Genomic DNA, 52,515 nt, shown 5'->3' with positions numbered 1-52,515 from the left:
GTGGACCTGGCCCGCGAGAAGCTGCTCGCCGAGGTGCTGACCGCGGCCTCGCGCGACGGACTGATCTCGGCCGCCCACGATCTATCCGAGGGTGGGCTGATCCAGGCCGTGGTCGAGGCTGCGCTGGCCGGTGAAACCGGTTGCCGGGTAATCCTTCCGGAAGGCGCCGATCCATTTGTCACCCTGTTCTCCGAGTCCGCCGGCCGGGTCCTGGTGGCCGTGCCCCGCACCGAGGAGAGCCGGTTCCGGTCGATGTGTGAGGCCAGGGACCTGCCGGTGACCCGGATCGGCGTGGTGGACCAGGGAAGCGATTCGATCGAGGTCCAAGGACAGTTCAGTATTTCGCTCGCGGAGCTACGGAGCACGTCGGAGGGCGTGCTGCCCGGGCTGTTCGGGTGACGGGGGAAACCCTCGACGAACGTCATCCCCTGCTGCGCTGGGCCTGGAGCCTGGTGCGACTGGACTTCACCGGCATCGCCGTCGGAGCCCTGTTCTTCTGTCTCTCGCTGACCCCGTCGCTGCTGCCGCGCGACTGGCTGTTCGCCGGGTTGATCGGCGGCATCAACGCAGCGATCGGCTACGGCATCGGGGTCTTGCTGGGAAAAGCGCTGTACCGCTTCGTGTTACGGCGCAGGGCGTGGTGGCCCCCGGGTAAGCGGGTGCTGCTGGGCCTCAAGGTGGTTGTCGTCGCCGGGGCGATCACGGCATCGATCCTGATGCTGATTCCCGCCGCGGCCTGGCAACGGCAGGTCTCGGCGCTGATGGGCATGGAAGGTCCGGCCACGGCGGGCTATCTGCGGACCCTGATAATCGCGGTCGCGGTGGCGGCAGGTTTGATCGCCACGGCGCGGATGCTGCGCGACTTCGTGCGACTGCTGGCCAAGGTGTTCATCCGCCGCTGGCATCTGCACCGGGAGGTGGCCCAGTTCATCGGTACCGCCATCGTGGTGGTGCTGGTGGTCACGTTGGTCAACGGTGTGCTCTACCGCGGATTCCTGGCCGGGGCCAGTCGGGTGTTCCAGCCGCAGAACTCCACCACCCGTGAAGGCGTCAGCCAACCTTCCGAACCCGAAAGGTCGGGCAGCCCAGCGTCATTCGCAGCCTGGGATTCTCTGGGATTCCAGGGCCGCAACTTCGTCGCGACCGGACCGCGTGCGGCCGAGCTCGAAAAACTCAACGGTGCGCCCGCCCGCGAACCCATCCGGGTGTACGCCGGCCTGCATACGGCGGACTCCGACGATCAGCGGATCGCGGTGTTGCTCAGCGAACTTGAGCGCACCCACGCCTTCGACCGCAAGCTACTGGTGATCGTCCCGACCACCGGCACCGGCTGGGTCAACCCAACGGCCGCCCGTGCGCTGGAGCTGATGTACAACGGGGACACCGCGATGGTCGGCATGCAGTATTCCTATCTGCCGAGCTGGATCTCGTTCATGGGCGACCGCGAGAAGTCGATGAACAACGGCCGGTTGATGATCGACGCGATCCACGCCCGTTGGGAACAACTGCCCCCCGACCACCGTCCCAAGCTGGTGCTCTACGGGGAGAGTCTGGGATCCATGGCCGGGCAGGGCGCGTTCAGCTGGTTGCCCGACATCTCCAGGATGGGCTTCTCCTCGGTGCTGTGGGTCGGCCCGCCCAACGCGAGCCCGCTGTGGCGCGGTCTGACCGTGCGCCGTGACCCGGGCACCCCGCAGGTGCGTCCGCGCTACGACAACGGCCGCACCGTCCGGTTCTCCGAGGCCGCCGACGCCGCCGAGATCGCCGCCGACGCCGCCGAACCGTGGGAGGGGACCAGGGTCCTGTTCCTGCAACACCCCTCCGACCCGATCATCTGGTGGTCGACGGATCTGCTGTTCTCCGAACCGGATTGGCTCGTCGAACCGCCAGGGACGGACCGCACCGCCTCGATGCGCTGGTACCCGATCATCACGTTCTGGCAGGTGGCCGCCGACATCACCAACGCCTCCAGCGTGCCCAACGGACACGGGCACAACTATGGCGAATCGGTACTCGACGGCTGGGCTGCGGTGGCCGCACCGGACGGCTGGACGCACGACGACACCGAACGCATCCGGCTGGCACTGGAGAAGACCGAAGCCGACAACGGACCCGAATACTGATGGCAGCGAACCGGGTTCGCGCCGTGACGCTGGCGGCCGGCCTGGTGGCGTGGAACGGTCTGGTCGATCCGAGGCTGCCGGCCCGGTGGCAACCGCTGGTGCGCGCGGTCCTCGGCAGTGCGTTGATGTTCGGAACCGGGGCCCGGCCGGGGTTACGGCCACCGGCGTTGTGGTCGGGTGTGCGCCTGGGCGCGGCGGCCGCGACCGCGGTGAGCGCCGGTGTGGCCGCGACCTCGGCGGTGCCGATCGTCCGCACCGGCATGCGCGAAAAGACCCTGCCTGCAGCGCCCGGCAGCTGGTTGCTGCTGCGGATCCCGCTCGGGACCGTCTGGCCGGAGGAGGCCGCCTTCCGCGCCGCACTCGGCAAGGTCGCTGCCGAAGCGTTCGGCCCCGCCGGCGGTCAGGTGCTGCAGGCGACCGCGTTCGGACTGTCTCATATCGCCGACGCGCGCGCCGCAGCCCAGCCCGTGATTCCGACCGTGCTGGTCACCGGGGTCGCCGGATGGGTGTTCGGCCGGCTGGCGCAGCGGTCGGCGAGCCTGGCCGCGCCGATGCTGGCACACCTGGCGATCAATGAGGCGGGCGCGCTGGCTGCACTGGCCTGCCGAGCCGTGCCAACAGCGCTGCCACCGCGAGGATCGCGGCCGTGACGATCAGGGGCCACAAGGTGGGCATCGAGAAGTCGGTGACCCGCAGCGGGATCAACACCACACAGACCGCCACCACGGCCAGGATCAACCGCGGCGCCTGCTGTGCCGCAGCCGAACCAGCCACACGCGAATTGGCCTCGGCGACAAGCACATAGACGGCCACCAGGAGCAGCGCGGGAACCACCACCGGCAGCCTGCCGACGTAATCCTGGAACCGGGAGAAGGTCACGGCCAGAACGCACATCACCGCGGGCACCAGGAGTGCCACCTCCGGGCCGGACCCGAACAGCCGTCCCGCGACCCGGGTGGCCGCCCACATCAGGGCCAGCAACGCAGCCGAGCCCAGGCACAATGCCCCGGTGGTGAACCAGTAGAAACCGGCATCGGCGAAGAACTGGGAGTTGATCAGTGAGAGATTCACGGCGGTGCTGTGGAACCCGCCGGTCGCGCCGATGTTGGCGGCCGCCAGTAGGACCACTGCGCCCAGCGCCGTAACGCCCACCGCGGTGCCCACCGGCCGCGCCACCGACTCCAGACGACCACTCACCACGGTCGCCGCTTCGAAACCGACCAGGCCGAGGCCGAGCGGGATGGCCGCCGCCGTGGCCAGCAGGACCGAATCGACGTGGGAGCTCCCCATCATCATCGGCGGTGTACCCGCTGCCACCCGGGCCATGATCGCCAGCGCCAGGTAGACGAAGATCAGCAGGCCCACGCCGGCCAGGGCGGCAGCCGTCGCAGCCACCGCCCGGGTGGGCAGGTAGGCCACCACCGCACCCGCGATCACCACCACGGCCACCGACCAGCCGGGCCACCACCAGCCGGCCAGCGCGGTCTCCAGGTCCGGTGCGCCGGTCAGCGGCTGCAGTGCGAGAGTCAGGGCGGCGCCGACGCCCAGAAGCGCATACGCGGCCAGTTGGACGAGGCTGGTGAACCGCCCCGCCGCCGGACCCACGGTGGCCGCGACCAGATCACCCGTCGACACCGCCTGCGGCGCGTACCGGTGCAGGCGGGCGAACGCGACGACCAATACCGCCGCGATCGCCGCGGCGCACAGGCCGGCGACCCCGTTGAAGATCGCAGCGCCGATCGGTGCGAGGGACAGTCCGACGGCACGCCACGCGGGCAGAGCGGGCGGCCAGGTCGCGGGCGGTTCGGGGCTCGCCGGTACTGCGCGTTTAGGCATCCGCACTGCCGTTCACAAAATCCCCTCTCACCCGAATCCCCTGGATCAAGATCGTAAGGCCGTCACGGATTGATCGTGGGCTCACCGATCTGACGGCCCCAGACGTAGTCGACAAAGATCGGTGAGCCCAGCTCGACATGGTTGTACGGCGCAATCGACAAACCGGTGTCCATCACCAGATACGGCGCAGGCCACAGGTCGGCCGTGATTGGCTTCCAACAGCCCGGCTTGCCCTCGGGCCCGCCCTTGGCGTTCACCCGCGGCAGATTGTCCGGATACACGTAGGTGTTGCCGACGCCGATGCTCGACAAGGTTCCCGTGCTCTCGAAGGAGTATCCGTTGTCGCCGCCGAACGTCGCATAGAAGGCGGGCGCCACGTCGTGGTAGTTGCGGATGGTGCAGAACAGTTGCCCCTGGTACTTGTCGAACAGCTTCGACGTCGGGATCAGGTCCTGCGCGCCGCGTTGCAGATACGGACCGCCGCGCTCGAGGATGTCCGAACCGGTTCCGGCGAAGCCGATCGCCGCGACCAGCGCGGCATCGAGGTTGCCGCGCTGGGAGTTGAAGGTGGCAGCGCTACGCGCCGCGTCGCCCAGGCCGTCGAACAGATCGGGACCGGCCGCCGCATAGCGTTCGCCGAGGTCGGCCAGTGCGGTGATGTCGTGGCGCAGCGCGGGCATGCGCGGGTTCAGATCGTCGAGGATGGTGTTGCCGTCGGCCAGAGACTGGCCGAAGGCGCTGCCCAGCCCACTCAACGCCTGGGCCGTGGCAGACAAGGTCTGGTTCAGTTTGATCGGGTCGACCTGTTCGGTGATCGCGGTGATCGTCTCGAACAACGTGTTGAACTCGGTGGTGACCGCCGTGACGTCGAGTGGGGTCGAGATCGAAACCCGTTGCGGGCTGGGATGTTCCGGAGAGGTGAAGGCCACGTATTTGTTGCCGAACACCGTGGTCGCCTGGATCGAGGTCTGTACGTTGGCCGGGAGTAGGTCCAGGTATTTCGGGTTGATGTCGAGATGCACCAGAGCCCGGACCGGGTCGGAGTCGGCGTCCACCGAGCCCACCCGCCCGATCGGAACACCGTTGAAGGTCACCTTCGAACCCGGATCGAGCACCAGGCCCGCGCGTGAGGCCAGCAGTGTCAGTGGGGCCCTGGGCTCGAAGGCGCCCCGGAACTGCGCCACGATCAACCCCAGTAGCAGCGCGATGATCACCAGAAACACGGCACCGGCCAAGCGGTACGGCGGATTTCGGTGATCGGCAGACATTTTGCGAGACTCTATGGCATGGCCGCGCGAGGCAATGTCGATCCGCAAAAGACCAGGGCGGCGGTCGCCGCCGTGGCCGACTGGCTGCGCGCACCCACTCACCCGGAGCCCGCCCGCACCGAACTGGCCGAGGCGGTCAGGTTGACCGCTCGCACCCTGGCCGCGATGGCGCCGGGTGCCAGCGTCGAGGTCCGGGTACCGCCCTTCGTGGCGGTGCAGTGCATCGAAGGGCCGCGGCACACCCGCGGCAATCCGCCCAACGTCGTGGAAACCGACCCGCGGACCTGGCTGCTGCTGGCCACCGGACTGCTCGATCTCGATGCAGCCGGATCCGCCGTGCAGATGTCAGGTTCGCGGGCCGGTGAAGTGGCCCGATGGTTGCCCGTGGTGCCGCTGGGGGCCTGATCACCGGAAGTAGGGATACTCCTGCACCCAGTGAAAGCCCCGATTACGCAGCGTGAACTGGTCGAGATCCAGGCGATCCAGCCATATCGTGACGTCGCGACCGGACAACGTGCCGGTCAGCTGCAGCTGGTCCGGAGTCGGACGGGATGCGGTGAGTGTGGCCAGGGCCGTGCCGTCCGGTCCCGACACGGTGAGGTTGTGCCCGTCGACCTTGACCGGTGCGTCCACCAATTCGCCGCTCATGCGCTGATAGGTCACGACCTCGGGCAGGTCGAAAACGACTCGCTGCCAACGGTACTGGTCGGTGGTCAGCGGCGGTGCCGTCCTGTCGTCGACGTCGAACCGGCTCACCGTCCAGATCCCGTACAACTCGGGTTTGGCGCGCCCGCCGCCGTACTCGCTCCAGCTCTGCCATCCGGTCAGGACACAGCCGGCCACCATCCAGATGCCGAGTACGGCCTGGACCCGTGTCGCGATGGTGTTGGCCCTGGCACCGGCGAACAGTTCGGGTTGCACGGCCGGTTCCGTGTTGCGCTGCAGCACCAGGAAGTCGGCCAGCCGCCGGTACTGCGGCGCCAGCAGCACCAGGCCCATCAACATGAGATGCCCGGACAGGATCTTGACCGGCACGTCGAACGTCATGTTCAGCAGGAACACCTGGACCATGCTGGCCAGGGCCAGCAGCGCGCCCAGCGTCGCGGTTCGGGGCACGAACAGCAGCAAGCCGGCCAGAACCTCGACCGCACCCAGTGCCATCTCGTACGGATAGGAGCTGCCCACCTGCAGCCACAGCACCGAGGCCGGGCTGAACTCGCCGTACGGGCGTAGCAACGCCGCCAGCGGTGGAGCCGGCATCTGCGTCGGGATGAGCTTGGCGAATCCGTAGAACAACATCTGACCGGCCACGCACAACCGCACAAACGTCAGGAACCACACCCACAACCTCGAGTAGTCCTGCCGCTGCCGGTCCACCCACGACCACACCGCGGTGCCGACCACCGAGAAGACGAGCAGGCAGAAGATCATCACCCAGATCGCGGCCTGGTCCCCGCTGCCCGAGTCCTGATGCAGCACCGCCTCGAGGCCGACGACATGACGGCCGACCCAGGTCACCACCGGGCCCAGGACGGTAATCTGCCACATCACCGCCCGGTCCGGCAGCCAGTGGCCCACGATCCCAAGGAAGGCGAAGGTGATCTGCGCGAACAACAAACAGAACAGGCCGAAGTACAGGAAGCAGAACCGGAATGCGATCTTCGTCACCTCCGGCCAGGGTTGCGGCTGAGCCGGGTCGTCGGAATCGAGGGGATCGGTTGCCGGCCTGTCGGAGAGTTGACGCGTCACGAAATCCATCCTTGCCGTTGGCATGTAGTGGGTCGATGGGGTTAACCCGACGGTTCCGGCTACGGCTGATCACACCCTGGCGAACGGGTGGGGGAATGGCGACGGTGGCGCCGGTTGTTGCAAAAGCCGGTGCCAGACCGGCCATTCGATTCTTTTGTTGGCCCGCCTGGACCGTAGACTCGGTTATGTCACCAACCGCCGCCCCGGGAGCAGCCCTATCGTGACTGGTCAGCAACTCGACGAAAACGAACCGCGCGAAGAGTGCGGTGTATTCGGAGTCTGGGCTCCCGGCGAGGACGTCGCCAAGCTCACCTACTACGGCTTGTACGCGCTGCAGCACCGTGGCCAGGAAGCTGCGGGCATCGCGGTGTCCGACGGCTCACAGATCCTGGTGTTCAAAGATCTCGGGCTGGTCAGCCAGGTGTTCGACGAGCAGACCCTGGCCGCGATGCCGGGCCACGTCGCCGTCGGGCACTGCCGGTACTCCACCACCGGCTCCACCACGTGGGAGAACGCCCAGCCGGTGTTCCGCAACACGGCCGCCGGAACCGGCGTCGCACTCGGCCACAACGGCAACCTGGTCAACACCGCCGAACTGGCCACAAGGGCCCGCGCCGCCGGACTGATCGACATGACGATCCGGGGGAGCGCCACCGCTCCAGCGACAACGGACTCCGACATCCTGGGTGCGCTGCTGGCCCACGGCGCCGCCGATGCGACCCTGGAGCAGGCCGCCCTCGAGCTGCTGCCCACGGTGCGCGGCGCCTTCTGCCTGACCTTCATGGACGAGAACACCCTCTACGCCGCCCGCGACCCGCACGGTGTGCGGCCGCTGGCGCTGGGCCGCCTCGACCGGGGTTGGGTCGTGGCCTCCGAGACCGCCGCCCTCGACATCGTCGGCGCCTCCTTCGTCCGCGACATCGAACCCGGTGAACTGCTGGCCATCGACGCCGACGGGGTGCGCTCCACCCGGTTCGCCAACCCTGAACCCAAGGGCTGCGTCTTCGAGTACGTCTACCTGGCCCGCCCCGACAGCACCCTGGTGGGCCGCTCGGTGCACGCCACGCGCGTCGACATCGGCCGGCGGCTGGCCCGCGAGCACCCGATCGATGCCGACCTGGTGATCGGCGTCCCGGAGTCGGGAACGCCCGCGGCGGTCGGGTACGCACAGGAATCTGGCATCCCGTTCGGGCAGGGCCTGATGAAGAACGCCTACGTGGGGCGCACGTTCATCCAGCCCTCACAGACCATCCGGCAGCTGGGTATCCGGCTCAAGCTCAACCCGCTGCGGGAGGTGATCCGCGGTAAGCGGCTCATCGTCGTCGACGATTCCATCGTGCGCGGCAACACCCAGCGCGCACTGGTTCGCATGCTGCGGGAGGCCGGCGCGCTGGAGGTTCACGTCCGGATCGCGTCGCCCCCGGTGCGATGGCCCTGCTTCTACGGCATCGACTTCGCCACCCCGGCCGAGCTGATCGCCAACGCGGCGTCGGCCGAACACGAGGGCGAGATGCTGGAGGCGGTGCGGCACGCGATCGGCGCCGACAGCCTGGGCTACATCTCTCAGCAGGGCATGATCGCGGCCACCGAACAGCCCGCCACCCGGTTGTGTTCGGCCTGTTTCGACGGGAACTATCCGATCGAGCTGCCCGGCGAGACAGCACTGGGCAAGAACGTCGTCGAGCACATGCTGGCCACCGCAGCCCGCACCGGCGTCCCGCTGCAGCCCGACAACGACAACGCTTCGGCACTCAGGCGTCCTTGACGTCTCCGACATCGTGGCGTCCTTGACGTCTCCGACATCGTGGCGTCCCTGACGGCGCCACCTCCTTGAGGGGTCCTTAACGCCTCCTGCGCTGTACCCCCGCAACAGCGGGGCGGTAGCCTTGCTTGCGATGACTAAGGGCGCCGAACAGCACGGCATCGCCGAACACAGCAACATTTCCTACGCTTCGGCCGGAGTGGACATCGAAGCCGGTGACCGCGCCGTCGAACTCTTCAAACCCCTCGCCGCGAAGGCGACCCGTCCGGAGGTCAGGGGTGGCCTGGGCGGCTTTGCCGGGTTGTTCGCCCTGCGGGGCGGATACCGCGAGCCGGTGCTGGCTGCCTCGACCGACGGGGTGGGCACCAAGCTCGCCGTCGCGCAGGCCATGGACAAGCACGACACCGTCGGGCTGGACCTGGTCGCCATGGTGGTCGACGACCTCGTGGTGTGCGGCGCCGAGCCGTTGTTCCTCCAGGACTACATCGCCGTTGGTCGCACCGTGCCGGAGCGCGTCAGCGCGATCGTGTCCGGTATCGCCGAAGGCTGTGTCCAGGCCGGCTGCGCCCTGCTGGGCGGTGAGACAGCCGAACATCCCGGCCTGATGGAACCCGACCACTACGACATCTCCGCGACGGGCGTCGGCGTCGTCGAGGCCGACAACGTGCTCGGGCCCGACCGTGTCCGCCCCGGCGACGTGATCATCGCCATGCGCTCCAGCGGACTGCACTCCAACGGCTACTCCCTGGCCCGCAAGGTGCTGCTCGAGATCGACCGGATGAACCTTGCCGGCCACGTCGAGGAGTTCGGTCGCACGCTCGGAGAGGAGCTGCTGGAGCCGACGCGCATCTACGCCAAGGACTGTCTGGCGCTGGCCGCCGAGACTCAGGTGCGCACGTTCTGCCACGTCACCGGTGGCGGCCTGGCGGGCAACCTGGAGCGCGTGGTGCCGCACGGGCTGACCGCGGAACTGGATCGCGGCACATGGACGCCGGCCCCGGTGTTCCAGATGATCGCCCAGCGCGGACGCATCGAGCGTGCCGAGATGGAGAAGACGTTCAACATGGGTGTCGGGATGGTCGCGGTCGTGGCCCCTGAGGACACCGATCGCGCGCTGGCCATTCTGACCGCACGTCACCTGGACTGCTGGACGCTGGGAACCGTGAAGAAGGGCGGCAAGGACAGTGTGCGCGCCCAACTGGTTGGACAGCATCCGCGGTTCTAGGCATTAGACAAGGTCGCGCTGATAAGCGACATGCGCTGTCAGCGCGACCTGTGTCTAGGTTCTACAACGGAGTGTCGACGGCTCAGCGCCGCCAGTCATCCTCGCCCGACCAGTCTTCGGCGTCGTCATTGGCGTCACCGGAATCGGGAGATCCCGACAGCTCACGTTGGAGCTGACTGAAGTCGGTATTCGGCGAGCTGTACTTCAGGTCACGTGCAACCTTGGTCTGCTTTGCCTTCGCCCGGCCGCGGCCCATGGGGGACCCCCTCGCGCAATAACGGAGCGGCCCAATAGCTAGGCGGCTCCGATCTGTGTGTCTTTATTGTCCTGCCAACACTTTACCGTGCCCGTCCGAGAAGTGCTGTCAGGCCCTGCCTCACATCGAGTGGCCGGGGCCCGGCTGCCCTGCGTCGTTGCACAGTTGGGCGACCGTCACCAGGTTCGCCGAAGGGGCGATGAGACGGTCGTCACGTCGTCGTTGACCGGGTGAGTTTACGTGCTGGTGAGCAGTTTCACGGCTTAACGGCCTCGGAGTCGGTCGACTGCCGCGCGGCCGGCTCCGGCGGTGGCGTCGGCCTCCGGCATCGAATCGGGGTCGATCACGGCCGGTGCCTGGGCCTGCTCCCCGACGACCAGCTCGATATCGACCGGTATTCCCCGCTTGACCAGGGCCAATGCGATCGGGCCCTCGTCGGCGTGCTCGACGACCGTGCCGACGCGACCGACGTTGCGGCCGCCCGCGGTCACCGCATCGCCGGTGACCGGGCGGTCCGTGGAACCGTCGAGGTGCAGGATCACCAGCATCCGGGGCGGTTTGCCCAGGTTGTGCACGCGGGCGACGGTCTCCTGACCGCGGTAGCAGCCCTTGTCCAGGTGCACGGCCCCGACGCCGGGCCCGCCGATCCAACCGACCTCGTGGGGGATGGTCCGCTCGTCGGTGTCGACGCCCAGCCGCGGTCGTGCGGCCGCCACCCGGTGCGCCTCATAGGCCCACACCCCGGCCGGTCGGACCCCGGCATCAGCGAGCCGCCGGGTGTAGTCCGCGATCGACTCGTGTGGCACCACCAGGTCCAGTTCGATGCCGGGTGCGGGCAACCGGCGCAGGAAACCGCCGCCGGGCAGTGCCACCGCGGTCGACTCCTGCGGCAGCTCCTCGACACCCACGGCCTTGAGCACCTTCTCGTCGGCCAACCCCGGCCCCAGCAGTGACAACACCGCCAGGTCGGCCGGCTCGATCTGCACGTCGGCCCAGAACACCATCTTGCGCAGGTAGGCCAGCAGCGGCTCGCCCCGCCACGGCTCGGTGTCCACATAGGTGGTCCCCGCGAGCTCGGTCTGGATCCAGTGATCTTCGACACGGCCCTGCAGGTCCAGGCTCAGGTTCTCGGTGACCGCACCGTCCGGCGATGCGCTGACGTGCTGGCTGGAGATGCTGTGCAGCCACGTCTGCCGGTCCTTGCCGGTCAGTGTGAGGACCGCCCGGTGCGAGCGGTCCACCAGGACCGCGGCGCTTGCCGCTGCGCGCTGTTCACCGAGCGGATCACCGTAATGCCAGACGGCGCCGGCGTCGGGACCTGCCTCGGGCGCCGGAACCGCTGACGGTAGTGCAGTCATAGCCCAACTGTACGTTTGTCGCTCTTCGCCCAAGCTGCTCGCACGCGCAAACTACGCTGGGGCCCCATGGCGAGCCCACCAGCCGTGCTGGTCACCCTTGACGGGCAGATCCACGACCCCAACGCCCCGCTGCTGTACGCCGACGACCTGGCCGCGGTGCGCGGCGACGGGGTCTTCGAGACGCTGCTGGTGCGTGACGGCAGGCCCTGCCTCCTTGAGCCGCACCTGGCCCGCCTGGCCCAATCCGCCAAGATGTTGGATCTGCCCGTGCCTGACCTGGATGCCTGGCGGGCGGCGGTGGCGCTGGGGACCGAGTGCTGGATCGCCGACCACGACGACGACGGCGTGCTGCGCCTGGTGTACAGCCGAGGGCGCGAAAGCGGTGGCCCCACGACTGCGTTCGTCACCATTGGCGCCCTGGCCGACCGGGTGGCCGGCGTGCGGCGCGACGGCTTGGCGGCGATCACCCTGGACCGAGGGTTGCCGCTGGGTGCCGGTGACATGCCATGGCTGGCCGCGGGTGCCAAGACCCTGTCCTACGCGGTGAACATGGCCGCGCTGCGGCACGCCGAACGCCAGGGCGCCGGCGACGTGATCTTCGTGAGCTCCGACGGCTACCTGCTGGAAGGTCCGCGGTCGACCGTTGTCATCGCGACCGAGGAGAACGATGGTCAGCCTCTGCTGCTCACCCCGCCGCCCTGGTATCCGATCCTGCGTGGCACCACCCAGCAGGCACTGTTCGAGGTAGCCCGCAACAAGGGTTACGACTGCGACTTCCGTTCCCTCAAGCCTGCGGACCTGCTTACCGCACAAGGGGTTTGGCTGATTTCCAGCATCACCCTGGCAGCTCGGGTGCACACCCTGGACGGCCGACGGCTGCCCGATGCGCCACTGGCGGCCGACATCTCCGGCCTGGTGGACGCGGCGATCCTCAGTGACCGCTGAGCCGCGCGTAAATCGCTTGTCGGCGTGAGCGGACGGGGGTAGCTTCGTGATCACACAGGGAAGGAGGTGGTCCGAGAAATTGAGTGACTTATGGACATGTGAGGTGGCTGCCCGCTAGCAGCGCCGGGGATACTGCCTGCGCGCGCTGGCGAATTCCCCGCAGCCACCCGGCCCCCGAGCCCCTCGGTCTGTCCAACCAGGTACCAAGGCTCGGGGGCCGCCCCATATCTGGGGTCGGCTGAAACCGTTACTGCGGTGGCGGGTGTGGTGCCAGTGACTGGCAGGACTGCATCGCGTCCTCCCACTGCGCCTGATCGACTCCGGGTGGTGCCGGCGGCGTCGCACCCGCACCGGACGGCGGGCTGTCTGACCCACCCGGAGGCGGACCGTCCGGGTGGTGACCGGGTCCGCCCGGATGCTCAGGTCCGCCGGGTGCACCGGGTGCGCCCTCGGGAGGCGCGGGAATCCCGTGCTCCTGCATGCACTGTCCGAAGGCATCCGGGGTGACCGACGCCGACGGCTGCCCCGACGATGACATGGGTGCCTGCATCGTCGACTGCGCGGCCTGCGTCGGGGAATCCGTCGACTCGTCGGAGGAGCACGCGGCCGCCGAACCGATAACCGCGAGCGCGGCCAGGCCCGAAAACGCGGTTCGCACAAAGGTTTGTCTCATCACGGCGCTCTGTCTCATGCGATGACCGTATGAGACCCCGCTGAGCGCGGATTAATCGCCGGCTATGTGTCCGCTGTGCGGCGGGCAGGTACCGCGAGAACTAGCTCGGACCGGGAGCCAGCGTGGAACACGCCTTGACGGCCTGCTGCCAGGTCTGTTGGTCGACACCGGCCGGAGGCCCGGCGACCGGGCCGGGCGCGACGGGCACGCCGTGTTCGGACAGGCAGTGCGCGTAGTTGCCGTGCTCGGCAGGCGGCTCGGTGGGAGCCGGTTGCGGCCCCTCCGACGAACACGCTCCGAGAATCGCTGCCGCGGCAAGCAGACCTGCCGCGATGATCGGCCGGCGCATCAGCCGACGTACCGGGACAGTCGGGCCGACAGGTGCGGCACCAGGCCGCCGTCGGCGTCTACACGTTCCTCCACGTAGCCCAAATCTCCGCCTTCGACGATGCCGTACAACCGTTTGGCGCCCCCCACCAGCAACCCGGACTTGCTGCGGGCCAGTGCATCGGTGACCAGCTCCCAGGACGCCTGGGTGAGGGGTTTGCCGTAGAAAAGCTCGACATAGCCGGCCGAATGGGCCAGCAGCAGTTCGATGGCCTGCGACTCGTCCCGGCCGGCGGGATCCTCGGGATCGGTCACGAATCGCCAATAGCCGGTCTCACGCAGGCCGGGGGAGTCGTATTCGCCCGATTCGTTCAGTCGCCACGACCGGGAATCCCAGTTCAGGTAGTCACCGCCGTCATGGGAAACGATGATCTGCTGGCCGAACCGGTAGTCGCCATGGGTGTCGCGGCCTTCGCCTTCGCCGCGCCAGACGCCGACCAACGGCAACAGTGCCAGCAGCGCATCGTTGAGTCCGACGCCGTCGCGCAGATTGGCGGTATCGGCGGGAACCGGGAGGCCATCGAAGACCGGAATGTTTCGGGAGGCCGTGGCCTTGGCCCGTTCAGCGGCGGCCGCTATGGCTCGGTCACCTGAGCCTCGCTCAGGGACGGAGGCCTCGGCTGGAATGTCTCGGTCGGAGGTCACGACTCGTCGGTGACGAGGCGGTACAGCGCGTACAACGCGAACCACGTGATCACCACGACGGCCGCGACGAGCATTATCTCGAAGAAGAGCACCACGGGAGTGAGTCTAGTTCCTTGTCGAAGGTGTCGGCGCCCCGGGTCGGGACGCCCCTATACACGCCGAACGTGAGCTTGCGTGTCAGATTCGTGCGAATCCTCGTACACAAGCTCACGTTCGACTGGAGGAAGGACTAGGCCGAGCTGGATGGCCTAGCTCCTTCGTCGCTAGGCAACCTTGACGTCGACCTCGTGGATGCCGGCGCCGGTCGGGGCCACGCTGGCGTCGCCGTTGCCCGCGGGGGACAGGGCGCGCAGCGTCCAGGTACCGGGAGCGGCGAAGAACCGGAAATCACCGGTTGCCGAGGCCACGACCTCAGCGGTGAACTCGTCGCTGGAGTCCAGCAGACGCACGAAGGCGCCACCGACCGCCTGGCCGGAGCCGTCCACCACGCGACCGGTGATGACGGTTTCCTTCTCCAGGTCGACGCCGGCGGGCAACGTCAGTCCTTGCTTAGGTGCAGAGCACATATCAACTTCCCAACTCGATCGGGGCGCCCACCAGGGAGCCGTATTCCGTCCAACTGCCGTCGTAGTTCTTGACGTTCTGGTGTCCCAGCAGCTCCTGCAGCACGAACCAGGTGTGCGAGGAACGCTCACCGATCCGGCAGTAGGCGATGGTCTCCTTGTCTCCGTCGAGGCCCGCCGCGGCGTACAGCTGCGCCAGGTCCTCGTCGGACTTGAAGGTGCCGTCCTCGTTGGCTGCCTTGCTCCACGGAACGTTGATGGCGCCGGGGATATGCCCGGGGCGCTGGCTCTGCTCCTGCGGCAGGTGTGCCGGGGCCAGGATCTTGCCGGAGAACTCGTCGGGGGAGCGCACGTCGACCAGGTTCTTCTCGCCGATTGCGGCGATGACCTCGTCGCGGAAGGCGCGGATGTTGTTGTCGGGTGCCTTGGCCGAGTACGACGTCGCCGGGCGGCTGACGGCATCGGTGACAAGCGGGCGGCCGTCGAGCTGCCAGCGCTTGCGGCCGCCGTCGAGCAGCTTCACGTCGTTGTGGCCGTACAGCTTGAAGTACCAGTAGGCGTAGGCCGCGAACCAGTTGTTGTTGCCGCCGTACAGGACCACCGTGTCGTCGTTGCCGATGCCCTTGTCGGACAACAGCTTCGAGAACTGCTGCTGGTCGACGAAGTCACGCTTGACGGCGTCCTGCAGGTCGTCCTTCCAGTCCAGCTTGACGGCGCCGGGGATGTGGCCCTCGTCGTCGTAGGCGCTGGTGTTCTCGTCGACCTCGACGAACACCACGCCGGCGGTATCGAGATTGTTCCCGGCCCATTCGGTCGAGACCAGGACGTCGGAACGTGCCATGTAACGAATTCCTTTCGGTTGCTTGCTATTTGATATGTCTGTTGGGTGTCATGCGGGATTGGGGACGCGGCGCAGCCGAGCCACCAGGGGATAGATCTGGCAACCCAGGCAGATGCCGAAGGCGGCGTTGAGGAAGGCCGCCACCAACGCGAACGCGGTGGCGGTCAGGCCGAGCGCGGTGATGCCGAAGGCGAACCCCACGGTCCCGGCGACGGCGAAAACGAACCCGACCAACTGGGCGAACTTCAGTGGCGCAACCGGCTCACGTTCGGCGACCGGTGCCAGGCGCGGCGCGATGAACGTGGCGAACAGCCGGCCGTAGGGATGCTTGCGTGGGCCGCCGGCCGCGCCGATCGCGAACACCACCGCCTGCGCGCCCAGCAGCACCGCGGCCGCGGGCTCACTCACCCCGGCGACCAGCAGCGTGCCGATCAGGACCGCGGTGGTGACCCAGGCCGCGAACCGCGGCCCCCGCACGTCCACCTGAGCAGGCTGAACACCGGTGATGGGGCGGGTGGATGTCGAAGACATGTGAAAGAACTCCTGTTGTTGTCGAAGGCCCGGTTGTGTGCAGGCTCAGGGCACAAGGCCCGAGCGGGCGCGCGAAAGCGCGCGGCTGCGCTCAACAGCAACAACAACAGCAGCAACCCGCGACGCGGCACAGATCGACTGCGCGGCGCTTGGTGAGCACAAGCTCAAGGCGGGCTGACACGACCGACAGCTTACCCAATAACCGCCGGGTCAGGCCAACAGTGGCTCCAGCGCCGAGCGCAGGTCAGCGGCCTTGGGGACCCCGCTAGTACGGTATCGGGGCCGCCCGTCCCGGTCGAAGATGATGGTCGTGGGCAAGGACAGGACCGAAAGCCGCCTGGCGGCTTCGGGATTGGTGTCCATGTCGATTTCGACGTGAGCAACCTCGGGCAGCTCGGCGCACACCTGGTCGACGACGCGTCGTACCCCGGCGCAGGGCCCGCACCATTCGGCTGTGAAGTGCAGCACCGTCGGGCCGGTGTCGGACAAGCCCAGGTCGCTGGTGTCGACGTCGGCGGCTTCCTTGCCCGCCCTGATCAGGCCGGCGCGCAGCGTGATGAGGCGACCGATCACATAAGCCACCCCGAGCGCGGCGATCAGCACTACGATCGCCAGCACCAACGAAGAGCTCATGACTGTCTGAACCCCGCCAGGTCGATGGTTACTCCCGACGCGATGCCCTCGATGATCACGTCGGATCCCCGGGCACCCGCAGTGGTCGGGGCGATCCCGAACGGCAGCTTCTGCCCGGTGATGGTGTGGCTGAACTCGGCCAGCACCGCCGCGGTCTTCTCGTCGGGTACCGGTTCGTCGGCGGTTCCCGGGCCGGTCAGGATCCCGGTCGCGGTCAGCACCAGGGTGGTGTCGTCCCGGTCGGCGAAGGACAGGTCCACCGAGACGCTGACCCGTTTGTCGAGTCCCGAGCCCTTGGGGGTCCCGGTGAACACCAGCCCCTGACTGCTGGAGATGCCGGACTCGGTGGTGCCCCCGGTGGCGTCGTTGGTCTCCCGCGACGGAGCCTCCACCAGCAGATCGTCAATGCCCATGAACCGGCCGATGTGTGTGGAGTCGATGATGATGCGGCTCTCGGCCTTGTTGACGGGCAGTTTCGCGTCCGGCGGGATCAACCACGACGAGCCGCTGATATCGATGCCGTGCAGGGTGGCCTCGAGCGAGGCTTTGCCGACCACCGGGTGGTCGACGCCGGCGGCACGGATCTCGATCTCTCTGTAACGGTCGTTGCGGACCTGGGTGAGGAACGGGAAACCGAGGATGGCGACCCATGGATCCCAGCTGAGGTCGGCCGCGCTGCGAACGTTGCGGGCCAGTCGGTACTCGGCGTAGATCGCCGAACCGAAATCCGTGCCGACGACGCCGACGACAAGCGCGGTCACGGTCGCGGTGAGCCCGATCAGCAGTTTGCGCACCGGCACATTGTCGCCCACGGCTGTCTGGTCTAAGCGCTTGGCGCGGCTGATCAGCAGGTGAGGCGTTATCGTTAGATCGCAAAAGGCCGGTAACGGCTACATGTCAGTCATGAATCCGACCGTGTGGACATCGGGGTCCGGGCGATCGTGGGAAGTGATTGCCGGCGCGCCGGAGGACCCTGTTGGATCTACTGCTACTGACCGTCGACCCGCATCCGGAGTCGGTGCTGCCCTCCCTGACGCTGCTGGCGCACACGGTGCGTACGGCACCGACCGAGGTGTCGTCGCTGCTGGAGGCAGGCAGTGCCGATGTGGCGATCGTCGACGCGCGGACCGATCTGGCGGCCGCTCGCGGTCTGTGCCGACTGCTGGGCACGACGGGCACCTCGGTCCCGGTCGTCGCGGTGATCAACGAGGGCGGGTTGGTCGCGGTGAACCACGAATGGGGCCTGGACGAGATCCTGCTGCCCAGCACCGGCCCGGCCGAGATCGACGCCCGGCTGCGGCTCCTGGTCGGCCGGCGTGGTGGGGGTGCCAGTCAGGAGAACGCCGGAAAGATCACCCTGGGTGAGCTCGCGATCGACGAGGGCACCTACACCGCCCGGCTGCGCGGACGTCCCCTCGATCTCACCTACAAGGAGTTCGAGCTGCTCAAGTACCTCGCGCAGCACGCCGGGCGGGTCTTCACCCGGGCGCAGCTGCTGCAGGAGGTGTGGGGCTACGACTTCTTCGGCGGCACCCGCACCGTGGACGTGCACGTCCGTCGTCTGCGCGCCAAGCTCGGTCCCGAGTACGAAGCGCTGATCGGCACCGTCCGCAACGTCGGGTACAAGGCGGTACGCCCGTCGCGCGGCCGCACCCCCGCAGGCGGGGCGGCCGGGACCGGAGAAGCGGCCCCTGACGAGGGCCACGGCGACGACGACTTCGAGCCGGCAAGCGAGGATGCGGACGAGCCGCTCGCCGGGCGGTTACCCAGCCAGTGACCGAACTCGACTGGCGTACCGGGCTGTCAGACGCCGAACAGGCCGGGATCCGGGAACTCATCGGCGCAGCCACCGCGGTCGACGGCGTGGCCCCGGTCGGCGATCAGGTGTTGCGCGAGCTCGGCCTCGACCGGACCCGTCACCTGCTCGCGACCGACGGGACAAGACTCGTCGGGTACCTGAACCTGGCCCCGGCCGGCGCCGACGACCCGGCGATGGCCGAACTGGTGGTGCATCCGGACGCCCGACGGCGCGGTACCGGTGCGGTGCTGGCCCGTGCCGGGCTCGCCGAGGGTGGGGCCGGCACACGCATCTGGGCACACGGCAACCTCGAGGCGGCCCGCTCCCTGGCGGCCACACTCGACCTCAAGGTGGCGCGCGAGCTGCTGCAGATGCGTCGCCCGCTGAGCGACCTGCCGCCGCTGCGCACCGCCGAGGGCGTGCGGATCAGTACCTATGCCGGTCCCCAGGACGACGCCGAGATCCTGCGGGTCAACAATGCTGCCTTCGCCTGGCATCCCGAACAGGGCGGCTGGACCGAACAGGAGATCGCCGAACGGCGAAGCGAGCCGTGGTTCGACCCCGACGGTCTGTTCGAGGCGTTCGACGAGCGCACCGGCGCACTGCTGGGCTTCCACTGGACGAAAGTCCACGCCGGTGTGGGCGACGACGCGGGTCTCGGCGAGGTCTACATCGTCGGCGTCGACCCCGCCGCGCAGGGCAGAGGCCTGGGCTCGGTACTCACCCTGCTCGGCCTGCACCACCTCGCCGAGCGGTCCCTGCCGACGGTGCTGCTTTACGTCGAGGCAGATAACTCGGCGGCCGTGGCGACCTACCGAAACTTGGGTTTCGAGGTGTTCGGTGTCGACGCGGCGTATGCCGCCGGTTAACCCGTTTAGCTGTGAACACGCTGAACCTATTCACTGCTGATTCACCTGTTGTCCGCGAGCCGTCCACTGCGGCCGAATACGTTGCCGGAGAGTTCGAAGCCGTCAACTGAAAGTGGGACAAGTGAAGCTCATGAGCATTGGCAAGCCGTTCGGTGTCGCGCTTTCCGCGACGGCGATCGCGGCACTCACGCTGACCGCGTGTGGCAGCGACAACAACGCCGCGGGCACCAGCTCCCCGGCCGCGGGCACCAGCTCGGCGTCGTCGGCCGAGTGCGGCGGCAAGGCCGCGCTGACCGGCGAGGGCTCGACGGCGCAGCAGAACGCCATTGCTGAGTTCAACAAGGTCTGGGGCCAGGTCTGCTCCGGCAAGAACCTGTCCTACAACCCGACCGGTTCGGGCGCGGGCGTGGATCAGTTCATCGCCAAGCAGGTCGACTTCGCGGGCTCCGACTCGGCGCTCAAGGACGATCAGGTCGCCAAGGCCGCCGAGCGCTGTGGCGGCAACGAGGCCTGGAACCTGCCGCTGGTGTTCGGCCCGGTCGCGCTGGCCTACAACGTCGAAGGCGTCGACAAGCTCGTGGTGAACCCCGACGTGCTCGCCAAGATCTTCCAGGGCCAGATCAAGAAGTGGAACGATCCGGCGGTGGCCGCGTTGAACGCCGGCACCACCCTGCCCGACCTGGACATCAAGCCGATCTACCGGTCGGATTCCTCGGGCACCACCGACAACTTCCAGAAGTACCTGGCCGCCGCCGCTCCGCAGACCTGGACCAAGGGCGCGGGCAAGGAGTTCCAGGGCGGTGCCGGTGAGGGTGCGCAGAAGTCCTCCGGCGTCGTGCAGGCCGTTCAGGCCACCCCCGGCTCGATCGGCTACGTCGAGAAGAGCCCGGCCGCCGCGGCCGGCCTGCCCTATGCCCAGATCGACAGTGGCGCCGGCGCGGTCCCGCTGGACGACCAGTCGACCACCAAGGCCGTCGGCGCCGCCACCTTCAAGGGTGAGGGCAAGGACCTGGTGCTGGATCTGAACGCGCTGTACGCCTCGAAGGAAGCCGGTGTCTACCCGCTGGTGCTGGCCACCTACGAGATCGTTTGCTCCAAGGGCTACGACGCCGAGACCGCAGCGGCCGTGAAGTCCTTCCTGACCGTGGCCGCCAACGAGGGCCAGGCCAGCCTGTCGCAGGCCGGATACATCGCGCTGCCCGACGAGTTCAAGCAGCGCCTGCTGACCTCGGTCGAGGCCATCGCCTAGTAGCCGGACTGGCTTTAGAGGACGGATTTGGGCGAGGATGGATTTACCGACCGCATGACGACCAGGGGCCCCGACGGGACGACAGTGACAACGCCGAATCCAGCTGATTCGGGGTCAGGGGAGACGCTCGCCTCCCCCCACCCCGAGCCGGCACCTATATCCACCAATCCGTCCAAGGGAGCCAAGGTTCGCCTTGGCGACCGAATTTTCCGTGGGCTCGCCGAAGGCTCAGGCGTCCTGATCGTCGCGCTGATCGCGGCGATCGGGGTGTTCCTGCTCTGGCGCGCAGTTCCGGCGCTGGCCCGTAACGAGGAGAACTTCTTCCTCTACGGCGGCAACTGGATCACCACCGACACCTCCGCGATGCACTTCGGCATCTTCGATCTGCTGCAGGTGACGGTGTTCGTCTCCCTGTTCGCCCTGGTGCTTGCGATGCCGGTGGCCCTGGGCATCGCGATCTACCTCACCCAGTACTCGTCGAGGCGACTGGCGGGTCCGCTGGGCTATCTAGTGGATCTGCTGGCCGCGGTGCCGTCGATCGTCTACGGCGTCTGGGGCCTGTACGTACTGGCGCCGGCGATCAAACCCTTTGCCGTGTGGCTCAATACGAACTTGGACTGGCTGTTTCTGTTCAAGACGGGCAACGCCTCGGTCGCCGGAGGTGGCACCATCTTCACCGCAGGCATCGTGCTTGCGGTGATGATCCTGCCGATCATCACCGCAGTGACCCGCGAGGTGTTCACCCAGACCCCGCGCGGCCAGATCGAAGCCGCGCTGGCGCTCGGCGCCACCCGCTGGGAAGTGGTGCGTACGACGGTGCTGCCTTTCGGCTTGTCCGGCTACATCAGTGGCGCGATGCTCGGTCTGGGCCGGGCGCTCGGTGAGACCATCGCACTGCTTATCATCCTGCGCGGCACCCAGACCGCGTTCAGCTGGTCGCTGTTCGACGGCGGCTACACCTTCGCCAGCAAGATCGCCGCCACCGCAAGCGAATTCAACGATCAGTACAAGGCAGGCGCCTACATTGCCGCCGGCCTGGTGCTGTTCATCCTCACCTTCGTGGTGAACTCGCTGGCTCGCGCCGCGGTCGCCGGAAAGGGGCGCTCATGACCTCCACGCTTGAGCGGCCGGTCAAGGCGCCTGCGTTCCAGGGCGTGAGTCTGCGCCGCAAGGTGACCAACCACCTCGCCACGGTGCTGGTGACCATGTCGTTGCTCGTCGCCCTGGTGCCCCTGGCCTGGGTGCTGTACTCGGTGATCGTCCGTGGCTGGAGCGCATTGACCTCAGCCACGTGGTTCACCAACTCCCAGGCCGGGATGACGACGTTCACCGCAGGCGGCGGTGCCTACCACGCGATCGTCGGCACCCTGCTGCAAGGCATCGTGTGTTCGCTGATCTCCATTCCGATCGGCGTGATGGTGGGTGTGTACCTGGTCGAGTACGGCGGAGGTACCCGCCTCGGCAAGATCACCACGTTCATGGTGGACATCCTCACCGGTGTGCCCTCGATCGTCGCCGCACTGTTCATCTACGCATTGTGGGTGGCCACGCTCGGGTTCGGCCGGTCCGGCTTCGCGGTGTCACTGTCGTTGGTGCTGTTGATGATTCCGGTGATCGTCCGGGCCACCGAGGAGATGCTGCGCATCGTCCCGATGGATCTGCGCGAAGCGAGTTATGCGCTGGGCGTGCCGAAATGGAAGACCATCATCCGCATCGTGATCCCGACGGCGCTGTCGGGCATCGTCACCGGAATCATGCTGGCGCTGGCCCGCGTGATGGGCGAGACCGCGCCACTGCTGATCCTCGTCGGTTACGCCCAGGCGATGAACTTCGACATGTTCGGCGGCTTCATGGGATCGCTGCCGGGCATGATGTACGACCAGATCTCGGCGGGTGCCGGCGCCAATCCGGTGCCCACCGACCGCCTGTGGGGTGCGGCGCTGACGCTGATCCTGCTGATCGCGCTGCTCAACATCGGCGCTCGCACGGTTGCCAAACTCTTTTCCCCCAAGAAGGTGTAGGAACTATCCATGGCCAAGCGGCTGGATCTCAAGGACGTCAACATCTATTACGGCGCGTTCCATGCCGTCGCCGAGGTTTCGCTGTCGGTGCAGCCGCGCAGCGTGATGGCTTTCATCGGCCCGTCGGGTTGCGGTAAGTCGACGGTGCTGCGGACGCTGAACCGCATGCACGAGGTGATCCCCGGCGCTCGCGTCGAGGGCTCGGTGCTGCTCGACGGTGAGGACATCTACGGCGCCGGGGTGGACCCGGTGGGTGTGCGCAAGACGATCGGCATGGTGTTCCAGCGTCCGAACCCGTTCCCCACCATGTCGATTCGTGACAACGTGGTGGCCGGTCTGAAGCTGCAGGGCGTGCGCAACAAGAAGACCCTGGACGAGGTGGCGGAACGCTCGCTGCGCGGCGCCAACCTGTGGAACGAGGTCAAGGACCGCCTGGACAAGCCGGGTGGTGGCCTGTCCGGTGGTCAGCAGCAGCGGTTGTGCATCGCCCGCGCGATCGCGGTGCAGCCCGATGTCCTGCTGATGGATGAGCCCTGCTCGGCGCTCGACCCGATCTCCACGCTGGCCATCGAGGACCTGATCTCCACGCTAAAGCAGGATTTCACGATCGTCATCGTCACGCACAACATGCAGCAGGCCGCCCGGGTGAGCGATCAGACCGCGTTCTTCAACCTCGAGGCCACCGGCAAGCCCGGCAAGCTGATCGAGATCGACGACACCGAGAAGATCTTCTCCAACCCCACCCAGAAGGCCACCGAGGACTACATCTCGGGCCGCTTCGGCTGAGTCTCCTCCCGCATTTTCTCCCGCGAGCAGACGCAGACTCGCACTATCTGACTCGAAAACGTGCGATTTCACGTCTGCTCGCGAGGCATCAGGGTGTGAGTACGACGCGGGTTCCCGAGGGCTCCCCGCCGGCCCAGACCTCGGCAACGTCGGCCAATGCCCTTGGCTGGGTGCGTAATTCGAGCCGGCTGTCGGCGACCATCTGAAACAACTCCGGCAGCGCCTCGGTACGGGCCTTGATCAGGACCTCGGGCGGGACACTGCCGATGCCGACCCCGCTCAGGGTGATCCCGGTGCCGCGCAGCACCCCGGCGTCCAGGGGTAGCGTCGGCCCCGCCATCGACCCGATCTGCACGAACCGGGTCGGGTGGTAGTGCGCGGCCGGATGGGCGCCGGCCAGGGCGGTGAGCACCTCCGCGGCGGGCTCGCCCCACAGGTAGTCGAGCACCGCGTCGAACGGACGCTCGGCGTGCATCTGAGCGACCACGGCACCCAGGTCCTGCTCGCCCATGGCGATGGTCGCGTGCGCCCCGGCCGACCGCAGCCACGCAAGCCGCTCGGTGTTGCGTCCGGCCGCTACCACCGTCCCGGCGCCGAACATGGCCGTGGCCAATTGCACTGCCATCGAACCGGTTACGCCGGTGGCGCCCAGTACCAGCACGTGATCGCCGGGCTTGACGGCCGCGGCGTGCGCCAGTGCGGTCCAGGCCGAGATGCCCGGATTGGGCAGCGCGGCGGCAGTCACCGAGTCGACGTGCTCAGGGATCTCGACGCCACCGTCTGGCTGGACCAGCGCGCGCTGCGCCATCATGCCGGAGGACCCCAGCGCACCGGTGTAGATCCGACGGCCGTCGGCGAGCCGGGCGATGCCGTCCACGCCGGGAATGGCTGGGAGCTGAATCTCCTTGCTGGCGTAGTGCTTTCCTGACACCAGGGCTCGGGTGAGGTTGGTCAGGGCCGACGCCTCGACCTCGGCCACCTCGGCTCCGTCGCGCGCTTCGGGCTCAGGGACCTCGGTGTAGACGGGGTGTCGCCCCCACTCGGTGACCACGGCAGCCAACATGGCGACTCCTTTGGTTTCTGAAGATATGGTTTCTATGGAAACAACCTACGCATCGTGGTGGTCGGTGGCAAGATGGTTTCCGTGAAAACCAAACTCGAGCTGATCGACGCCATCACGGCACTGATCGCCACGGTGGGCGATCGGCTCGGTAACGACGGGGACGGCGATGCGGAGCGTGATTTCATGGCCGCCGGATGCCCGCAGCGCCTGCAGCAGTTGGTGCGGACGCTACCCACGTCCTCGATGCACCTGCTGGCAGAGATCGCCGAAGGTCCGGTCAGTGTGGTCGGGCTGGCGGCGCGCTCCGGCCGGCTCAAGGGCACGGTCTCCAAGCACGTGCAGCGACTCGTGGAGGCGGGCCTCGTCGTCCGCACGCCGGTGCCCGGCAATCGCAAGGAGATCGAGCTCGGTCTGACCGCGGACGGAGAACTGGTCGCCGACGTGCACCGGAGGATGCACGACGAGATGAACCGTGGGGCCCGTGACTTCCTGCTGCGCTACAGCGGGGCTGACCTGCAGGTATTGGTGAAGATCCTGGGGGACCTGGCCGGGGCGCACAAGGACGGGGTCCGCCTCGTGCCGCCCGACCGGTCCTGAGTGCTACTTCGAAGAAACGGAGTCGTCTTCCGGGTAGGAGCCGGTGACCTGGAAGATGACCCGACGGGCCACCTCGACGGCGTGATCGGCGAAGCGCTCGTAGAAGCGGCTCAGCAACGTCACGTCGACGGCAGCGGTCACGCCGTGCTTCCACTCCCGGTCCATCAGCACCGAGAACAGGTGGCGATGCAGGTCATCCATCGCATCGTCTTCCTCCTGGATCCGCGCGGCCTTCTCCGGATCCTGGGTGAGCAGCACCTCACGCGCGGCGTGTCCCAATTCGACCGCCACCCGGCCCATCTCGGCGAAGTAGCCGTTTACTTCCTCCGGCAGCACGTGCTGCGGGTGGCGCCGGCGCGCGATCTTGGCCACATGCAGTGCCAGCGCGCCCATCCGGTCCACATCGGCGACGATCTGAATCGAACCCACCACCGAGCGCAGATCACCGGCAACCGGCGCCTGCAGTGCGAGCAACACGAACGCAGACTCCTCGGCCTGGGTGCTCAGCGTGCTCATCTGGTCGTGATCGCTGATCACCTGTTCGGCAAGTGCCAGATCGGCCTGCAACAGCGCCTGGGTGGCGCGCTCCATCGCGGTACCCGCCAACTCGCACATGGCTCCGAGTTGGTCCGTGAGTGAATGCAGCTGCTCGTGGTATTGGGTACGCATGCTGCAAGATTAGGCGGTCAGCGGCCGTGTCGTCACGATGCAACGGTGAACGAACGGTGAATGCCGTCCATGCGGGTCACCGGCTTATTCGCAGGTGGTGTCCGCGGCGTTGGTGACGGTCAGGTCCTCGGGCAGATGTGTCGGGCTGGCGCCGCTGCCCTTCAGCACGTGCACCTGCACTTCCGACCCGCTCGGGGTCGGGGCGTTCACCGTGTAGAAATCAGAGCCCAGCACCACCTGCACCACGCTGCCCATGCCCGTGACCCGCTCGATGGTCGGGTTGGTGAAGGAGCTGGCCACGGTCGCGGCCGCCTCCTCGTTCCCGGGGGAGAAGAACACCGTGGTCGCCGGCAGCGTGCTCGGGTAGTCGTCGGGGGTGTTGACGTTGAAGCCGTGTTCCTGCAGTTCGGTAGCCGCTGTGGAGGCCAGGCCGCTCTGGCCCGTCGAGTTCGACACCTGCACCGTGACCTGCTGCGGTTCGGTGGTGATGGCGTTGACCATCTCACCGCTGTCGGTGGCCGGCGCGGGCGCCGGAACCGACGAGGGCGTCGCTGATGCTTCGGGGGGAGCGGCAGCCTGGACGGACGATGTCGCCGATTCGGGAGTGCCCGGGACCGGGGTGTTGTCCGGGTTCTTCTCACCAGGGAGCGGGTCGTCGTTGATGATCGCGTCGAACAGGGAACGCATGTCGTCGGTTCGCGGGACCTCGTTGCCGTACTCGTCGGCGTAACCCACGGTCGGCACCGTCACGAACGTGATCCGGCCCGCGTTCACCCCTTGGACCGACTGCCCGAGGTCGACGAGGTCCCTGGTCCTGATGTTGTCGACGAAGCTATCGCTGATGAACATGTTGACCACGTTGTTCAGCTTGTTCAGCGAGAAGAAAGTGTCGCGGGAGATGAGTGTCCGCAGGAGCGACGAGAGGAACAGCTGCTGTCGTTTGATGCGGCCGTAGTCCCCGTTGTACTCGGTGGTGACCTGGCGGGCCCGCACGTAGTTCAGCGCGGTGTGGCCGTCGATCGTCTGACGACCGGCGTTGGCCAGCACGGTGCCCAGCTCGTAGTCCTCAAGCGGGGTGGTGCTGCACACCTCTATCCCCCCGAGTGCGTCGACCATCTTCGAGAAGCCGGCGAAGTCGACGGCCATGAACCGGTTGATGGAGAGGCCGGACAGCTTCTGGATCACCTTCACCAGGCATTTCGGACCGCCGAAGGCGAAGGCCGAGTTCAGCTTGGTTTCGGTGTAGACCTCGTCCGGGCCGTAGGTCTCGGTCTCTTCGTCGTACAGCGGACCATAGGTGGCGGTCTCGGCGTTCCAGGGCTCGCACTTCATCGGAGTGATCGAGAGGTCACGCGGGAACGACACGGCGACCACACGTCGCCGGTCGGCGGGGATGTTGACCAGCATGATCGTGTCCGACCGGGCGCCACCGGCGTCCTCGGTGCCGCCGGCGCCCATGCCGCCGTTTTCACCGAACCGGCTGTCGGTGCCGACGATCAGGAAGTTTTCGTCACCGAACTGAGCGTTGGGGTCGACGATGTCGCGCGAATTGAGGTCGAGCGCGGCCACCTTGTTGAGGCTGTTGTTCTTCGAGCTCTGCCACTGCCAGGCCCCGCCGGTCAGCACCAGGGTGAGGACCGCGAGCATCGCCGCGGCGGCTCGGCCGGCCAGCATCACGCGGCGGTTGATCGGTGGCCGCACCCGTTCGATCTCGTCGGTGTCGGCGCGATCGTGCTCGGAATCGTGCTCGTCCGCTGAGGTCGGGCGGACCCGCCACGACGGGCGTGCCTTGGGGACGTCGTACTCGTAGACCGCCAGGGCCGGCAATACGTCGGTGTTCTCGACGTCGATCTCGCGGTGATCCGGCGAGGCCTCGAAGGGCTCCTCGAAGCGTTCCTCGAAAGGTTCCGGGTAGTCCTCGGCCTCGGGAGAATCCCGGGGTTCGTCGAGTTCGGCGTCGATCCGCACCGCTTCGATCACGTCGGTCGGGTCGGGCACCCGCGGGCGGACGTACGCCGGTGCGTACGCAGGTTCAGGTTCGACTTCGAGCTCGGGTTCAGGGTCCGGCTCTGGCTCCGGGTCCCAGGCGTGGGCGGGCTCGGACTCGGGCTCTGGCTCCGGGTCCCAGGCGTGGGCCGGCTCGGACTCTGGCTCTGGCTCCGGATCCCAGGCGTGGGCCGGTTCCAGGTCGGGCTCGGGCTCGTCGGGTTCCAGCCGATGACGGGTCGGTGCGTATCCGGTTCCGGCGACCTTGGCGATCAGATCGGCGACAGTTACCCCGTCGGCGTGACTGCCGGTGGGCTCATCGAGGGGCGAATCATCGGGTGAAGGCGGATCCTGGCGTTCCCACGGCGCGGCGCCTGGCAAAGGCTCCCGGGATCGGGTAATCCATTGGTTGTCCGACGAATCCTCCGGAGCGCGGCGCCGACGGCCGGGAGTGGCGTTATCACCGTCACTCATGTCGTTACCGGCCTCCGACTCTTCGAACTAGTGCATGCGCGTCGGTGCGCATCGTTCCTGCGTTGTGTGAATGGGTGCTGCTGAGGTTTTCTCCTCATCTCTTCTAGCAGCACTGTGCCGGACTGGCTACCTGAGCCGGCCGCGGCAAGGTTTTCATCGTACTGAGCGACCCTGAGCCTGAGCTAGACCCAACCCGGTGACAGTGCCGTCTCGATGTCATCTCGGAGCGAGCCCAGCTCAGCCACCGGAATGCATCACGTCGGCTCCGGCCGGCACCGCGCAGTCGTCGGGATCGTCGAGCCACCCCTCCGGCAAAGACACCGAGGCGGCCGAACCCTGGCGCCCACGCGGACCGGTGGCCGCGGGCGGGAACGGGGCGTCGCCGTCCAGTTGGTCGAGCAGCGCGTCGAGTTCGGCCCGGGTCTTGACGAGCGCCAGTCCACGCCGCAGGTCGGCGCCGGCGGGGAACCCGTGCATGTACCAGGCCACGTGCTTGCGGATATCGCGCATGCCCTTGTCCTCGCCGAAGTGGTCGCTGAGCAACTCGCCGTGGCGGCGCACGATGTCGGCCACCTCGCCCAGGTTCGGCGGGGTGGCAGCGGGGCGCCCGTTGAAGGCCGCCGAGAGTTCGGCGAACAGCCATGGCCGCCCCAGGCAGCCGCGGCCGATCACCACGCCGTCGCACCCGGTCGCGGCCATCATCGCCAGTGCGTCGTCGGCTTCGAAGATGTCGCCGTTGCCCAGCACCGGAATGCTGGTGACATGGGCTTTGAGTGCCGCGATCTGATCCCAGTCGGCCGTGCCCGAATAACGTTGTGCCGCAGTGCGGGCGTGCAGTGCGACGGCTGCCGCGCCTTCCTCGGCGGCGATCCGTCCCGCGTCCAGGTGGGTGTGGTGGGCGTCGTCGATGCCGATCCGGAACTTCACCGTCACCGGAATATCGGTGCCTTCGACACCACGGACCGCGGCCGCCACGATCTGACCGAACAGGCGCCGCTTGTACGGCAGGGCCGATCCGCCGCCACGCTTGGTGACCTTGGGCACGGGGCAGCCGAAGTTCATGTCGATGTGGTCGGCCATGCCCTCGTCGGCGATCATCTTGGCCGCGAGGTAGGTGGTCTCCGGGTCGACGGTGTAGAGCTGCAGCGACCGCGGTGATTCGTCGGGCCCGAACGTCGTCATGTGCAGGGTCACCGGATGGCGCTCGACCAGGGCCCGGGCGGTGACCATCTCGCAGACATAGAGGCCGCTGACGGTGCCGGCACGGGCGATCTCGAGCTCGCGGCACAGTGTGCGGAATGCCACATTGGTCACCCCGGCCATCGGGGCGAGTACGACCGGGCTTGGCAACGCGAACGGCCCGATCCGCAGCTGGGATCGGGCCGACGCTGCAGTTGCAGGAGGCGTGGCGGTCAGGGTCATGAAGACGAAGACGACACCAACAGGTTCTTCATGGCCTTCTTCTCGGCCACCTTGCGCTCGCGCTCCAGGCGACGCTCCTTGGCCACCTCGAACTTGTCGCAGGCGTCCTCGAGCTCCTCGACGATGCGGCCGATGTCGTCACGCAGGCGTGCACCCTCGCCCGTGAAGTCCTCGCGCTCGAAGATGCGCCACTTGCGCAGCACCGGCATCACCACGTCGTCCAGGTGGATGCGCGGGTCGTAGACGCCACCGACCGCGATGATGACGGCCTTGCGGCGGAAGTCGGGCACGGTGTACCCGGGCATCTTGAAGTTGTCCAAAACCCGGTGCAGCGAGGCCATGCCCTGGTTGGGGGCAATGTCCAGGCCGGCCGCCGAGACGTCGCGGTAGAAGATCATGTGCAGGTTCTCATCGGCCGAGATGCGCTGCAGCAGTTGGTCGGCGATCGGATCGTCGCAGGCCTTGCCGGTGTTGCGGTGGCTGACACGGGTCGCGAGTTCCTGGAACGACACGTACATGACCGAATCGAACAGGCTCTCGGCGAACAGATCGCCCTGCTGGTTCTGGCCAGGCGAGAAACCGCGGGTGACCTGCTCGACGCGCAGTTCCTCCAGCTCGACCGGGTCCACCGCGCGGGTCACCACGAGGTAGTCGCGCAGGGCGATGCCGTGGCGGTTCTCCTCGGCGGTCCAGCGGTTGACCCAGTTGCCCCAGGCGCCGTCCATGCCCATGTTCATCGCGATCTCGCGGTGATACGAGGGCAGGTTGTCCTCGGTGAGCAGGTTCTGAATCATCGCGGTCCGGGCAACCTCGGACAGCTTGGACTGCTCGGGATCCCAGTCCTGCCCGCCTAGTGCGTAGTAGTTCTTGCCGTCCGACCACGGAATGAAGTCGTGCGGATTCCAGTCCTTACGCATCCGCATGTGGCGGTTGATGCTGGTCTCTACGACAGGCTCGAGTTCATGCAGCAGCTGCAGGTCGGTGTATTCCTGCGACATGTGCTCCACCCTCCTCGCGTCTCGGGGACGCTCAGTTATCTGTACCTGTTGGTAGCAGTCAATATATCTGTGTAACTCGGTGACATCAAGTTGCCGCGCTGGTGTTGCGTGAGCCCTGTTTCGCGAGCCCTGCGCCGCGTGCGATGCGCCGGTAGGATCCGCACGAACATCTGTCGGATACCCACGCTCGGAGGTTGGGCACACGTGAAAATGTTTGTCGTCGGCGCCGGAGCCGCGTTCGCCACCGGTGCGGCCGTATCCCTGCTGTTCGGTGCCGGCATGGCAGCCGCCGCCCCTGACGTGGTGGGGCAGACCTACTCGGACGCCTCGAGCGCGATCGAGGATAGCGGTTCCAGCGCCAAGGTGGCGGTCACCGTGGGAAGCAAGCTGTCCCAGGGGGATTGCATCGTCACCAACGCGTGGGACGCACCGTTCGTGCGTGACGGTAGTCACGCCTCCGGCGAGGTCATGGTCGCCCTGAACTGCGACGGCGCTCATGCCAGCGCCAACCATCCCGGCGCTTCGGTCGCCAGCCCGGCGGGCCGCGAGGCCAAGGCTGCTGACGATCTCGAGGAGGCGAAGCAGGCGTACGCCGAGCAGCAGGCCCAGCTCGCCGAGCAGGAAGGGCTTGCCGAGGCCAGCACCCCCGACGAGTAAGGGTAATTACTCGATGTGAGCCCCGCTGCCGACTAAAATCCAGGTCAGCTCCCAAAGAGTGTTGCCGTGACACCTTGTCGCGGACCGCGGGGTTGCTGACACGTACGGCCGAAAGCGCCGTCGCCCCACCTCTCCGGGAGAGATCGCCGGACGGGGAAGGTCGGGCCATATGAAGATCGCGATCGGGTTCGGAAGCGCTATCGGCATGTCCGCGGCGGGTTTTGCGTTCGCGGTGATGGGGGCGGGGGCGGCTCAGGCGGCGCCGGACGTCGTAGGGCAGACATACAGTGACGCGGTCAGCACCATCGAGGACGGTGGCGGCACGGCGCACGTCGCGGTGACCGTGGGCAGCCGGTTGCCGCGTGACGAGTGCATTGTCACCAACGCCTGGACCGTGCGCCAGCTGGTGCCGCAGACTTCCGACACGTACTACGAATACCGCGAGGACGTGACAGAGGTGTCGCTCAACTGCGACGGTGACCACGCCACCGAGGCTCACCCCGGTGCGTCCATCGCCAGCCCGGCCGGACGTGAGGCCAAGGCTGCCGAAGACGAGGCCGCGGCCGCCGAGCAAGCGCCGATCGCCGAGGCCAGTACCCCCGACGAGTAGCCGGGGACCTCGGGGAGTCTGCTCAGAAACTGCCGATGCGCCCGAGCAGCATGTCGACGCAGTAGTCGATGAACTGTTCGCGGCTGGCCGGCAGCCTCTCGTCGAGGTAGGCGCTGAACAACGCCGTCAGTGCTCCGATCAGGCTGGTGGCGACCATGGCCTGGCGCACCGGGTCGGCGATGCGGGTCAGTTTGCGCTGCAGCAGTCCGATGAAGTTGGGCATCCATTCCGCGCCCGAGCGGGTCAGCACCGGTTCGGATTCCGGGGCCAGCAGCAGCACGCGGCCCTGGGTGGGGTCGTCCACCATCAGTGCGACGAAACGCTCGACCGCGTCGCGGGGCGTAGCCGCCGTGGTCAGGGCCGACATCGCCCGGGCGCAGACGTCGTCGTAGACGGCCCGGACGAACGTGTCACGGTCGCTGAAACTCTCGTAGAAGTAGCGTTCGGTGAGTTCGGCCGCACGGCAGACGGCGCGGACGGTCAGGGCCGGGCCCTCGGCTTTGCCGAGTAGGCCGACCCCCGCTGCGATCAGCTCGTCGCGACGACGGGCCGCGCGTTCCTGCAGCGGAACGCCCGACCATCGGCCGCGTCGTTGACCGGATGGCACATCTACTCCTAAGCTCTGATGACAACGTGTGTAGTCACAATTGAAACAGGACCTTCGTTCTGCCGGCAGAAAGCGCACCTGTGACACAAGATACTTCTGAGACATGCCCGGTGACCAGCGGTTCCGATGCGGTGGCGGCGGGTTGCCCAGCTGCCCCGGGCGGGTACGAGGCACCGCCGATACCCCTCGGGCCGGATTCGCTGACGTGGAAGTACTTCGGTGACTGGCGCGGCATGCTGCAGGGTCCGTGGGCCGGTTCGATGCAGAACATGCATCCGCAACTCGGTGCGGCCGTCGAGGAGCACTCGATCTTCTTTCAGGAGCGCTGGCCCCGGCTGCTGCGCTCGCTGTACCCCATCGGCGGCGTCGTGTTCGACGGCGATCGGGCGCCGCAGACCGGCGCCGAGGTGCGCGACTACCACGTCAACATCAAAGGCGTGGACGCTCAGGGGCGCCGCTATCACGCGTTGAACCCCGAGGTCTTCTACTGGGCGCATTCGACGTTTTTCGTCGGCACGATCATCGTTGCCGACCGGCTCGCAGGCGGGATCTCCGAGGCCGAGAAGCGGCAGCTCTTCGAGGAGCACAAGCAGTGGTACTCGATGTACGGGATGAGCATGCGCCCCGTACCGGAGACCTGGGAGGACTTCCAGGTCTACTGGGAACACATGTGTTGCAACGTGTTGGAGAACAACACCGCGGCCCGTGAGGTCTTGGATCTGTCCGAGCTGCCCAAGCCGCCGTTCGCGTCGAAGATGCCCGACTGGATGTGGGCGCTGCAGCGCAAGTATGTGGTGCACCCGCTGTTCGTCTGGTTCACCGTCGGTCTGTATCACCCAGCGGTGCGCGAACTGATGGGCTACACCTGGTCGGAGCGCGACGAGAAAGTACATCGCCTGTTGGGCAAGGTGATTGGCAAGGTGTTCGCAGTGGTGCCGCGTCGGCGCCGCATGCATCCGCGGGCGCGCACCGCGTGGGATCGGGTCACCGGCCGTCTCCCGGCGGACGCACCGCTGGTGCACACGCCGGCCCGCAACCTGCCGCCAATCGGCCACCGCGACAACGGGATGCACTACTGCCCGAAGGTCTGAGCGGACCGCCTCAGCGCCCGACGAACGGGGCGTTCTGTGGGCAGTAGACCTTGACCGCACCCCGGACCAGGTTTGCCGCCTGGTGCTTGTCGATGCCCGCCTGGTTCATCAGCTGGCTGATCACTCCACGCACCGTGCGGGCGGGCTCGATCTTGCCCTTCGTCAGCGCGTCGCAGACGCCGCGACCGACCTGGCCGGCCTCCTCGGCGGACGTGGTGGGGATTTTCAGGTCGTTGACGATCGTGAAGAACTGGTCGTCCTGAGTGTCCGCGTGGGCCGGCGCGACCCCGAATGCGGCGCTGGCCGCGAGCGCGGCGGCGCCGATCGCGGTCGCCATGGCTCGAGTGCGTAGGCGCCGGGAGAACATGCTGCTGACTCCTTCATGCTGTCGACCTCGACCGTGAACATGATCGTGAGGTTTCTCGGCGATCTCGCCATCTTCGTTACGTTGGGCCGTCCGACCTCAGTGCACCACGATAAACGGCCCTGGCCCACGCCGCGCAGGCCGCGTCGTCGCGTCGCGCCCGTGAGGCGGCCGTAGCGGCTCGGCTACGCGTCTGAAATTGGGCGGCAACGACGCCAGGCGAGGCTGGCCCCATGACGACCATCTATGACCAGATCGGCGGAGGAGAGGCACTCGAGACCGTCGTCGAGGACTTCTATCGGCGGGTGCTCGCGGACGACGAGCTGGCCGGGTTCTTCACCGGGACCAACATGGCCAGGCTCAAGGGCAAGCAGGTCGAGTTCTTCGCCGCGGCACTGGGCGGCCCCGTGCCCTACAGCGGCGCACCGATGCGTCAGGTCCATCAAGGGCGCGGCATCACGATGCATCACTTCAAACTGGTGGCAGGCCACCTCGCCGACGGCCTCGCCGGTGCCGGAGTGCCTGAACCGATCGTGGGCCAGATCATCGCCGCGATCGCTCCGCTGGCCGACGAGATCGCGACGGCGCGCAGCGCGTAATCCGCTGGAGCGCGGAGCGCGTGAACCGCACCGTGACCCGCCTTGCGGCGGGTGTGTGGTGCCCCCAGTAGGGCTCGAACCTACGACCTGCGGATTAAAAGTCCGTAGCTCTACCAACTGAGCTATAGGGGCGCGAGAAGACAGGGTACAAGATGACCGAAATTGGTGCTGCGACCACCTGGTTTGAAGATTTGGGCATCCGTACCCTAAGCTATCGAAGCTCCCAACGAACGAGGTTGATGAGTACCCCGGAGAGATTCGGATTAGGCCCCCATCGTCTAGTGGCCTAGGACGCCGCCCTTTCACGGCGGTAGCACGGGTTCGAATCCCGTTGGGGGTACGCAACGCGGAAACGTGGAGCATGCTGGAAAAGTAAGGCCCTGTGGCGCAGTTGGTTAGCGCGCCGCCCTGTCACGGCGGAGGTCGCGGGTTCGAGTCCCGTCAGGGTCGCCATCACGGCGAGGCACTTCGGTCTAAGGCCGACGGCCTTCCGGCCAGGTAGCTCAGTTGGTACGAGCGTCCGCCTGAAAAGCGGAAGGTCGCCGGTTCGATCCCGGCCCTGGCCACTGAGAGAACCCATCGGCGACGGTGGGTTTTTCTGCATTCTGGGGACGTTCCGGCATGAGCGCATATTGGTAGAGCCGCCGCCTATCGACGGGTCCGCAAGGGTGTGCCCGTGGCGAGCAACCAAGTTCCGGGGTCTTCACGTCAGCCGCGGCGCCAGTGCTCGGCTCCACACCTCTCGCGTGGCGATGCCGAGGAGCACCAGGAGGAACACGAGCAGCGGCGGAAGATCGAGCTGACCTCCGCCGAGGAACCCCGCTCGTTCGTATAGCGCGGTGAGGATGATCGCCGCGCCGATTATCGGAGCGAGCACGGTCCCCGCACCTGACAGCCACCGCCGCCCGAGGACGGCTTCGACGAGCGCCGCGATCACGGTGACGGCCAAGGCGGCCACTGAGACGGTCACGATGATGTTCGCGCTGTAGAACGGGTCGGCCAAGGCCGACGGCGGCTGGTCGGTCAACGGTTCATAGGCGGTCCAGCCGTAGTCGGCTTGGCCCAGGCCGGAGCCGAAAATGGAATCGGCGCTGTAGTCGGCGTAGCGCCGCGGCATCCCGCCGCCCATCGTCAATCCCAGCTCCGACATCAGCCGAGCGACGACGAATATCCACCAGCTCACATGGCCGACGACCCTGGCAACACCCACACGGCGGAGTCTATCTACCCCACAACCGAAGTCGGTGGCGCAGCAAAGAGACGGGCCGTGCCTTCGCGTCACCAGGCAAGCTGCAACGTGAAGAGCGAGAGCAGCGCGAACGGCGCAGAGGCCACGAGCACCAGCACGATCGGGATGATCGCGCGGCCGGTGACCACGGACACCCATGCACCCAGGGCGGCGACGATGCTCCCGACCGCAGCGGCTCGGACACCTGCCACGTCGGCCCCAGGCGGCACGACGCCATTCTCGAACTTCGACGCCATGTTCGTGTCGGAAAGCACGGTGAATGCCAGCACGTATGCGATGACCATCGCCACGATGCCGATCATCGACAGTGCAGGGTTGCGGCGCAGTTCGCGGCTCATGGCACCATCGTTGGCCAAACGGCCCGCGGCCGGATCAGTAGAACTACGTGGACACGTCAGTCGATGAGGCTCACGAGTGCGGGATCGGCGAACAGCGCCGTCGGGATCCCGAGAACCTGGTTGGGGCGGACTCGCAGCACGATCAGGGCACCGGCCGGGCGGACCGAGATGATGTTGCTGCGGCTGATGACCAGAGTGGACGCCGGGGTGTCGATACGGATTCGGGTTTCGTCACCGCCGGCGGCCCATCGCGAACCGGTACGCAGAACTCGCCGGTTCGGGATGTAGGCGCACACCAGACTCACCAAGACTGCGAACGCCGCGTACACCGCAGCTGCCCCCGCGAATATGACGGACCCGACGAGCCACCCGCTGCCGTTGACGACACACACCGCGGCGGCGATCGCCGCGACCACCGTCGTGAATGTCAGCAGCCGTTTCCACAGCGCGGGTTGCCGCAGAATCGAAAGCGTTGCCCGGCGCGCGTCGCCGGGCTGAGCGGTCCACTCCGTGGTGGCCTTGGGGATCTGATCCACGCTGCCGGTCACGACAGCAGTCTGGCACGGCGCGGGGACACCACCGGGCCGTAGCCTCGATGCATGGAGCACCGGATCTTCGGCACCGCCGTTGCCGCGGTGTACCCGCACTACCTGGCGAAGATGCAGCGCAAGGGCCGTACACAGGCCGAACTCGATGAGGCGATCTGCTGGCTGACCGGGTTCGACGAGACGACTCTGCGGGGCCATCTCGATGACGAGACCTCGTTCTCGGAGTTCTTTGCCGACGCCTCTCTGAACCCGAACGCCTCGCTCATCACAGGCGTCGTCTGCGGGGTGAAGGTGCAGGAGATCGAGGACCCGCTGATGCGAAAGATCCGCTACCTCGACAAGCTGGTCGACGAGCTCGCGCGCGGCAAGCCCATGAACAAGGTGCTGCGCACGGCGTAGTCGGGATCCCCAGGCGGTGGACTACTCCCGCACCCAGATCGCGTAATCCCAGTTTGGGACGATCAGCTCGGCCTGAGGAGCGGTTGCGCTCTCGCCGTTTTTCCGACCGCCGGCAAACCGTCTCCGAGGTGGGGCGTCGAGGAGCTCCCCGCTTCGTAGCTCAGCACCAGCAGCCGCCGAAGGACGAGGTGTGTTCGTCGGTCTCGATCGACTCCTCACGCACCACGGTGCTGCCGCGCTGCGGATCGAAGTGCAGCACCGAGCTCAAGGGGTCGTGCCGGATCCACACCGCCACCGACAGCGGATGCCCCTGGCCGATCATGTAGGAAGCCAGTTCGATGTCCCCGGGCTTCCCGAGGCTGTGGACATCGGACACCGCGGCCCGTATCCGCTGTCCCGACAGATCCGCCGCGGTGAACGCCGTCTCACCCGCGTGCAGGTCGGCAATCGAGTCCATGTCCTCCACCTCGCCGTCGCGGATCCAGTACAGGTGGAGTTGACCGTCAGCGGCGACGGCCTCGACCGAGATCAGGTTGGAGGTCACGTCCACTCGCCGCATCGGCAAGTCGCCGAGTTGTGCGCGCACCACATCCAGTTCCGCGTCCAGGCGCTGCGACGAGAACAGGTCCTCGCGTGGAACTCCGCCGAACATCTGGCTGATCCGGCCGGGTGCATCAACAGCGACCGCGACCACTGCTGCTACGGCCACGGCAACCGCTACGACGATGGTCACGATGTACTTCACCCGGAGGTTTGGTCGGGGTGCACCCGGTCCGGTGCCCGGCATGCTCATGGGCGGATGTTTCCACAGCCCGGTGCCCCAAGCAGTCGCGGGGCCCAATCCATGTGCCGCAGCGCTCCTCTGCGTGTCCTGCCGCTGCGGCCAACGTCTTGCCCCTCGTACCCTCTCCAGCATGACCGACGGGTTCCTCGAGGAACTGGGAACTCATGGCGAAGTTCGTTTCGGATTGTCCGCTGCGAACGCGTTGGGGATGCTGCGCTCTGAATGGGTGATCGTCAAAACCGTTGCAGCCCTTCTCGACTAGCTCTGCTACGGGCTGGGTGTCACCGCTGCGGCACCCACGGCCACGTGCCTTCCCTGAGACGCCAGCGGACGAACGTGATCGCGAACGCGATCACGGAAAACGCCAGCGCCACGATCCAATCCATGCCGAAGGACAGCAACGCGAGAAAGATCACGAGCGGCGCGACGACCAGCAGGACGAAGCGGACCACGCGAACACGTCGTTGGCGGAAAGCTTCGAAATCTTCGGCCATGTATGGAACCCTACTGGGGCCGAACCCAGCCGCACCGCACCCATAAGTCGGGAGCCAACGGGTCGAACCGTCTGTGGGCGAGGCCAGGTTTCGTAGGGTCGGTCGCACCGACAGCGCAGGTTGAGCTATGGGGGTGACATGCGAGCGGAACTGAATCCAGCGATCGATGACCGTTGGGCGCCCGCGCTGGCCGAGGCGTACCGAGCACTCGAGGAGGGCCACGCGCCGGCGGAGGTCGCGGCAGGTCTTGCCCCGATGGGTGTGGTCGTCACGCCGGAGTGGCTCGACGGTGCCTTCGGTTCGGTGTCGCCGGTGGAAGCGGCGGTTGATGCGTACGTCGCCGCACACGCCGAGGAGATCGCAGCACTGGATCCGTCACGCGAGGAACTGATCGAGATGGTGCGCGAGATCCTCACCCCGCGCAGCGGGCAAGAGCTGTGGACGGACTGGTGGCTCGCCGTATTCGGGGCCCATGTCCCTCATCCGCGACCGAGTGACCTGATCTTCAACCCGCCCACCGACGTCGTACCGGAGGATTGGTCACCTTCGCGGATCGTCGATGAGGCCCTCGCCTATCGACCGTTCGTGTTCTGATTCCAGCGGACTCAGATCTGCCAGTCGTTGGAGCCGTCGTAGCGGGTGTAGGTGCCGGTCGAGTTCTGAACGATGATGGGATCGCCCGGGCGGACGGTGTCGAAGAACCACTGCGCGTTCGACGGGCTGATGTTGATGCAGCCGTGACTGACGTTGCGCTTGCCTTGATCGGCCACAGACCATGGGGCGCTGTGGACGAAGTCGCCGCTGTCGTCGAACCGGACGGCCAGATCGACGTCCAGCTTGTATCCGTTCGGCGAGTTGACCGGAACACCGTAGGTCGACGAATCCATCACCACCGAGGGCAGCTTCTCCTGAACGTAGAAGGTGCCGTTCGGAGTCTGGTGGCCGCCCGATGCCATGCCCATCGACATCGGGATGGTTTTCTCCACGGCCCCGTTGCGGGTGACGGTCAGTTGGTGGGTGGCGTCGTTGGCCGTGGCCACCAGCGCGTCCCCGATGTTGAAGTTGGACACCGTGCCGCCGGCATCCACGGTGACCGTGGTGTGGGCCGGCCAGAAGCTCAGCGGCCGCCACCGCAGCTGCGTGGGGGTGATCCAGTAGAACTTGCCGGGCACTTCCGGGACCGACGAGATGTGGATGGCGTTCTCGGTGGCACCGGCATCGTCGACGGGGCCTGGGAAGTTGATGATGACCGGCTGGGCCACACCGACGGTCGCGCCGTCGGCCGGCACGAGCCTCGGCGGCTCGAACGGAGCCGGATCTGCCTGCGCGGCACCGGCGCCCAACACCAATGCACAGCCCACTATCGAAGCCGCTCCGGCCGCCCTCAAGGCACCGAAAAGTCTTCCCCTCGTCCAGTCACTCATCGGACCATCGTGTCACGCTGCCCGGGCTGTCCGGTATTTCAGCGCCACACGGACCACCACCGGCGCTGACGAGGGGCGGCACCCGAGTGCGCGTCGCGTTTGTGACGACACACCTCGCCTGCCGCGGCCACGGCCGCCGGATCGAAACCGGGCGGCACCGGACCGTCGGCCACCAAAGCCCGGACGAGGGCTTCCTGCCGCCGAGCCAGGCTTTCGCTCATGCCCACACCTTTCGTGCGCGGGAGGTGATCGACGCGGCTCCCGCGGCCGTGGCGATCTCGTCCAGTTCGTCGAACAGCTCCGCCGCCGGCGGGTACCGCCCGTCACGCTCGAGCATGAACGGGGTGTCCACCCGCTCACGCAACGCGGTGACCAGGTCCAGCACCTCCGGTGGCGTCCGATCGGTGTGGGTGTCGTGATAGAAGTCGTCACCCTGCCGGCCACCTGCGACGTGGCTGTAGGCGACCCGCTCGACAGGGAGCCGGGCGAGCTCGCGTTGCGGGTCGAGGCCCCGATTCCGGGCATTGGCATAGACATTCGCCACGTCGAGCACCAGTAGCACGTCGGTGCGTTCCACCAGCTCGGTGAGGAATTCCGACTCGCTGAGGTCCGATTCCGGCCACTCCACGAAGGAGGCGATGTTCTCCACCGCCAGTGGTACGGGCAGCTGCGCGGAGGTACGGGTGATGTTGTGCACCAATGTATCCAGTGCCTCGCGGGTGCGGGGCACCGGCAGTAGGTGCCCCGCCTCGATCCCGCCGGCCCGCACGAAGGCGATGTGCTCGCTGACCAATGGGGATCCCAATGCCTCCGCGCAGGCCGCCAATCGACGGATTCGGGCCGCCTGCACCGGTTCCGCACCGCCCAGGGACAGCGCGACCCCGTGTGGGATCACCGGAACCCCGGCGGCCGCGAGCCCGGCGAGCATCGGATCGGGCCGGGCCCGACGGCGCCGTATCGGCACCGTCTCGGCGATCACCTCACAGAAGCCCGGCGTGAGGTCGGCCAGCAGCCCGGCGATCTCGCGGCGCCACCCCAGCCCCACGTCGCCCAGCGCGGGCACGGTGCGGGTCGCGGTGGTCATCCGCCGCACCCTCCGCAGCCGCCGCACCCACCACATCCGCTTCCACAACCACCGCCGCCGCCGTCGCCGCCGCAGGAGGCGCCACAGCCGCCACCGTCAGCGCCGCCGCCGGAGGAGTCCCCGGCCAGTTGCACGGAACTGGAGTAGTCGGAGTCCACCGCCCACAGCGCTGCGGTGCCGAACAATGCCACCGAAAGGGCCACCGCTGCCGGCCCATACGTTTCGTACGCCGGGCGCTCGGCCGGGTTGAGGTAGGCCAGGCGCCCCTGCTCGGCGGCGAGGCGTTGCCGGCCCGCTCGCGTCAGCCGGTCGACGGTGAGCAGGCGAGGCAGGACCACCGCGGTGTAGAGAACGGTCGCCAGGATTGATACCACCATTGGCACCACGTAGCTCGCATTGTTGTCGACGTGGGTCGCCAGGTACACGCAGTAGGCGATGCCGATCGCCAGCACGAGAAACGACGGTGCCGCGCCCCACCGCATCCGGGTTCGCTCGGACCGGCTGCGGAGCAGGCCACGTTCGGCCAGCTGTTCTTCCAGCGCGGCCAGGTCGGCCTGGGAATCGGTGAACAGGCCCGGCACGGTGTGCCCTGGATCGGCGGCGACCCGGGCCAGAGTCTGTTCGGTGAACCGGTCGTGCTCCGGGCCGGCGGACACTGCGCGGTCCACTCGTCCGTCGCCGGTGATCCGTCCACTGGCGCGAAGTCCGGCCAGGGCAGCGACCACCGGGGCGACCTCCGATCGCAGCAGTGCGAGCTCGGTCGGGCTGATCGGATCTTGGCTTGCGGGTCGCCGTGGGGCAGTGGCGGTCCGCCAGAGCACCGCGAAGACCGCCGCTGCGACCAGTGCGGCCAAATACCATTTCGCCTCTGCGGTCGGGGCTGACGCGTAAAAATCAAGCACTTCGTGGATCGACATCACAGTCACCTCCTGGTGTTCGGTTCAGACCACCGTGCCGGGGTTGTGCCCGTTACCGGTCACAACTTTCAGTCGGATCGCTGTGGCGCACGGCCCGGCTGAACCAGCCAGCGTGCACGGCGGGGGACAGGAGTTGGTGAGGGCTCATTGGCCGTTGAATGAGGAAAATCCGTTGCGTCAGCGGGTGTTCCGAAGCCCGTGATTTCGGGCGCGGACGTGCCGGAACACCCGGAAAGTCACAGTAGGCACACTGCGCCTCACGGATCTTATCTGTAACATCGCCCTCAGAGGCATCGATAATCACGCGTGTCGCAAAATTTTCGGGGGTGAACCTGTGCGCCGAGGGTTGGCGGCGACTGTCCTGGCCGTGACGGTGGTGCTCGGCGGGCTGAGCGCGCCCGTCGCCCAGGCAGTCCCGCCGGTGGCCGGCAAGGACTTCACCAAGCCCGCCATCGTCATCCTGGGCTACGGGCTGAAGCCGGACGGGTCGATGCGCGCGATCCTGTATCACCGTGTGCTCACGGGGCTGGCGATCGCGCAGTCGTTCCCGCAGTCGCCTGTCATCGTCACCGGCGGCAACCCGCAGAACGGTCAGACCGAGGCGGCGCAGATGCGCAATCTGCTTCTCATGCTGGGTTTCCCGGCCAACCGGATCATCGTCGAGGACAAGGCCAACAGCACCGTGCAGAACGCACAGTTCTCGGTGCCGCTGGCCAAGAAGGCCGGGGCCACCGGGATCATCGTGGTGACCTCTTCGACTCATCAGGGCCGCGCGGATCAGAACTTCGCGGACGCCGGCGGCACTGTGCTGGCCACCGTGAGCTTCCCGGACGGAAACCCGTCGGTGAACATCGCGCAGTTCGTGCGCGACGTCCTGAGCCCGATAACGCCGATCGGCTGACCTGCGGGGTTACGCTGCCGGAATGGGTCGGATCGTCTTGGCCGTCGTCGCGCTGGTGGTGGTGCTCGCACCGCCTGCCGCCGCTGAACCGGCCGCGTTGGATCCGACCGGCAACCGTTCCGGGGGGCCCGTTCCGACGGTCAACGGGGTGCCGTGTGTGGGCGGCAATCTCGGGGTCTGTCTGAGCTTCCGGCAGAACCGGCCACCGTCCGCCAGTCCGGGGGCGCGGTCCAGCGTCGGCCATAGCCCCACCGTGCGTCGTTGACCGGCACTACCATGGCAGCCCGAGATGAACAGTCCTACGACGTCGGTTGAGGCCGACAAGAGCGCGTTCCGGTCGCGGCTGCTCGATGCCATGATTCAGTCGGTCGTCGAGGACGGCTATCAGAACACCACGGTCGCCGACATCGTGCGGCGGGCCAAGACGTCGCGCCGCACGTTCTATGAGCACTTCGCCAGCCGTGAGGAGTGTTTCGTTGCGCTGTTGACGACGGTCAACACCAAGCATGTGCGGGAGATCGCCCGGGTGGTCGATCGTGATGCGCCGTGGCAGGCTCAGGTCCGCCAGGCGGTCGAGGCGTGGATCGGCTCGTATCAGGCCCACCCAGAGTTGATGCTGGCCTGGATTCGCGATCTGCCGACCATGGGGACCGCGGCGCGGACGCTGCAACGCGAGTCGATGGAGAACTTCGTCGCGATGGTGCAGGTGATGACCAGCTCTGAGGCGTTCCGAGCGGCCGGGGTGTCGATCTCTCGGCGCCGCACGATCATGATGATCGGCGGGTTGCGTGAGCTCACCGCGATGACCGTCGAGAGCGGCGGCGAGGTGGGCGAGATCATCGAGGACGCGGTGCAGGCCTGCACCGCGATGTTGACCCCGCTCAGCTGACGGTGACCTCGGCCTGCTGGTGGCGGCGCTGCCGTTCGATGGTGGCGAAGTAGAAGGCGAACGCGAACGCGAAGCTGGTGAACAGGCTCGCGACAAAGAACAGCCAGGGATGGCGGATGCCGCGTCGTAGCCCATCGATGATCGTAAACAGCGGCAGCAGAATGACATTCGCGATCGTGTAGTCGGCGCTGGCGGAGCCGGCGGCGGGGTTGGTGTAGCCGAGAGCGATGAACTCGGCCCAACTTCCGGGCCCCCAGATCGGGTTGCCGCCGGGTACGGCGTACTGCGCGACGAACCGCATGTTGAAGTACCAGCAGATCGGGATCGATGCGAGGCCGACGACGTAGAAGGCCAGTTCGACGCGGGACAGCGCCGGCCCGGGCGGGCGGGCGAAGATCCCAGGGTTCAGCCGGATGACGAGCGCGACGACGGCCGCGCCCAGAATTGCATGAACGATGAGCGACACCATGGCGTGAGCACACTCGCGATCCGAAGTTTTGTCAATATTGACATTTCGAGTCGTCCGGGTACGGCTCGGCGATACGGTAATTTCACTGCCATGGCCAGGCCCGCGCAGACCGCGCGCAGTGAGCGCACGCGCGAGGCGCTGCGGCAGGCCGCGTTGGTGCGATTTCTCGCCCAAGGGGTCGAAGACACCTCGGCCGAACAGATCGCCGCGGACGCCGGGGTCTCCCTGCGCACGTTCTACCGGCATTTCACGTCCAAACACGACCTGCTGTTCGCGGACTACGATGCCGGTCTGCACTGGTTTCGCGCTGCGCTGGCCGAACGCCCCGCGTCGGAATCGGTCCTCGATTCGGTGCAGTCGGCCATCCTGGCGTTCCCCTACGACGTCGACGCGGTGACGAAAATCGCCAGCATGCGCGCAGTGGAACTCGACCCCGACCGGATCGTGCGCCACATTCGCCAGGTCGAATCGGACTTCGCCGACGCGGTCGCCGAACTGCTCGTTGCCCGTCGGGGCCAGGTCCCGCAGGGCGATGACCGGCTGCGGATCGTGGTGACGGCCCGATGCGTTGCGGCCTCGGTGTTCGGCGCCATGGAGTTGTGGATGGTGGGCAACGAGGCGGGGGAGCGATCGCTGCCCGAACTGGCGCGGATGTGCCGGACCGCGCTGGAAGCGTTGCGCTCCGGGCTGGATTGAGTCCGAGCTCGGTGCCGCTTCGTCCAATGTTTTGTCATTATTGACAAAACATCCGGATCGGTGCCAGCCTCAAGCGATGGCGGACTACGACGCGATCGTGATCGGCGCCGGGCACAACGGGTTGGCCGCGGCAGCTCTGTTGGCGCGGGCCGGAATGCGCACCCTGTGTCTGGAGGCCAAGCGGTATGCCGGCGGGATGGCCTCGACCGTGGAGCTTTTCGACGGCTACCGCTTCGAGATCGCCGGGTCGCTGCAGTTCCCGACCTCGGCCGTGGTCAGCGCCGAGTTGGGGCTGGACGCCTTGCCGACCGTGGACCTGGAGGTCATGTCGGTGTCACTGCGTGGAATCGGCGACCCGCCGGTGGTCTACTACGCCGACCCGATGAAGATGCTGGGTCACCTCGGTGAGGTTCACGGCGCCGACGCGGTGGCCGGCATGGCGGGCCTGATGGGCTGGAGCCTGGCACCCACCCGGGCGCTGGGCCGGTTCGACGCGGGTCGCCCGCCTCGCACGCTCGATGAGATGTACGCCTGCGCGGCAACAGAATCCGAGCGGGCAGCCATCGATGACCTGCTGTTCGGGTCGGTCAGCGACGTCCTGGACCGTTACCTGCCGGACAAGGACAAGCACGGGGCGCTACGCGGCATGCTGGCATTTCTCGCGGTCAACACCACCTATCGCGGGCCGGAGACGCCGGGCAGCGCGGCCGCGCTGGCCTACGGCCTGGCGGTGCCTGACGAGAACGCCGTGCTGATGAAGAAGCTGGCCGGCGGAATCGGTGCTCTGACCGAACATCTGCACGCCCTGCTGATCGCCGCCGGGGGTGAGCTGCGGTTGCGCAGCAGCGTCGACCGGATATCGGTCGACGACGGGCGGATCACCGGCGTGCGACTGGCCGACGGTACGACGGTCACCGCGCCCGTCGTGGTGTCCGCGATCGCCCCGGACACCACGGTGACCCAGCTGATCGACCCCGAGACGCTGCCGGCCGAGGTGCGCGAGCGGTTCACCCGGATCGACCATCGTGGCAGCTATCTGCAGATGCATTTCGCCCTCGACGGAGCCCCCACCTTCGACGCTCCGTACGAGATGCTCAACGACCCTGAAATGCAGGCTGCCATCGGCCTTTTCAGCACCCCGGAGGAACTGCAGCAGCAGTGGCAGGACGCCCGTCGCGGGATCGTGCCCGTCGATCCTGCCATCGCCTTCCAGATCCCGTCGGCCCACGATCCGACGCTGGCCCCGGCGGGCAAGCATGCCGCCTCGGCGTTCGCGCTGTGGTTCCCGGTCGAGGAGTCGGCATCCGGTTACGGCGAACTCAAGGATGAGATGGGGCGGCGGGTCATCGAGAAGATCACCCGGCTGGCACCGGATTTCGAGCGGCGGATCATTCGGCACACCACGTTCACACCTCGCCACATGGGCACCATGTTCGGCGCGCCGGGTGGCGACTACTGCCACGGCCTGATCCATCCGGAGCAGATGGGACCCAATCGCCCCGGGCCCAAAGGGTATGTCGGTCAGCCGATTCCGATCGATGGTCTGTATCTGGCCAGCGCCGGGTGCCACGGCGGCCCTGGCATCACCTTCATCCCCGGTTACAACGCGGCCATGGCGGTGCTGGCCGGCTAGCGATTGCGCAGCTGTTCGGCCCAGTCCTTGGGTACCCGACCCTTGGGGCCCGGCACCGGCTGGTCCGTCGGATGATGCTGCGGCTGCGCGAGCTCGGGCCCGTCGTAGTACTGGTTGGTCTCGAAGTTCCAGAACCAGTCCTCGCCCGGCTCGAACGAGCGGATGATGGGGTGCCCGCTTTCACGCCAGTGCGCCGAGGCATGACGGGCCAGCGAATCATCGCAGCACCCGATATGGCCGCACGCCGCGCAGCGTCGCAGATGGACCCACCAGCCTCCATCGGCGGTGCACTCCGCACATCCGGGTCCGCTGGGGCGAGCGGTCGGATCGACCGGATTAGTCATATCGCTGAGCGTAGCCCCGGGTAATCTCGCCGCATGGCAACCAGCGATTCCCGTGAAGTAATGATCGAGGCGACGCCCCAGGAGATCCTCGACGTCGTTGCCGATGTCGAGGCGACGCCGAGCTGGTCGCCGCAATATCAGCGTGCCGAGATCCTCGAGTCCTACGACGATGGTCGGCCCAAGCAGGTGAAGATGACGGTCAAAGCCGCCGGGCTGACCGACGAGCAGGTCATCGAATACACCTGGAGCGAGAACAAAGTCAGCTGGACGCTGGTGCGCGCAGGCCAGCTCAAGGCCCAGGACGCCAGCTACACCCTGACTCCCGATGGTGACAAGACCAAGGTGCGGTTCGACATCTCCATCGACCTGTCGGTGCCGCTGCCGGGCTTCATCCTCAAGCGGACCATGAAGGGCGGCGTGGAGACCGCCACCGAGGGCCTGCGCAAACAAGTACTCAAGGTCAAGAAGGGCTAGCAGGACTAACTCGAGTTGGCGTCCGAGGCGGACTGCGCCAATTCGGTCAACAGTGGTGGGATGTCCATCCGGCCCAGCATCACCTCGAGAAACACCATCCGGTCCGGGGTGGCCGCCGCGGCGGTCAACGCATCGTCGAGTTCGCCGTAGGTGCTGACCCGGAAGGTGAGCGCATCGGGGACGCCGAGCGCGGCGGGCAGCTCCGTCCAGCGCCAACCGGTGATGTCGTTGTATTCGGCTGTGACACCGTGGATTGCGCGTTCCACGGTGTAGCCGTCGTTGTTGACCACCACGACGACCGGGGTCAGGCCCTCACGGCCGAAGGCGCCCAACTCCTGGATGGTCAGCTGGGCGGCGCCGTCACCGATGAGCAGCACGGTGCGGCGGTCCCGGTCGGCCACCCCGGCCCCGAGCGCGGCGGGCAGGGTGTAGCCGATCGAGCCCCACAGTGGTTGGCCGATGAACGTCACACCCGACGCCAACCGGTGTCCGGCCATGCCGTAGAACGAGGTGCCCTGATCGGCGAGCACCACATTGCCGGGCGTGAGAGCCTCAGAAAGGCGGTCCCACAAGGCTTCCTGTGTCAACGCGGCATCGCGCCCGGGTGGGTCGGTGTGCGTTCGGACGGGGAGCGGGGGCAGCGCGGGTGAGGTGATGCCGCGCTCGGTGAGGATCGCCGTGACGGCCTCGAGCGCGGCCGACATGTCGAGCGGGGCGTAGACCTGCCCGGCCACCACGCTCTGGTTGGCGCCGATGTCGATGGTGCGGGCCGGGTCGATGCGTTGGCTGAAGAAGCCGCTGACCATGTCGGTGAACAACACGCCCGCGGTCACCAGCACCGGAGCGTCTTCGATCGCCTCGCGCACCGAATCTTCGCTGGCCGCACCGGCATAGATGCCGAGATAATTGGGTGAGCTCTCGTCGACCAGACTCTTGCCCCACATCAGGGTGGCGTGACCGACCGTATCGGCCGACAGCAGCGCGCTGAGTTCGTCGACGCAGTCCAGGCGGTGCACCAGGAAATCGGCGAGCACGGTCAGCGGATGATCGCCGATCAACTCCGCGGCCGTGGCGGTGAACATCGACAGGGCCCGCGGACTGGTGCCGCCGGTGTAGCGGGGCAACGGTGCGACGGGAGGTTCGGTGGGGAACCGGGCCACATCCGTCGCGATCAACAGGTAGCCGGGCCGCTTCTGCTCGCGTACCTCCGATAGCACCCGGTCGATCTCGCGCGTCGCGGTCGCCGGTACCAGATTGGCCTGGGCGCAGGTGATCTCGCGACTGATCCGTAGGAAGTGATCGAAGTCCCCGTCGCCCAGGGTGTGGTGCACGATCCGACGCGCCGCCTGGGAATCCTTGGACGGCGCACCGACGATGTGCACCACCGGCACATGTTCGGCATAACTGCCCGCGATCGCATTCGCCGCCGACAGCTCACCGACCCCGAATGTGGTGACCAGCGCGGCCATGCCGCGCAGCCTGCCGTAGCCGTCGGCGGCATAGCCGGCGTTGAGCTCGTTGGCGCCACCCACCCAGCGGAGCGTCGGGTGGGCGAGGATGTGGTCGAGGAACTCCAGCTGGTAATCGCCGGGAACGCCGAAAACCTCGGTCACACCGAGTTCGGCGAGCCGGTCGAGCAGGTAGTCGCCGACGGTGTAGCCGTTTTCGCTCATGCCTTAGTGTGCCTCGCATGACCAACACGGGACCGCTCGCCGGAGTGCGAGTTATCGAACTCGGGGGCATCGGCCCCGGGCCGCACGCCGCGATGATGCTCGCCGACCTGGGTGCCGACGTGGTGCGGGTGCGCCGTCCCGGTGGCCTGACCATGCCTGCCGAGAACGTCGACCTGATGCACCGCGGCAAGCGCATCGTGGACCTTGACGTCAAGGCCGAGCCCGGCAAGCTGTTGGATCTGGTCGCCAAAGCCGATGTGCTGCTGGACTGTTTCCGTCCGGGCACCTGTGAACGTCTCGGCATCGGTCCGGCCGAGTGCGAGGCCGTCAATCCGCGGCTGATCTTCGCCCGGATCACCGGCTGGGGTCAGGAGGGGCCGCTGGCCACCACGGCGGGCCACGACATCAACTACCTGTCGCAGACCGGTGCGCTGAGCGCGATCGGCTACCGCGACCGCCCGCCGGTGGCCCCGCTCAACCTGGTCGCCGATTTCGGTGGCGGCTCGATGCTGGTGCTGATCGGCATCGTCACCGCGCTGTATGAGCGGGAGAAGTCCGGCAAAGGGCAGGTCATCGACGCCGCGATGGTCGATGGCGTCAGCATGCTGGCGCAGATGATGTGGACCATGCGGGCCACCGGCTCGCTGCGCGACGAACGCGAGTCGTTCCTGCTCGACGGCGGCGCCCCGTACTACCGCACCTACGAGACGTCCGATGGTGGCTACATGGCCGTCGGTTCGATCGAGCCGCAGTTCTTCGCTCAGCTGGTGGCCGGTCTCGGTCTGGACTCCGCCGAGATCCCCGGACAGTTCGAACTGGCCCGGTACGACGAGATGCGGGCCATCTTCACCGAGCGGTTCGCCACCAAGACCCGCGACGAGTGGACCAAGATCTTCGCCGGTACCGATGCGTGCGTGACACCCGTGCTCACCTGGGGTGAGGCTGCCGAGGGCGAGCACCTGCAGGCGCGGTCGACACTGGTCACCGTGGACGGTGTCGCTCAGGCGGCCCCCGCCCCGCGGTTCTCCCGGACTCCTCCCGCAACGCCCGGCCGTCCGCCGCAGTCGAGCACCGACATCGCCGACATCGGCTGGACCTGACCGACACCTGAGGTCTTTGTGCCCTGGCGATCGGGCTCAGAAGCGGCCACGATGAGGGTGTGACTTCCTCGGACGCACCAGTAGTAGTCGGAATCAACGGCAGCGACGGCGCACTCGACGCGGCCCGCTGGGCCGGCGCCGTCGCCGCCCGGTTCGGCGCGCCCCTGCGCATCGTGCACGCCCTACCGTCCATCGGCCGCAATCTGACCCAGACCGCGGCCGCCCTGACCGCGGCGATGATGTCGTATCAGCGCGACATGGCCGAGGCGTTCCTCAAGGCTGCGGACGAGGCCGTACGCGCCGATCACCCCGACCTGTCGGTGTCGACGGTCTCGTTCAACGAACCCGCCGATCAGGTACTGATCGAGGCCAGCCGGGAGGCACGCCTGGTGGTCCTCGGCGGTAAGACGGTGACCCCAGCGGCAGCCCTGTTGATCGGGTCGACGGCGCTGTCCGTGGCGACCCGGGCCGCATGTCCGGTGGTCGCCTTCCGCGGCGACCGGGTCGCCCCGGGGGACGGCCCGGTCGTCGTCGGGGTCGACGACAGTCCCGCGGCCCAGGCTGCACTGGAAACAGCGTTCGAGTTCGCGGAGCGGTTCGGACTGCCGCTCACGGCCGTGCGGTCGTTGTCGCTGACCGCTCCGGCCGAGACCGGTGTCACCATCCCACTGCTGATCGACTGGGATGGCGTGGAGTCCGCCGAACTGGCGGCCCTGACCGAGACCGTCGACGCCCACGACAAACGCCACCCCGCCGTCACCGCCAAGTGCTTCATCGAGCCGGACTCACCCGGCAAGGCACTGCTGAAGCATGTCGACGATTCCGGGCTCGTGGTGGTCGGGTCACGTGGCCGCAACGCGCTGGCCGGTGTGCTGCTGGGCTCGACGAGCCTGAACCTGCTGCACCACAGCCCGGTACCAGTGATGATCTGTCGGGCACAAGGAGATTCGCATGAGTGAGCACGAGCGGTACGGCATCGTCGTCGGGGTTGACGGGTCGCCGGCATCGGACCACGCAGTGGCCTGGGCTGCCCAGGATGCGGCGTTGCGGGGAGTAGAGCTCACGCTCGTGCACGCACTGCCGGGTGCCATGTCGCCGATCTGGTTGGATGTGGCTCTGCCCCAGGACTATTGGGACTACCAGGATCAGTTGGGGCAAGAGGTCCTCGATGGTGCCCAACGGATCGCCGTGGAGGCTGCGGGGGCGCATCCGCTTCGCGTCGTCACCAAAGCTGTTCCGGGGCATGCGGTTGCGACACTGATCGAATACTCGCGGCGGGCCGATCTGGTGGTCGTGGGTTCTCGTGGCCTGAGTAAATGGGGACGCCGGTTGCTCGGATCGGTGAGCTCGAGTCTGGCGCTCCATGCCCACGGTCCGATGGCGGTGATCCCCCACAGCGAACGCCCGCCGACGGCGCCCGTGGTGGTCGGGGTCGACGGGTCACCCGCATCGGAGCTCGCTACCGAGATCGCCTTCGACGAGGCGTCGCGCCGCGGTGTGGAGCTCGTGGTTCTGCACACCTGGACCGACCTGAACTTCGAGTTTCCCGCCATCAGGTGGGAAGACCTGAGCGCCGAAGCTGAGCGCATCTTGGCGGAGCAGCTGGCCGGCTGGTGCGAGCGGTATCCCGATGTGGCCGTCCGCCGGGTCGTCATGCCTGACGAGCCGGGCCGCCAGCTCTTGGCTCAGGCCGAGACCGCGCAACTCGTGGTGGTCGGTAACCGTGGCCGGGGCGGGTTCGCCGGGATGCTGCTCGGCTCGGTCAGTTCCGCGGTGGTGCATTCATCCACGGCGCCGGTGATCGTTGCGCGGCAAGCCAACTGATTGTCGGCAGTATTCAATGCGGAGAACCGCAGCATTAGGCGGCACACTTCGCTAGATTTGTGGACGTGGCCGTACAGGCATCACGCGAGGCCGTCTTCGATGCCTCGCCGGAGGCGATCATGGAGGTGCTCGCCGATGTCGACGCGCTGCCGTCCTGGTCTGCGCTGCACCGTCGCGTGAAGGTGCTCGACCGCTATCCCGACGGCAGGCCCCACCACGTCAAGGCGACGATGCGGTTGCTGGGCATCACAGACAAAGAGCTGCTTGAGTTTCACTGGGGCGACCACTGGATGGTGTGGGATGCCCAGCCGAACCTGCAACAACGCGGTCAGCACGTCGAATACAACCTGACGCCTGAGGTGGACAGGACGCGGGTGCGGTTCGACGTCATCGTCGACCTCGCGATGCCGATCCCGGAGTTCCTCATCAAGCGCGCACGCACGCTCGTCCTCGATGTCGCCATCGAGCGGTTGCAGCGGCGTGTCATGAATAATTCACGGCGCCGGTAATTTTCGCGCCAGCTGAACTCGGAACTTTCCAGAGTCAGGCGCATCGTGATCACAACGGAATAGCGCCGACCGTCGTGGCGGTTGGTGCCTGGTATGCCGACCGGAGTCGTC

The 52,515-nt window shown here is 67.2% G+C and carries 65 protein-coding genes and 4 tRNA genes (2 of these 69 cut by a window edge); 35 read left to right on the top strand and 34 right to left on the bottom strand.

Annotated features, from left to right (window positions below; genetic code table 11):
• The 3 genes in view from purL to AC4ELS_RS05645 are tightly spaced (each overlapping or abutting the next) and all read left to right on the top strand, a layout consistent with a single transcriptional unit that may run on beyond the window.
• On the top strand, positions 1 to 399 hold the end of the coding sequence (purL, locus tag AC4ELS_RS05655; RefSeq protein ID WP_499046350.1) for a phosphoribosylformylglycinamidine synthase subunit PurL. Its footprint begins 1,872 nt before the window's first position; the window shows 399 of its 2,271 coding nt (coding positions 1,873-2,271); its start codon lies off the left edge, out of view; the stop codon is at positions 397 to 399.
• A complete protein-coding gene (locus AC4ELS_RS05650; protein WP_499046284.1) occupies positions 396 to 2,123 on the top strand; it encodes an alpha/beta hydrolase in 1,728 nt (575 codons plus the stop codon). Before purL ends, AC4ELS_RS05650 begins: the two co-directional genes overlap by 4 nt.
• Positions 2,123 to 2,773 carry an Rv0804 family intramembrane glutamic endopeptidase gene (locus AC4ELS_RS05645; RefSeq protein ID WP_499046281.1) on the top strand — a complete coding sequence of 217 codons (651 nt, stop codon included), beginning with the start codon at positions 2,123 to 2,125 and terminating at the stop codon, positions 2,771 to 2,773. The genes AC4ELS_RS05650 and AC4ELS_RS05645 overlap by 1 nt, the downstream gene beginning before the upstream one ends.
• Here AC4ELS_RS05645 and AC4ELS_RS05640 read toward each other — a convergent pair.
• Both AC4ELS_RS05640 and AC4ELS_RS05635 read right to left on the bottom strand, forming a co-directional pair.
• Positions 2,694 to 3,959: a hypothetical protein gene (locus AC4ELS_RS05640; RefSeq protein ID WP_499046279.1), complete on the bottom strand. Its 1,266-nt coding sequence runs from the start codon at positions 3,957 to 3,959 to the stop codon at positions 2,694 to 2,696. The two genes, AC4ELS_RS05645 and AC4ELS_RS05640, sit on opposite strands and share 80 nt — an antisense overlap.
• Positions 3,960 to 4,021: 62 nt before the next feature.
• Entirely contained in the window at positions 4,022 to 5,227 is a 1,206-nt protein-coding gene (locus AC4ELS_RS05635; RefSeq protein ID WP_064884764.1) for an MCE family protein, read from the bottom strand.
• A gap of 18 nt (positions 5,228 to 5,245) precedes the next feature.
• Here AC4ELS_RS05635 and AC4ELS_RS05630 point away from each other — a divergent pair, with 18 nt between their 5' ends.
• A complete protein-coding gene (locus AC4ELS_RS05630; RefSeq protein ID WP_064884766.1) occupies positions 5,246 to 5,632 on the top strand; it encodes a sterol carrier family protein in 387 nt (128 codons plus the stop codon).
• On the opposite strand, the gene AC4ELS_RS05625 is transcribed toward AC4ELS_RS05630, so the two are convergent.
• Complete coding sequence (locus AC4ELS_RS05625) at positions 5,633 to 6,985, bottom strand: DoxX family protein (protein ID WP_499046276.1); 1,353 nt, start codon at positions 6,983 to 6,985, stop codon at positions 5,633 to 5,635.
• 211 nt (positions 6,986 to 7,196) lie between these two features.
• Between AC4ELS_RS05625 and purF the strand changes: the two genes are divergently transcribed.
• Both purF and purM read left to right on the top strand, forming a co-directional pair.
• Positions 7,197 to 8,741 (top strand): amidophosphoribosyltransferase, encoded by a 1,545-nt coding sequence (gene purF / locus AC4ELS_RS05620; RefSeq protein WP_448447494.1) that lies wholly within the window; start codon positions 7,197 to 7,199, stop codon positions 8,739 to 8,741.
• A 130-nt stretch (positions 8,742 to 8,871) separates the two neighbouring features.
• Complete coding sequence (gene purM, locus AC4ELS_RS05615) at positions 8,872 to 9,963, top strand: phosphoribosylformylglycinamidine cyclo-ligase (RefSeq protein ID WP_064884772.1); 1,092 nt, start codon at positions 8,872 to 8,874, stop codon at positions 9,961 to 9,963.
• 82 nt (positions 9,964 to 10,045) lie between these two features.
• On the opposite strand, the gene AC4ELS_RS05610 is transcribed toward purM, so the two are convergent.
• Both AC4ELS_RS05610 and ygfZ read right to left on the bottom strand, forming a co-directional pair.
• Entirely contained in the window at positions 10,046 to 10,219 is a 174-nt protein-coding gene (locus AC4ELS_RS05610; RefSeq protein ID WP_082449106.1) for a DUF3073 domain-containing protein, read from the bottom strand.
• A 263-nt stretch (positions 10,220 to 10,482) separates the two neighbouring features.
• Entirely contained in the window at positions 10,483 to 11,577 is a 1,095-nt protein-coding gene (gene ygfZ, locus AC4ELS_RS05605; protein WP_499046274.1) for a CAF17-like 4Fe-4S cluster assembly/insertion protein YgfZ, read from the bottom strand.
• A 66-nt stretch (positions 11,578 to 11,643) separates the two neighbouring features.
• On the opposite strand from ygfZ, the gene AC4ELS_RS05600 reads away from it, so the two are divergent.
• Complete coding sequence (locus tag AC4ELS_RS05600) at positions 11,644 to 12,522, top strand: aminodeoxychorismate lyase (RefSeq protein ID WP_499046271.1); 879 nt, start codon at positions 11,644 to 11,646, stop codon at positions 12,520 to 12,522.
• A gap of 247 nt (positions 12,523 to 12,769) precedes the next feature.
• Here AC4ELS_RS05600 and AC4ELS_RS05595 read toward each other — a convergent pair whose 3' ends face one another.
• From AC4ELS_RS05595 to lmeA, 9 genes are all read right to left on the bottom strand, one after another.
• The gene (locus AC4ELS_RS05595; protein ID WP_499046268.1) at positions 12,770 to 13,213 is read right to left on the bottom strand and encodes a hypothetical protein; all 444 of its coding nucleotides are present in this window, start codon (positions 13,211 to 13,213) and stop codon (positions 12,770 to 12,772) included.
• An 82-nt stretch (positions 13,214 to 13,295) separates the two neighbouring features.
• Positions 13,296 to 13,544 (bottom strand): hypothetical protein, encoded by a 249-nt coding sequence (locus AC4ELS_RS05590; protein WP_055117705.1) that lies wholly within the window; start codon positions 13,542 to 13,544, stop codon positions 13,296 to 13,298.
• A complete protein-coding gene (locus AC4ELS_RS05585) occupies positions 13,544 to 14,227 on the bottom strand; it encodes a heme-binding beta-barrel domain-containing protein (protein WP_499046266.1) in 684 nt (227 codons plus the stop codon). Before AC4ELS_RS05585 ends, AC4ELS_RS05590 begins: the two co-directional genes overlap by 1 nt.
• A gap of 263 nt (positions 14,228 to 14,490) precedes the next feature.
• Positions 14,491 to 14,793, bottom strand: coding sequence for a DUF1416 domain-containing protein (locus AC4ELS_RS05580; RefSeq protein WP_003884652.1), 303 nt, complete (start codon positions 14,791 to 14,793; stop codon positions 14,491 to 14,493).
• Position 14,794: 1 nt separating this feature from the next.
• A complete protein-coding gene (locus AC4ELS_RS05575) occupies positions 14,795 to 15,631 on the bottom strand; it encodes a sulfurtransferase (protein ID WP_064884784.1) in 837 nt (278 codons plus the stop codon).
• Between the two features lie 48 nt (positions 15,632 to 15,679).
• On the bottom strand, positions 15,680 to 16,162 hold the full coding sequence (locus AC4ELS_RS05570; protein ID WP_499046263.1) for a DUF4395 domain-containing protein: 483 nt from the start codon (positions 16,160 to 16,162) through the stop codon (positions 15,680 to 15,682).
• Between the two features lie 91 nt (positions 16,163 to 16,253).
• Positions 16,254 to 16,343 (bottom strand): Ms5788A family Cys-rich leader peptide, encoded by a 90-nt coding sequence (locus AC4ELS_RS05565; protein WP_350222965.1) that lies wholly within the window; start codon positions 16,341 to 16,343, stop codon positions 16,254 to 16,256.
• A 29-nt stretch (positions 16,344 to 16,372) separates the two neighbouring features.
• Positions 16,373 to 16,795 (bottom strand): thioredoxin family protein, encoded by a 423-nt coding sequence (locus tag AC4ELS_RS05560; RefSeq protein WP_064958897.1) that lies wholly within the window; start codon positions 16,793 to 16,795, stop codon positions 16,373 to 16,375.
• On the bottom strand, positions 16,792 to 17,607 hold the full coding sequence (gene lmeA, locus AC4ELS_RS05555) for a mannan chain length control protein LmeA (RefSeq protein WP_064884790.1): 816 nt from the start codon (positions 17,605 to 17,607) through the stop codon (positions 16,792 to 16,794). Before lmeA ends, AC4ELS_RS05560 begins: the two co-directional genes overlap by 4 nt.
• Positions 17,608 to 17,768: 161 nt before the next feature.
• On the opposite strand from lmeA, the gene AC4ELS_RS05550 reads away from it, so the two are divergent.
• From AC4ELS_RS05550 to pstB, 6 genes are all read left to right on the top strand, one after another.
• On the top strand, positions 17,769 to 18,572 hold the full coding sequence (locus AC4ELS_RS05550; RefSeq protein WP_499046348.1) for a winged helix-turn-helix transcriptional regulator: 804 nt from the start codon (positions 17,769 to 17,771) through the stop codon (positions 18,570 to 18,572).
• On the top strand, positions 18,569 to 19,462 hold the full coding sequence (gene mshD, locus AC4ELS_RS05545; RefSeq protein WP_499046261.1) for a mycothiol synthase: 894 nt from the start codon (positions 18,569 to 18,571) through the stop codon (positions 19,460 to 19,462). The genes AC4ELS_RS05550 and mshD overlap by 4 nt, the downstream gene beginning before the upstream one ends.
• A 121-nt stretch (positions 19,463 to 19,583) precedes the next feature.
• Positions 19,584 to 20,711, top strand: a complete 1,128-nt coding sequence (gene pstS, locus AC4ELS_RS05540; protein ID WP_064884796.1) for a phosphate ABC transporter substrate-binding protein PstS — start codon at positions 19,584 to 19,586, stop codon at positions 20,709 to 20,711.
• 54 nt (positions 20,712 to 20,765) lie between these two features.
• Positions 20,766 to 21,821: a phosphate ABC transporter permease subunit PstC gene (pstC, locus tag AC4ELS_RS05535; RefSeq protein WP_064884798.1), complete on the top strand. Its 1,056-nt coding sequence runs from the start codon at positions 20,766 to 20,768 to the stop codon at positions 21,819 to 21,821.
• Positions 21,818 to 22,732 carry a phosphate ABC transporter permease PstA gene (gene pstA, locus AC4ELS_RS05530; RefSeq protein ID WP_499046259.1) on the top strand — a complete coding sequence of 305 codons (915 nt, stop codon included), beginning with the start codon at positions 21,818 to 21,820 and terminating at the stop codon, positions 22,730 to 22,732. The genes pstC and pstA overlap by 4 nt, the downstream gene beginning before the upstream one ends.
• Positions 22,733 to 22,741: 9 nt before the next feature.
• Complete coding sequence (gene pstB, locus AC4ELS_RS05525) at positions 22,742 to 23,518, top strand: phosphate ABC transporter ATP-binding protein PstB (protein WP_055117691.1); 777 nt, start codon at positions 22,742 to 22,744, stop codon at positions 23,516 to 23,518.
• A gap of 88 nt (positions 23,519 to 23,606) precedes the next feature.
• Here pstB and AC4ELS_RS05520 read toward each other — a convergent pair whose 3' ends face one another.
• On the bottom strand, positions 23,607 to 24,581 hold the full coding sequence (locus tag AC4ELS_RS05520; RefSeq protein WP_499046255.1) for a quinone oxidoreductase family protein: 975 nt from the start codon (positions 24,579 to 24,581) through the stop codon (positions 23,607 to 23,609).
• 81 nt (positions 24,582 to 24,662) lie between these two features.
• On the opposite strand from AC4ELS_RS05520, the gene AC4ELS_RS05515 reads away from it, so the two are divergent.
• Complete coding sequence (locus AC4ELS_RS05515; protein ID WP_064959109.1) at positions 24,663 to 25,178, top strand: MarR family winged helix-turn-helix transcriptional regulator; 516 nt, start codon at positions 24,663 to 24,665, stop codon at positions 25,176 to 25,178.
• 3 nt (positions 25,179 to 25,181) lie between these two features.
• Here the strand turns inward: AC4ELS_RS05515 and phoU are convergent, their stop codons facing one another.
• The 4 genes from phoU to AC4ELS_RS05495 all read right to left on the bottom strand — a co-directional run bounded on the left by phoU (position 25,182) and on the right by AC4ELS_RS05495 (position 30,727).
• Entirely contained in the window at positions 25,182 to 25,847 is a 666-nt protein-coding gene (gene phoU, locus AC4ELS_RS05510; RefSeq protein ID WP_064884804.1) for a phosphate signaling complex protein PhoU, read from the bottom strand.
• A gap of 84 nt (positions 25,848 to 25,931) precedes the next feature.
• Complete coding sequence (locus AC4ELS_RS05505) at positions 25,932 to 28,307, bottom strand: LCP family protein (RefSeq protein ID WP_082941759.1); 2,376 nt, start codon at positions 28,305 to 28,307, stop codon at positions 25,932 to 25,934.
• A 237-nt stretch (positions 28,308 to 28,544) separates the two neighbouring features.
• Entirely contained in the window at positions 28,545 to 29,729 is a 1,185-nt protein-coding gene (gene dusB / locus AC4ELS_RS05500) for a tRNA dihydrouridine synthase DusB (RefSeq protein WP_110777516.1), read from the bottom strand.
• Positions 29,726 to 30,727: an acyl-ACP desaturase gene (locus AC4ELS_RS05495; protein WP_064884807.1), complete on the bottom strand. Its 1,002-nt coding sequence runs from the start codon at positions 30,725 to 30,727 to the stop codon at positions 29,726 to 29,728. Before AC4ELS_RS05495 ends, dusB begins: the two co-directional genes overlap by 4 nt.
• A 210-nt stretch (positions 30,728 to 30,937) precedes the next feature.
• Between AC4ELS_RS05495 and AC4ELS_RS05490 the strand changes: the two genes are divergently transcribed.
• Together AC4ELS_RS05490 and AC4ELS_RS05485 are read left to right on the top strand one after the other, a co-directional pair.
• A complete protein-coding gene (locus AC4ELS_RS05490; protein ID WP_064884809.1) occupies positions 30,938 to 31,384 on the top strand; it encodes a hypothetical protein in 447 nt (148 codons plus the stop codon).
• A 169-nt stretch (positions 31,385 to 31,553) separates the two neighbouring features.
• A complete protein-coding gene (locus AC4ELS_RS05485; RefSeq protein ID WP_064884811.1) occupies positions 31,554 to 31,994 on the top strand; it encodes a hypothetical protein in 441 nt (146 codons plus the stop codon).
• A 22-nt stretch (positions 31,995 to 32,016) separates the two neighbouring features.
• Here the strand turns inward: AC4ELS_RS05485 and AC4ELS_RS05480 are convergent, their stop codons facing one another.
• Complete coding sequence (locus AC4ELS_RS05480; protein ID WP_055117677.1) at positions 32,017 to 32,601, bottom strand: TetR/AcrR family transcriptional regulator; 585 nt, start codon at positions 32,599 to 32,601, stop codon at positions 32,017 to 32,019.
• An 80-nt stretch (positions 32,602 to 32,681) separates the two neighbouring features.
• Between AC4ELS_RS05480 and AC4ELS_RS05475 the strand changes: the two genes are divergently transcribed.
• Positions 32,682 to 33,692, top strand: coding sequence for an oxygenase MpaB family protein (locus AC4ELS_RS05475; protein ID WP_064884814.1), 1,011 nt, complete (start codon positions 32,682 to 32,684; stop codon positions 33,690 to 33,692).
• A gap of 10 nt (positions 33,693 to 33,702) precedes the next feature.
• Here the strand turns inward: AC4ELS_RS05475 and AC4ELS_RS05470 are convergent, their stop codons facing one another.
• Entirely contained in the window at positions 33,703 to 34,029 is a 327-nt protein-coding gene (locus tag AC4ELS_RS05470; protein WP_236734814.1) for a DUF732 domain-containing protein, read from the bottom strand.
• A gap of 260 nt (positions 34,030 to 34,289) precedes the next feature.
• Between AC4ELS_RS05470 and AC4ELS_RS05465 the strand changes: the two genes are divergently transcribed.
• A complete protein-coding gene (locus AC4ELS_RS05465; RefSeq protein WP_064884817.1) occupies positions 34,290 to 34,655 on the top strand; it encodes a group I truncated hemoglobin in 366 nt (121 codons plus the stop codon).
• 56 nt (positions 34,656 to 34,711) lie between these two features.
• On the opposite strand, the gene AC4ELS_RS05460 is transcribed toward AC4ELS_RS05465, so the two are convergent.
• Positions 34,712 to 34,787 (bottom strand) — tRNA-Lys (locus AC4ELS_RS05460).
• 135 nt (positions 34,788 to 34,922) lie between these two features.
• Here AC4ELS_RS05460 and AC4ELS_RS05455 point away from each other — a divergent pair.
• From AC4ELS_RS05455 to AC4ELS_RS05445, 3 genes are all read left to right on the top strand, one after another.
• Positions 34,923 to 34,995, top strand: a tRNA-Glu gene (locus AC4ELS_RS05455).
• Positions 34,996 to 35,031: 36 nt separating this feature from the next.
• Positions 35,032 to 35,108 (top strand) — tRNA-Asp (locus AC4ELS_RS05450).
• A gap of 39 nt (positions 35,109 to 35,147) precedes the next feature.
• Positions 35,148 to 35,221, top strand: a tRNA-Phe gene (locus tag AC4ELS_RS05445).
• Positions 35,222 to 35,358: 137 nt separating this feature from the next.
• On the opposite strand, the gene AC4ELS_RS05440 is transcribed toward AC4ELS_RS05445, so the two are convergent.
• The 3 genes from AC4ELS_RS05440 to AC4ELS_RS05430 all read right to left on the bottom strand — a co-directional run bounded on the left by AC4ELS_RS05440 (position 35,359) and on the right by AC4ELS_RS05430 (position 36,790).
• A complete protein-coding gene (locus tag AC4ELS_RS05440; RefSeq protein WP_254358753.1) occupies positions 35,359 to 35,865 on the bottom strand; it encodes a hypothetical protein in 507 nt (168 codons plus the stop codon).
• Positions 35,866 to 35,933: 68 nt separating this feature from the next.
• On the bottom strand, positions 35,934 to 36,242 hold the full coding sequence (locus AC4ELS_RS05435; protein WP_082941761.1) for a hypothetical protein: 309 nt from the start codon (positions 36,240 to 36,242) through the stop codon (positions 35,934 to 35,936).
• Positions 36,243 to 36,298: 56 nt separating this feature from the next.
• A complete protein-coding gene (locus AC4ELS_RS05430; protein ID WP_064884853.1) occupies positions 36,299 to 36,790 on the bottom strand; it encodes a hypothetical protein in 492 nt (163 codons plus the stop codon).
• A 51-nt stretch (positions 36,791 to 36,841) separates the two neighbouring features.
• On the opposite strand from AC4ELS_RS05430, the gene AC4ELS_RS05425 reads away from it, so the two are divergent.
• A complete protein-coding gene (locus tag AC4ELS_RS05425) occupies positions 36,842 to 37,189 on the top strand; it encodes a DUF2200 domain-containing protein (RefSeq protein ID WP_064958907.1) in 348 nt (115 codons plus the stop codon).
• 160 nt (positions 37,190 to 37,349) lie between these two features.
• Here AC4ELS_RS05425 and AC4ELS_RS05420 read toward each other — a convergent pair whose 3' ends face one another.
• Entirely contained in the window at positions 37,350 to 37,982 is a 633-nt protein-coding gene (locus AC4ELS_RS05420; RefSeq protein WP_499046251.1) for a hypothetical protein, read from the bottom strand.
• Positions 37,983 to 38,103: 121 nt separating this feature from the next.
• On the opposite strand from AC4ELS_RS05420, the gene AC4ELS_RS05415 reads away from it, so the two are divergent.
• Positions 38,104 to 38,235: a hypothetical protein gene (locus AC4ELS_RS05415; protein ID WP_302050791.1), complete on the top strand. Its 132-nt coding sequence runs from the start codon at positions 38,104 to 38,106 to the stop codon at positions 38,233 to 38,235.
• Between the two features lie 19 nt (positions 38,236 to 38,254).
• Here AC4ELS_RS05415 and AC4ELS_RS05410 read toward each other — a convergent pair whose 3' ends face one another.
• A complete protein-coding gene (locus AC4ELS_RS05410; RefSeq protein WP_499046248.1) occupies positions 38,255 to 38,467 on the bottom strand; it encodes a hypothetical protein in 213 nt (70 codons plus the stop codon).
• Between the two features lie 138 nt (positions 38,468 to 38,605).
• On the opposite strand from AC4ELS_RS05410, the gene AC4ELS_RS05405 reads away from it, so the two are divergent.
• Entirely contained in the window at positions 38,606 to 39,061 is a 456-nt protein-coding gene (locus tag AC4ELS_RS05405) for a bacteriocin immunity protein (protein WP_448448280.1), read from the top strand.
• Positions 39,062 to 39,072: 11 nt separating this feature from the next.
• On the opposite strand, the gene AC4ELS_RS05400 is transcribed toward AC4ELS_RS05405, so the two are convergent.
• Genes AC4ELS_RS05400 through AC4ELS_RS05385 form a run of 4 tightly spaced genes read right to left on the bottom strand, consistent with a single transcriptional unit; the run spans position 39,073 to position 41,892 of the window.
• On the bottom strand, positions 39,073 to 39,891 hold the full coding sequence (locus AC4ELS_RS05400) for a L,D-transpeptidase (RefSeq protein WP_448448281.1): 819 nt from the start codon (positions 39,889 to 39,891) through the stop codon (positions 39,073 to 39,075).
• A 38-nt stretch (positions 39,892 to 39,929) separates the two neighbouring features.
• On the bottom strand, positions 39,930 to 40,112 hold the full coding sequence (locus tag AC4ELS_RS05395) for an SCO6045 C-terminal-like domain-containing protein (RefSeq protein WP_448448282.1): 183 nt from the start codon (positions 40,110 to 40,112) through the stop codon (positions 39,930 to 39,932).
• Positions 40,109 to 40,975 (bottom strand): MbnB/TglH/ChrH family RiPP precursor modification enzyme, encoded by an 867-nt coding sequence (locus AC4ELS_RS05390; RefSeq protein WP_499046244.1) that lies wholly within the window; start codon positions 40,973 to 40,975, stop codon positions 40,109 to 40,111. Before AC4ELS_RS05390 ends, AC4ELS_RS05395 begins: the two co-directional genes overlap by 4 nt.
• A complete protein-coding gene (locus tag AC4ELS_RS05385; protein ID WP_448448284.1) occupies positions 40,972 to 41,892 on the bottom strand; it encodes a TIGR04222 domain-containing membrane protein in 921 nt (306 codons plus the stop codon). The genes AC4ELS_RS05390 and AC4ELS_RS05385 overlap by 4 nt, the downstream gene beginning before the upstream one ends.
• A 334-nt stretch (positions 41,893 to 42,226) precedes the next feature.
• Between AC4ELS_RS05385 and AC4ELS_RS05380 the strand changes: the two genes are divergently transcribed.
• From AC4ELS_RS05380 to AC4ELS_RS05370, 3 genes are read left to right on the top strand one after another with little or no spacing between them, the layout of a single operon-like run.
• A complete protein-coding gene (locus tag AC4ELS_RS05380) occupies positions 42,227 to 42,793 on the top strand; it encodes a YdcF family protein (protein WP_064958914.1) in 567 nt (188 codons plus the stop codon).
• Positions 42,794 to 42,815: 22 nt separating this feature from the next.
• The gene (locus AC4ELS_RS05375; RefSeq protein WP_448448285.1) at positions 42,816 to 43,058 is read left to right on the top strand and encodes a hypothetical protein; all 243 of its coding nucleotides are present in this window, start codon (positions 42,816 to 42,818) and stop codon (positions 43,056 to 43,058) included.
• 24 nt (positions 43,059 to 43,082) lie between these two features.
• Positions 43,083 to 43,682, top strand: a complete 600-nt coding sequence (locus AC4ELS_RS05370) for a TetR/AcrR family transcriptional regulator (RefSeq protein WP_064884871.1) — start codon at positions 43,083 to 43,085, stop codon at positions 43,680 to 43,682.
• Here the strand turns inward: AC4ELS_RS05370 and AC4ELS_RS05365 are convergent.
• Positions 43,675 to 44,151 (bottom strand): DUF2834 domain-containing protein, encoded by a 477-nt coding sequence (locus AC4ELS_RS05365; protein ID WP_448448286.1) that lies wholly within the window; start codon positions 44,149 to 44,151, stop codon positions 43,675 to 43,677. The two genes, AC4ELS_RS05370 and AC4ELS_RS05365, sit on opposite strands and share 8 nt — an antisense overlap.
• A gap of 90 nt (positions 44,152 to 44,241) precedes the next feature.
• Between AC4ELS_RS05365 and AC4ELS_RS05360 the strand changes: the two genes are divergently transcribed.
• A complete protein-coding gene (locus AC4ELS_RS05360) occupies positions 44,242 to 44,847 on the top strand; it encodes a TetR/AcrR family transcriptional regulator (protein WP_064884875.1) in 606 nt (201 codons plus the stop codon).
• A 76-nt stretch (positions 44,848 to 44,923) separates the two neighbouring features.
• Positions 44,924 to 46,480, top strand: coding sequence for a phytoene desaturase family protein (locus tag AC4ELS_RS05355; RefSeq protein ID WP_498888787.1), 1,557 nt, complete (start codon positions 44,924 to 44,926; stop codon positions 46,478 to 46,480).
• Here AC4ELS_RS05355 and AC4ELS_RS05350 read toward each other — a convergent pair.
• Positions 46,477 to 46,824 (bottom strand): UBP-type zinc finger domain-containing protein, encoded by a 348-nt coding sequence (locus AC4ELS_RS05350; protein WP_064884879.1) that lies wholly within the window; start codon positions 46,822 to 46,824, stop codon positions 46,477 to 46,479. The genes AC4ELS_RS05355 and AC4ELS_RS05350 overlap by 4 nt on opposite strands.
• Positions 46,825 to 46,857: 33 nt before the next feature.
• Between AC4ELS_RS05350 and AC4ELS_RS05345 the strand changes: the two genes are divergently transcribed.
• Positions 46,858 to 47,298, top strand: a complete 441-nt coding sequence (locus AC4ELS_RS05345) for an SRPBCC family protein (RefSeq protein WP_499046238.1) — start codon at positions 46,858 to 46,860, stop codon at positions 47,296 to 47,298.
• 5 nt (positions 47,299 to 47,303) lie between these two features.
• Here AC4ELS_RS05345 and AC4ELS_RS05340 read toward each other — a convergent pair whose 3' ends face one another.
• The gene (locus tag AC4ELS_RS05340; RefSeq protein ID WP_498888790.1) at positions 47,304 to 48,971 is read right to left on the bottom strand and encodes an alpha-keto acid decarboxylase family protein; all 1,668 of its coding nucleotides are present in this window, start codon (positions 48,969 to 48,971) and stop codon (positions 47,304 to 47,306) included.
• 17 nt (positions 48,972 to 48,988) lie between these two features.
• On the opposite strand from AC4ELS_RS05340, the gene AC4ELS_RS05335 reads away from it, so the two are divergent.
• The 5 genes from AC4ELS_RS05335 to AC4ELS_RS05315 all read left to right on the top strand — a co-directional run.
• Positions 48,989 to 50,071: a CaiB/BaiF CoA transferase family protein gene (locus AC4ELS_RS05335; RefSeq protein WP_499046236.1), complete on the top strand. Its 1,083-nt coding sequence runs from the start codon at positions 48,989 to 48,991 to the stop codon at positions 50,069 to 50,071.
• Between the two features lie 59 nt (positions 50,072 to 50,130).
• Positions 50,131 to 51,030, top strand: coding sequence for a universal stress protein (locus AC4ELS_RS05330; protein WP_448448288.1), 900 nt, complete (start codon positions 50,131 to 50,133; stop codon positions 51,028 to 51,030).
• Complete coding sequence (locus AC4ELS_RS05325; RefSeq protein ID WP_064884889.1) at positions 51,023 to 51,895, top strand: universal stress protein; 873 nt, start codon at positions 51,023 to 51,025, stop codon at positions 51,893 to 51,895. Before AC4ELS_RS05330 ends, AC4ELS_RS05325 begins: the two co-directional genes overlap by 8 nt.
• A gap of 65 nt (positions 51,896 to 51,960) precedes the next feature.
• The gene (locus tag AC4ELS_RS05320; protein WP_064884944.1) at positions 51,961 to 52,404 is read left to right on the top strand and encodes an SRPBCC family protein; all 444 of its coding nucleotides are present in this window, start codon (positions 51,961 to 51,963) and stop codon (positions 52,402 to 52,404) included.
• A gap of 93 nt (positions 52,405 to 52,497) precedes the next feature.
• Positions 52,498 to 52,515, top strand: partial view of an LLM class F420-dependent oxidoreductase gene (locus AC4ELS_RS05315; RefSeq protein ID WP_499046232.1) — the start only. Its footprint extends 900 nt past the window's final position; only the first 18 of its 918 coding nucleotides appear in the window; it begins with the start codon at positions 52,498 to 52,500; the stop codon falls past the right edge of the window.

The sequence above is a fragment of the Mycobacterium shunyiense genome (assembly GCF_058270035.1).
This window is presented reverse-complemented; position numbering and strand designations above follow the sequence as displayed.

Bases quoted from the DNA above. Each gene is read 5' to 3' on its own strand.
- AC4ELS_RS05645 (WP_499046281.1), top strand. From the start codon at position 2,123: ATGGCAGCGAACCGGGTTCGCGCCGTGACGCTGGCGGCCGGCCTGGTG.
- AC4ELS_RS05640 (WP_499046279.1), bottom strand. From the start codon at position 3,959: ATGCCTAAACGCGCAGTACCGGCGAGCCCCGAACCGCCCGCGACCTGG.
- AC4ELS_RS05635 (WP_064884764.1), bottom strand. From the start codon at position 5,227: ATGTCTGCCGATCACCGAAATCCGCCGTACCGCTTGGCCGGTGCCGTG.
- AC4ELS_RS05630 (WP_064884766.1), top strand. From the start codon at position 5,246: ATGGCCGCGCGAGGCAATGTCGATCCGCAAAAGACCAGGGCGGCGGTC.
- AC4ELS_RS05625 (WP_499046276.1), bottom strand. From the start codon at position 6,985: ATGGATTTCGTGACGCGTCAACTCTCCGACAGGCCGGCAACCGATCCC.
- purM (WP_064884772.1), top strand. From the start codon at position 8,872: ATGACTAAGGGCGCCGAACAGCACGGCATCGCCGAACACAGCAACATT.
- AC4ELS_RS05610 (WP_082449106.1), bottom strand. From the start codon at position 10,219: ATGGGCCGCGGCCGGGCGAAGGCAAAGCAGACCAAGGTTGCACGTGAC.
- ygfZ (WP_499046274.1), bottom strand. From the start codon at position 11,577: ATGACTGCACTACCGTCAGCGGTTCCGGCGCCCGAGGCAGGTCCCGAC.
- AC4ELS_RS05600 (WP_499046271.1), top strand. From the start codon at position 11,644: ATGGCGAGCCCACCAGCCGTGCTGGTCACCCTTGACGGGCAGATCCAC.
- AC4ELS_RS05595 (WP_499046268.1), bottom strand. From the start codon at position 13,213: ATGAGACAGAGCGCCGTGATGAGACAAACCTTTGTGCGAACCGCGTTT.
- AC4ELS_RS05590 (WP_055117705.1), bottom strand. From the start codon at position 13,544: ATGCGCCGGCCGATCATCGCGGCAGGTCTGCTTGCCGCGGCAGCGATT.
- AC4ELS_RS05580 (WP_003884652.1), bottom strand. From the start codon at position 14,793: ATGTGCTCTGCACCTAAGCAAGGACTGACGTTGCCCGCCGGCGTCGAC.
- AC4ELS_RS05575 (WP_064884784.1), bottom strand. From the start codon at position 15,631: ATGGCACGTTCCGACGTCCTGGTCTCGACCGAATGGGCCGGGAACAAT.
- AC4ELS_RS05570 (WP_499046263.1), bottom strand. From the start codon at position 16,162: ATGTCTTCGACATCCACCCGCCCCATCACCGGTGTTCAGCCTGCTCAG.
- AC4ELS_RS05560 (WP_064958897.1), bottom strand. From the start codon at position 16,795: ATGAGCTCTTCGTTGGTGCTGGCGATCGTAGTGCTGATCGCCGCGCTC.
- pstC (WP_064884798.1), top strand. From the start codon at position 20,766: ATGACGACCAGGGGCCCCGACGGGACGACAGTGACAACGCCGAATCCA.
- pstA (WP_499046259.1), top strand. From the start codon at position 21,818: ATGACCTCCACGCTTGAGCGGCCGGTCAAGGCGCCTGCGTTCCAGGGC.
- pstB (WP_055117691.1), top strand. From the start codon at position 22,742: ATGGCCAAGCGGCTGGATCTCAAGGACGTCAACATCTATTACGGCGCG.
- AC4ELS_RS05520 (WP_499046255.1), bottom strand. From the start codon at position 24,581: ATGTTGGCTGCCGTGGTCACCGAGTGGGGGCGACACCCCGTCTACACC.
- phoU (WP_064884804.1), bottom strand. From the start codon at position 25,847: ATGCGTACCCAATACCACGAGCAGCTGCATTCACTCACGGACCAACTC.
- AC4ELS_RS05505 (WP_082941759.1), bottom strand. From the start codon at position 28,307: ATGAGTGACGGTGATAACGCCACTCCCGGCCGTCGGCGCCGCGCTCCG.
- dusB (WP_110777516.1), bottom strand. From the start codon at position 29,729: ATGACCCTGACCGCCACGCCTCCTGCAACTGCAGCGTCGGCCCGATCC.
- AC4ELS_RS05495 (WP_064884807.1), bottom strand. From the start codon at position 30,727: ATGTCGCAGGAATACACCGACCTGCAGCTGCTGCATGAACTCGAGCCT.
- AC4ELS_RS05490 (WP_064884809.1), top strand. From the start codon at position 30,938: ATGTTTGTCGTCGGCGCCGGAGCCGCGTTCGCCACCGGTGCGGCCGTA.
- AC4ELS_RS05485 (WP_064884811.1), top strand. From the start codon at position 31,554: ATGAAGATCGCGATCGGGTTCGGAAGCGCTATCGGCATGTCCGCGGCG.
- AC4ELS_RS05470 (WP_236734814.1), bottom strand. From the start codon at position 34,029: ATGGCGACCGCGATCGGCGCCGCCGCGCTCGCGGCCAGCGCCGCATTC.
- AC4ELS_RS05465 (WP_064884817.1), top strand. From the start codon at position 34,290: ATGACGACCATCTATGACCAGATCGGCGGAGGAGAGGCACTCGAGACC.
- AC4ELS_RS05435 (WP_082941761.1), bottom strand. From the start codon at position 36,242: ATGAGCCGCGAACTGCGCCGCAACCCTGCACTGTCGATGATCGGCATC.
- AC4ELS_RS05425 (WP_064958907.1), top strand. From the start codon at position 36,842: ATGGAGCACCGGATCTTCGGCACCGCCGTTGCCGCGGTGTACCCGCAC.
- AC4ELS_RS05420 (WP_499046251.1), bottom strand. From the start codon at position 37,982: ATGAGCATGCCGGGCACCGGACCGGGTGCACCCCGACCAAACCTCCGG.
- AC4ELS_RS05415 (WP_302050791.1), top strand. From the start codon at position 38,104: ATGACCGACGGGTTCCTCGAGGAACTGGGAACTCATGGCGAAGTTCGT.
- AC4ELS_RS05410 (WP_499046248.1), bottom strand. From the start codon at position 38,467: ATGGCCGAAGATTTCGAAGCTTTCCGCCAACGACGTGTTCGCGTGGTC.
- AC4ELS_RS05405 (WP_448448280.1), top strand. From the start codon at position 38,606: ATGCGAGCGGAACTGAATCCAGCGATCGATGACCGTTGGGCGCCCGCG.
- AC4ELS_RS05400 (WP_448448281.1), bottom strand. From the start codon at position 39,891: ATGAGTGACTGGACGAGGGGAAGACTTTTCGGTGCCTTGAGGGCGGCC.
- AC4ELS_RS05395 (WP_448448282.1), bottom strand. From the start codon at position 40,112: ATGAGCGAAAGCCTGGCTCGGCGGCAGGAAGCCCTCGTCCGGGCTTTG.
- AC4ELS_RS05390 (WP_499046244.1), bottom strand. From the start codon at position 40,975: ATGACCACCGCGACCCGCACCGTGCCCGCGCTGGGCGACGTGGGGCTG.
- AC4ELS_RS05385 (WP_448448284.1), bottom strand. From the start codon at position 41,892: ATGTCGATCCACGAAGTGCTTGATTTTTACGCGTCAGCCCCGACCGCA.
- AC4ELS_RS05375 (WP_448448285.1), top strand. From the start codon at position 42,816: ATGGGTCGGATCGTCTTGGCCGTCGTCGCGCTGGTGGTGGTGCTCGCA.
- AC4ELS_RS05370 (WP_064884871.1), top strand. From the start codon at position 43,083: ATGAACAGTCCTACGACGTCGGTTGAGGCCGACAAGAGCGCGTTCCGG.
- AC4ELS_RS05365 (WP_448448286.1), bottom strand. From the start codon at position 44,151: ATGGTGTCGCTCATCGTTCATGCAATTCTGGGCGCGGCCGTCGTCGCG.
- AC4ELS_RS05360 (WP_064884875.1), top strand. From the start codon at position 44,242: ATGGCCAGGCCCGCGCAGACCGCGCGCAGTGAGCGCACGCGCGAGGCG.
- AC4ELS_RS05355 (WP_498888787.1), top strand. From the start codon at position 44,924: ATGGCGGACTACGACGCGATCGTGATCGGCGCCGGGCACAACGGGTTG.
- AC4ELS_RS05350 (WP_064884879.1), bottom strand. From the start codon at position 46,824: ATGACTAATCCGGTCGATCCGACCGCTCGCCCCAGCGGACCCGGATGT.
- AC4ELS_RS05345 (WP_499046238.1), top strand. From the start codon at position 46,858: ATGGCAACCAGCGATTCCCGTGAAGTAATGATCGAGGCGACGCCCCAG.
- AC4ELS_RS05340 (WP_498888790.1), bottom strand. From the start codon at position 48,971: ATGAGCGAAAACGGCTACACCGTCGGCGACTACCTGCTCGACCGGCTC.
- AC4ELS_RS05335 (WP_499046236.1), top strand. From the start codon at position 48,989: ATGACCAACACGGGACCGCTCGCCGGAGTGCGAGTTATCGAACTCGGG.
- AC4ELS_RS05325 (WP_064884889.1), top strand. From the start codon at position 51,023: ATGAGTGAGCACGAGCGGTACGGCATCGTCGTCGGGGTTGACGGGTCG.